The sequence below is a fragment of the Rhizobium sp. SVR5-9E genome (assembly GCF_056755095.1).
The window spans coordinates 1-55,017 of the sequence record NZ_JBNDHS010000021.1; the positions used below are offsets into that span (position 1 = coordinate 1).

The window sequence follows — 55,017 nt, forward strand, 5'->3', positions numbered from 1 at the left end:
TCGCTCAACATTCCGTCTGGCGACGGCAATACCCCTGATGCAATGGTGCCGATCCATTCGCGGGCTGGTTCCAGACCATGCAACATAGCGGCGCTACATCGCCATGATTTGGCGGCAATTTGCCGAACCTTATCTATTTACTCTCGCAGAGTCTGGTCGCGAAGCGCCGGGTGCCATGGGCGAGCGTTACGACGGCGGACATTGGTGCCAGCTTGCTGCGGTCGTCGTATGATCACTCGCGGGTTCAACGTTCCCGGTTAAGGAGCTGGCTAGGCAATGATTATATCCCGTCGCCATAAATTCATTTTCATCCACGTACCCAAAACCGCAGGCAGTACGATCTCCGCCTATCTTGCTCGCGAATTCGGGCCATGGGATATGCAACTCGGGTCCTGGAAGGATTCGCTCGATAATGGAGCGAGTGCAAATCGGCTAGCATTGATTGCTATCTTCTGCCATCTCTCTCCATTGAGGATCGCGAAAACGCTCGTCCGCAAGGGCAACATCGATTCATTGGCTGGGGCTGCTCTCAGCCGTCGCTTTGCAGGCAAGCTCGCGGATCACTCAGGCGCACGCGAAATCGAGGCCTTCGATCCTTCTGCCTGGAAACAGTATTTTAAGTTCTGCTTCGTGCGGAATCCGTTCGAGCGTGCCGTTTCTCTTTACAATTGGCACTACAGGAAGTCGGAAACGCGACCGAGCTTCTCGCAAATGCTCCGCTTGATTGAAGAAGGCGCCGCCAAGAGGGAGCGTATTAACTGGGAATCCTGGCCGCTCTACACCCACAACGACGAGATCGTTGTGGATTTCATCGGGCGGCAGGAGCGCCTCTCGGATGATCTACGCTTGATATGCGACAGACTCGGCCTGCCGTTTGATGATCGCTTTCTGACAAGAGCGAAGGCGAACCCAACGAGACCTGATATTTGCAGCTACTATAAACCGGGCGACCGCGAACGCGTCGAACGGCTTTTCGGCCCCGAGATCGAGCATTTTAAATACCGTTTTCCCGATTAGAGCACCGTGTCCTTGGGAGGGGTGGGGTTCTTAGCGCCCTTTTCATTCGGCTTTCGGATAGCGACCGGCTGCGAGGCGCGGAAGGAATTTTCTCGGCGCAACTACAGAGCGCCCTGCTAGTTTGCTGGTCTTGCTTAGCGTGCGTCGCCGTGTCGTAGCTTTCCACCGACGTTGCTAAGGTGGAGTAGAGAGTGGAAAGGGCTCCGTGCTTCTTCGCTAGCTAACTGATTTTTATCGATTTTCCGAGGTAAATGGTGCCGCTTACGTGACTCGAACACGTGACCCCATCATTACGAATGATGTGCTCTACCGACTGAGCTAAAGCGGCAACTTGACGGCCGAACTGTGCGGCCCGCGATTTGCATGGCGCTGATACAGGCATTGTTCGAAGATTTCAAGCGCCCTGTCATGCCTTTGGTAAAAAAGACGTCTGCCGTAGAAGCCTGCGCCTCAGAGAGCCAAGCGCGACCGGGCGGCCCGGTATTCGCGTTCCAGCCTGTCGACGAGTTTTGACACCGGCTCGACAGCTTTGACGGCGCTAATGCCCTGGCCGCTGCCCCAAATGTCCTTCCAGGCCTTTGCGCCACCAACTGCCTGCTCGAAATCCATTTTTGACGGGTCCGCGACGGGCAGGTTGTCGGGGTCGAGGCCGACGGCATGGATCGATGGCTTCAGGTAGTTGCCGTGCACGCCGGTGAAATAGTTGGAATAGACGATATCGTTTGCAGCACCCGCGACGATCGCCCGCTTGTAGGCGTCGGCGGCGCGCGCCTCCTCGGTCGCGATGAATGGCGTTCCGATATAGGCCATGTCGGCTCCCATCGCCTGTGCCGCAAGGATGGCGCCGCCATTGGCGATGGCGCCCGCCAGCAGCAGCGGTCCATCGAACCACTCACGGATCTCCTGCACCAGGGCGAATGGCGACAGCGTGCCCGCATGGCCGCCGGCGCCCGCCGCAACGGCGATCAGTCCATCTGCACCTTTGCGGATCGCGGAGTTGGCATGGCGGTTGTTGATAACGTCGTGAAGGACGATGCCGCCGTAGGAGTGCACGGCGGCATTCACCTCGGGCACTGCCCCGAGCGAGGAGATCACGATCGGCACCTTATATTTCACGCAGAGCCCCAGGTCGTGCTCCAGCCGCTTGTTCGACATATGGACGATCTGGTTGACGGCGAATGGCGCGGCAGGTCTCTCCGGATTGGCGGCGTTGTATGCGGCAATGTCCTCGGTGATCATCGCCAGCCATTCGTCGAGCTGGCTTTCCGGCCGGGCATTCAGCGCCGGAAAGGCGCCGACCACGCCTGCCTTGCATTGCGCCAGCGTCAGTGCCGGATGAGAAATGATGAAGAGCGGCGAGGCGAGGACCGGCAGCCTCAAGTTTTCCGTGAGGATTTTGGGCAGAACGGCCACTGCGTCACCATATGTTTGATCTTTACGAAAGCGTCAATTTGATAACAGACTTGATGCGCGAGGAAAAGCGCGGCTGAGCACTCTTCATCAAGGGCGGACATTTGGGTATTCTTGTTCCCGCCACCTTTATCCGCTGACTATGAAGCATGCCGCCAGCGGCAGGCTTGCGGTTTTCGGCCGTAGCCGCTACCGAAGTTCGTTAGGTATTTATAAAGACTTCGGGTAATGCCTGATCTCAGCATGAAGGATCGGATGTGAGCGGATTAGAAACGGCTATCAGAACGGCGCTTAGCAATTCCGATCGCGACAATCCGGAGGTCCGGGCAAGGATTTATCAGTCGGCCCGTCAGGCACTGGAGGCTGGCCTTCGAAAGCAGGATATCACCGAGCGCGAAGCCGTTGCCCGTCATCGCCATCGGCTTGAGGCGACGATCCACATGATCGAGGCGGAAGAGCGCGAGCGCCTGCATCCGCGCACGGCTCCGCCGGAAGTCCCTGTTCCTCCGGTCGCTGAAATTCCGCTACCCGCCACGCACGGCGAACGCTTTGCTGATGATGCGCCCCAGGTCGGCGGCGAAACGCGAGCCTATTCGCAAGCAAGGGCCGCCGACGACGAGTCGAGCCTTGATGATGTCCACGCCGGGACCTCCGACCATCTTGGCGCCGCGCCGCAGGTGGACGAAGGTTTTGCAGCCGAGAGCCCGGCCGCGGCCAGAATGAACTTTCGGCCGGAGGGCGCTGCAAAGCGCCGCAAGCCGCGCAAGTTTTTCTCGCGGCTGCTCGTCTGGTGCGTCTTGATTGCCTTCATCGGCATGGGTGCCTGGTGGACCTACACGTCCGGCCTCTTCCTGACGGCCGCCGAACGGGATACCGGCGTTGCCAATCCGCCCGCCAGCACCGAGCCCGAGGACTTCGACGGCACAGACGAAGATGCTGCGAATTCGGGGCCGCCTGCCGATCAAACTGTGGCAATCGATCCGCAGAACAGCTTCTCCGCGGAGTGGATCGAGGTATTCAAACCATCCGAAGCAGCCAAGATCGAAAGCGGAGCTCGGGCGCGCACGGAAAACGTCGCCGAGAACGACGGTCCTGCCGTTCGACTGATTTCCGAAAGCAACGGCGCCGATGGCAATATTGCGATCGCCGTTCCGCCTGACGTGCTCCAGCAGCTCGCCGGCAAATCATCGACGATTGCGATCACGCTGCAGTCGACGAGCGATGAGCCGACACAGATCACGGTCGAATGCGATTTTCAGACGCTTGGCAATTGCGCCCGCCATCGCTTCAGTATCACGCGCGAAAAGTCCGATGCTCTGCTTCAGGTTACCTTCGACCGATCGATGGCGCCGAATGCCGCTGGAAAGCTCCTGATCAATAGCGATGTCGACGGCAAGGCACGCGGCATCAATCTCTACGCCGTGCGTGTCCTGCCGGGGCAATGAGCGCTTATTTCAAGAAATGCGGCCCCCAGCCGATGATCTTCTTGTCCAGTTCGCCGACCGCTTTATCGTCTTTGCCATCGTAGTCCATCGTCCGCAGCATGTGACGGATGAGGTTCAGTCGCGCCCGCCGTTTGTCGTTGGCGCGGATGACTGTCCAGGGCGCGAAATCGGTATGCGTTTCCTTGAGCATGCGGTCGCGCTTTTCGCTGTAATCCCCCCATTTCGTCAGCGCCGCGATATCCATCGAGGAGAGCTTCCAGACTTTCAGCGGATCATGCCTGCGGTCATGGAAGCGCTGCAACTGCATCTCGCGGCTGATATCCAGATAGAATTTGAAGAAGTAGATGCCTTCCTGCGCAATCCCCTTCTCAAGCTGTGGTGCCTGCTTGAGGAAATCCTCATATTGCTTCGGCGTGCAAAAGCCCATGACCGGCTCGACGCCGGCACGATTGTACCAGGAACGGTCGAAGAGCACGATCTCGCCGGCCGTTGGGAACTGAGCGATATAGCGCTGGAAATACCATTGCCCAGCTTCCCGGTCATTCGGCTTGGCAAGCGCGACCGCACGGGCAAGGCGCGGATTCATGTGGGCGGAACACGCCGCAATAGCGCCACCTTTGCCGGCTGCATCGCGCCCCTCGAAGAACGCCATCACGCGTTTGCCGGTCGCCTGCAGCCAGAACTGCACTTTGACGAGTTCGATCTGCAGCTTTGTCAGCTCGTCGAGATAAGTTTCCTCATCCAGCTTCTTCTTATAAGGGAACCCTCCGGATTCCAGCGTGTCTTCGTCGATCCAGTCCGGCAGGACCGGGTCGTCGATATCGAAGACGCGTTTCTTGCCTTTGATGTCCAGTTCAACCGCGCGGCTTTCGACATCCTCGGCCATAATGTCCTCCCTCGGTCCTTGGCTCTTCGCAGGCGATCACACTTTCCGATGAAAATCAAACTTCCTGCGAGAGGCAAAATTCCTGTGACTTTCGGCTGCACCCTGTCGACAGGTGGTTCGGGCCGAATACTTCTGTCATGAATGGCGGCTATCAGGCAGAGTTTGAACCTATAAAACGACTCGACCTGGGCGAGGGACACTTGGAAGACGAAATGCCATGGAGAAAGGGGCTCACAGCCCGCGTCCGGCAGCAGCGAGGGGTGCTGCTTGCGGCGATCCTCATTGGCTTGATTGCGCTTGCGGCCGGCATGAACAAGTGGGTCGTATTGGGGCTGCTCCTCTTTATGATCTTCGTCGTGCTCGTGAACAGCGTGCCGGCGGTGCAGGCGAAGCTTGCGGAAATACCGGAAATCGAGCCTGACGCTCCGGCGAGCCTGCTGCCAGCAGTCTCCTCAACGCTGGCCGGTCTCGACATTCCGGTTATGCTGCTTTCGGGCGATGCCTCCGTCCTCTTCCAGAACCGCGCTGCCGAAAAGGCCTTCGGCGAGGTCGTGATCGGCGCCCATATTTCTGCGCGCCTGCGCTCGCCCGGCATTTTGGATATGGTCGCCGAGACGATCTCCACCAATGCCCCCAACCAGATCGAGCATTCCGAGCGTCTACCGTCGGAGCGTGTCTATATCGTTCGAAGCGCGCCGATCGATTTTGGCGCCGCCGGGAACGGCGAGCGTTTTTTCATGCTTTCCTTTCGCGACATTTCCGAAGTGCGGCGCATCGATCGAATGCGGTCGGATTTCGTGGCCAACGCCAGCCACGAACTTCGAACCCCGCTTGCGTCGCTGCGCGGCTTCATTGAGACCATCCAGGGTCCGGCTAAGAACGATCCGAAAGCGCAGGAGCGCTTCCTTGGCATCATGTTCGATCAGACGACGCGCATGAGCCGCCTTGTCGACGATCTCCTCTCGCTTTCCCGTCTCGAGCTGAAGTCGCATATCGCGCCGGACGAAAAGATCGATCTTGTGCCGCTGCTCGGTCATGTCAGGGATGCGCTCCTGCCCCTCGCCAGGGACGTCGGAGTCGAGATCAATCTGCACCTGCCGGAAGGCAAAGCAGAGGTTCTCGGGGACCGCGATGAGTTGGTTCAGGTTTTCGAGAATCTGATGGAGAATGCGTGCAAGTACGGTCAGGAAGGCAAGGTGGTCGATGTGCGGATCACCAATGCTCCCGGCGAGCCGGTCGAAGTCAGCGTTGCTGATAAGGGACCGGGCATTCCTGCCGAGCATGTGCCGCGCCTCACGGAGCGCTTCTATCGCGTCAGTATCGAGGACAGCCGTTCCAAAAAGGGCACCGGACTTGGCCTTGCGATCGTCAAACATATCCTCACGCGGCACCGGGCACGGCTGATCGTCAAGTCCCAGGTCGGCAGGGGAACGGACTTCACCGTAAGGTTCTGACACAAAGCCGGGTCGTGTGAACGTTTCGACGAAATTTATTATTTAGTTTCAGTAATTTATGTTGTCATAAATGTTTCATCGAAATGACATAAAAGGGCGGCGCATCAGGCAGTAAAGAGAGCCTGCCGATGAAAGGCAATGCGGGTCCCGGGGGGCCTGCTCACACAAGTTCTACATGCCGGGAGATTTTTGATGAACACTCTTAAGCTAACCGTCGCAGCGCTCGCTGCCACCGTCGCCTTCGCAGGCGCAGCCGCCGCTCGTGACCAGGTTCAGATCGCTGGTTCGTCCACCGTTCTGCCTTACGCGAAGATCGTTGCCGAGTCCTTCGGCGAGGCCTTCACAAACTTCAAGACGCCGGTCGTTGAATCCGGCGGCACGGGTGCAGGCCTCAAGGAATTCTGCAAGGGCGTTGGTGAAGACACGATCGACATCGCAAACGCTTCGCGTCCGATCAACAAGAATGAGATGGAAGCCTGCAAGGCTGCTGGCGTAACCGATATCCAGGAAGTCAAGATCGGCTACGACGGTATCGTCTTCGCAACCGACTCATCCAACCCGGACGTCGCTTATGTTCCGGAAGACATCTACAAGGCTCTCGCAGCGCAGGTCGTCGTTGACGGCAAGCTCGTTGCCAACCCTTACAAGAAGTGGTCCGAAGTCAACCCGAAGCTTCCGGCTGTTGATATCGCTGCCTATATCCCGGGCGAAAAGCACGGCACCCGCGAAGTCTTCGAACTGAACGTTCTCGCTGCCGGCTGCAAGGCTGCAGGCGCTCAGGACGTCATCGCCAAGGAAATCACCGACAAGGCTGCTCAGGCAAAGGCTTGCGTCGCAGTTCGCAAGGACGGCGCTGCTGTTGACATCGACGGCGACTATCCGGAAACGCTGGCACGCATCGCTGCCAACAAGACGGGCGTTGGCGTATTCGGCCTCTCCTTCTACGAAAACAATGCCGACAAGCTCAAGGTCGCGACCATGAGCGGCATCGTTCCGTCGACGGAAACCATTTCCAACGGCACCTATCCGGTTTCCCGCCCGCTGTTCTTCTACGTCAAGAAGGCACATCTCGGCGCCGTTCCGGGCCTGAAGGAATACGTCAACTTCTTCGTTTCTGAGCAGATGATCGGCCCCGACAGCCCGCTCGTCGAATACGGTCTTGTCGCAGCGCCGGATGCCGAGCGCGACGAAATCCGCAAGAACGTCGAAGCTGAAAAGACCATGTAATAACGGTGCCGGCGCGATGCCTGGGGGCTCGCGCCGGCATTTTTCTTTGAATGCTAGTGATCTTTGTCCAGTTGGTGGCAAAGTTTTAAAGTTTCTCCATGATGGGAGCCGCGCGGGACTTTCCTGTCCGCGCTTAGGGGCTGTGGGCCTGGGGACTAACGAATGAGCACATCCATTATACTCTTGTGTCTCGTGGTGCTTGGCGCGCTGGCCTACATGGCCGCACGCAGCCGCGCCATGGGGCTTGCCGGCGGCAAGCTGTCCGCATTGCATTCGCGGCCGGGCTATTACGGTGCTTATGCAGCCATCTACGCGACGCTCCCCGCTCTTCTTCTTCTCTGCATGTGGCTTGCCGTTAGCCCCGGCATCATCGAGTCGCGTGTCCGCGATGCGTTCCCTGATGATGTGAAGGCCAAGACGGCTGCCGAGCAGGACCTGAGCTTCAGCATGGTCGCGACCATCGCCCGAGGCATGAACTTGCTGACGCCGGATGAAATCAGCGCACTCGGTTCCGAGCCCGCAGCTGTTCAGGCAAAGCTCAGCGAGAAGGGTGTTCCGCTTGCCGGCGAGCCGCAGCCCTTCATGATCGATGCGGCGAAATTGTTGAACGCTCAGTCTGCGGACAGCCGCATGATCATGACTGGGGCCATCTTTTTGCTTGGCATTGGTGGCGCTTTCTATGCGCTTCGTGGGATCGCATTGCGCTTCCGGGCTCGTAACCGTGTTGAGCGTGTCATGCTCTGGGGACTGCTCGTTGCGTCGTCCATCGCAATCCTGACCACGATCGGCATTGTTCTTTCGATGCTGTCGGAGGCGATCCGCTTCTTCGCTGTGGTGCCGGCGGCCGATTTCTTCTTCGGTACGGTCTGGGATCCGCGTTTTGCCGGTGCGGGCAGCTCTTCTTTCGGCCAGTTCGGTCTCATCCCGCTGCTGCTCGGCACGCTTTACATCGGCTTCGTCGCCATGCTTGTGGCGGTTCCGGTCGGTCTTTTCGCGGCCATCTATATGGCTGAGTACGCGTCGTCGAAGGTGCGTTCGCTCGCCAAGCCTCTTCTTGAGGTCCTCGCCGGCATTCCCACGATTGTCTATGGCTTCTTTGCGCTTGTGACTGTCGGCCCCTTCCTGCGCGACTTGTCCTCGCAGGTGAACGGGCTTTTGACCGGCGACTATGCCAATTTCATTCAGGCGCAAAGCGTTCTGACCGCCGGCATCGTCATGGGTATCATGCTGATCCCCTACGTTTCCTCGCTTTCGGATGACATCATCACCGCCGTACCGCGTGCGCTGCGTGATGGCTCGCTCGGACTTGGCGCCACACACTCCGAAACGATCAAGAAGGTCGTGCTTCCGGCAGCCCTTCCGGGGATTGTTGGCGCACTGCTGATGACGGCCTCGCGGGCCATCGGCGAGACCATGATCGTCGTGCTGGCGGCAGGTGTCGCCGCGCGCATGCAGATCAATCCCTTCGAGCCGATGACCACGGTCACCGTCAAGATCGTTAATCAGTTGACGGGCGATCTTGAATTCACCTCGCCGCAAACGCTGGTCGCCTTCGCGCTTGGCATCACGCTCTTCTTCATCACGCTTTGCCTGAACATCTACGCCCTCTACATCGTGCGCAAATACCGGGAGCAGTACGAATGACGAATGTTCTTTCCCCTGCTGCGGGCACAATTTCGAAAGCACCCGAGCGCCGCGATATAGGCATCAAGCGCCGCTATGCCGCGGAGCGCCGTTTTAGGGCCTATGGTATTGCCGCGATCTCCTTCGGTCTGATTTTCCTGGCGATCCTGCTGTCGACGGTTGTTCGCAACGGCTACACGGCCTTCCAGCAGACGGCGATCACGCTGCCGGTCGAATTTACCGAGAAGACCATCGATCCGAGCAACAAGCGCGCTACCGATCCGTCAGTGCTGATCGCGGCAAACTACGGGGCGCTGCTGCGCGATGCGATTGTCAAGCAGCTGAAGCTCAACCCTTCCAGCCGTCCGGACGTCCGTGACGCGACGGCCATGCTTTCCAAGGGCGCGCCGATCCAACTGCGCGACACGGTCGTCGCCGATCCGTCGCTCATTGGCAAGACCGTCAACGTCACGGTTCTGGCTGATGCCAATGTCGATAGCGCCAACAAGGGGCAGATCGATCTCTCTGTTGATGAGAAAAACCGCAAGGTGAACGACAAGCAAGTCGGCTGGATGAACGAACTGAAGGCAAGCGGTGCGCTTTTCAAGAAGTTCAATACCGGCCTTTTCACCAACGGCAATTCCAGCCGCCCGGAAGCTGCCGGCCTCGGCGTGGCTCTGGTCGGCTCGCTCTACCTGATGTTGATCGTTCTGGTTCTTTCGCTGCCGATCGGCGTTGCCGCCTCGATCTACCTTGAGGAATTCGCCACCAAGAACAAGGTGACGGATCTGATCGAGGTGAACATCAATAACCTCGCGGCCGTGCCGTCGATCGTTTATGGGCTGCTCGGCCTCTCCGTCTTCATCAATTTCGCCGGCCTGCCGCGTTCGGCTTCGCTGGTTGGCGGCCTGGTGCTGTCGCTGATGACCTTGCCGACGATCATCATCGCCACCCGTGCCGCGCTGCGCGCCGTGCCGCCGTCGATCCGCGCGGCTGCTCTTGGCCTCGGCGCCTCGAAGATGCAGATGGTGTTCCACCACGTCCTGCCGCTGGCGATGCCCGGCATCCTGACCGGCACGATCATCGGCCTGGCGCACGCGCTTGGCGAAACGGCGCCGCTTCTCCTGATCGGCATGGTCGCCTTCGTTGCAAGTGCGCCGGCCACCCCGCTCGATCCGTCCACGGCGCTGCCGGTGCAGGTCTATATGTGGGCCAACGAAGCAGAACGCGCCTTCGTCGAACGCACCTCTGGTGCCATCATCGTCTTGCTCCTGTTCCTGATTGTCATGAACTTTGGAGCCATTCTCTTGCGCCGTCGCTTTGAGCGTCGCTGGTAAACGGAGTACATATTCATGAACATGTTAACCGAAGCAGCAGTTGAGAAGGCTCTGGACAAACGAATGAATACGATCCCGTACAAGATGATCGGCCAGGACGTCTCGGTTTACTATGGCGACAAGCGTGCGCTTTTCGACGTGAAGCTGAACATCCGCGAAAACACCGTTACCGCACTCATCGGCCCGTCCGGCTGCGGGAAGTCCACCTTCTTGCGCAGTCTCAACCGTATGAATGATACGATCGACAACTGCCGCGTTACCGGCAAAATCACTCTCGACGGCGACGATATCTACGATCCGGATATCGACGTCGTCGAACTTCGTGCTCGCGTCGGCATGGTCTTCCAGAAGCCGAACCCTTTCCCGAAGTCGATCTATGAGAACGTCGCCTACGGTCCGCGCATCCATGGTCTTGCGAAGTCGAAGGCCGATCTGGACCAGATCGTTGAACACAGCCTGCAGCGCGCCGGCCTTTGGAACGAAGTCAAGGATCGCCTGCACGAAACCGGCACCGGGCTGTCCGGCGGCCAGCAGCAGCGCCTCTGCATTGCCCGCGCCGTTGCCGTCAGCCCCGAAGTCATTCTGATGGACGAGCCGTGCTCGGCGCTCGATCCGATCGCCACCGCGAAGGTCGAAGAGCTGATCCATGAGCTGCGCGAGAATTTCACGATCGTCATCGTGACGCACTCCATGCAGCAGGCTGCCCGTGTTTCGCAGCGAACCGCTATGTTTCACCTCGGCAATCTCGTCGAGGAGAATGATACCGACAAGATGTTCACCAATCCGGACGATCAGCGCACCCAGGACTACATCATGGGCCGCTTCGGCTGATCTTTGGCGTCAGAAATGTAGAGACAATCAAGGACGTTCCCCATGGCATCGACACATATTTTTTCTGCGTACGACGACGATCTCAAATTCCTGTCCCGCCGCATCTCGGAGATGGGCGGACTTGCCGAACAGATGGTATCGGACGCTGTCCGAGCGCTGGTGAATAGCGATACCGCCTTGGCGCAGAAGGTCATCTCGGACGACGTGATCCTCGACCATGCCGAGCGCGAGATCGGCGAAAAGGCGGTGGTCACGATTGCACGCCGGCAGCCGATGGCTTCCGACCTTCGCGAAATCATGGGCTCGATTCGCATCGCGGCTGATCTCGAGCGCGTCGGCGATCTCGGCAAGAACACTGCCAAGCGTGTCATCGCCGTTCAGAGCGCCGGCGTTCCGCGAAAGCTCGCGCGCGGCCTGGAGCACCTTTCCGAACTGGCGCTCGTCCAGCTCAAGGAAGTGCTCGACGTCTACACGAGCCGAGCGGCCGACAAGGCCAAGTCGATCCGCGAGCGCGATGAAGAAATCGATGCGATGTACACTTCGCTGTTTCGCGAGCTTTTGACATACATGATGGAGGATCCGCGCAACATCACCAGTTGCACGCATCTTCTCTTCTGCGCGAAGAATATCGAACGCATCGGTGACCACGCCACCAATATTGCCGAAACCATTTATTACATGGCGACCGGTGCCCAGCCGGAAGGCGAGCGTCCGAAGGACGATACCGCCAACACCGTCGGCGCGGTAACGGAATAACCTCCGAATCCGGCCCCCAGGAGACAGTAATCGAATGATCCCGAGAGTTGCAGTCGTTGAAGACGAAGAGGCACTCAGCGTGCTCCTTCGCTATAATCTTGAAGCCGAAGGTTTTGAAGTTGATACCATCCTGCGTGGTGACGAGGCCGAGATACGCCTTCAGGAACGGACGCCGGACATTCTGATCCTGGATTGGATGCTGCCGGGCGTGTCCGGCATAGAGCTCTGCCGCCGCCTTCGGATGCGGCCGGAGACCGAGCGTCTGCCGATCATCATGCTGACAGCCCGCGGCGAGGAGAGCGAGCGCGTGCGCGGTCTTTCGACCGGAGCTGACGACTATGTCGTCAAGCCGTTCTCGACACCTGAACTCGTTGCCCGCGTCAAGGCGATGCTGCGCCGCGCCAAGCCCGAGGTCCTCTCCACGGTCCTGAAATGCGGTGACATAGAGCTCGACCGCGAGACCCATCGTGTTCATCGCAAGAGCCGCGAAGTCCGGCTCGGCCCGACCGAATTCCGCCTGTTGGAGTTCCTGATGTCGTCGCCCGGCCGCGTTTTCTCGCGCTCCCAGCTTCTGGACGGCGTCTGGGGCCACGACATCTACGTCGACGAGCGCACGGTCGATGTCCATGTCGGTCGCCTGCGCAAGGCGCTGAACTTCTCCAACATGCAGGATGTCATCCGCACGGTCCGCGGCGCTGGATATTCGATGGAAGCCTGATTGCCGCTCCCATGAGGAAATAAAAAACGGGCCGCGAGGCCCGTTATTTTTTGTCTCTTATCCGGCTTAGTTTGCGCGGGCGGCTGCCCGGCGGCGCTCGTTGACCGGCTGATAAGCCAGGCGTTGATGGTAGCTGCAATAGGGAGAAGAGTCGTTGCTTTCGCAGCCGCAGAAATGGAAATCATCCTTCAGCGGATCGCCGACCGGCCACTTGCAGGTGCGTTCAGTAAGCTCGGTCAGGCCAAGACGGCGGGAAATCGGTACGACCACGTTCGCGGCCGGACGATATTCCATTTCCGCCATCAGGTCGACTTCGATCTCTTCCTTGAGCATCGTCGCGCCCAACTGGCGCGTGACCGTGCGGGTTGCAATCCGCGAGGCATAGTTCGGCGCGCGGGGAGCCGAGGTATTGCGCTTCGGCGCGCGCACCGTCGTCGCAGTGCCGCCGGCTTTGGCGCGGCCGGGAAGGCTAAGCCTGTGGACCTTGCCGATGACTGCGTTTCTGCTCACGCCGCCGAGCTGTGCGGCGATCTGGCTCGCGCTCAGCCCTTCGGACCAAAGCTTCTTGAGTTTTTCGACACGCTCGTCTGTCCAGTTCATGCCCTGTCTCCGATTAGCGTTGTGAAGGCAGAATCCCTCACCATTGCCTCGGATGTGTCCGAAGCAGGAAACGCTTGACTAATTTTGGTGACTAGTTCCGCCGCATGCAGTCTAGTAATTGAGTTTTAACCTAGTGTGAGGCTGACTCCGTGACAAGAGTCGCGGGAATCCGGATGAATCGAATTTCAAGTTTTCCCCAACTTGCTGGCCGTGCGAGTCATTTCTGCAACATTAGCTGTTAATAAAATAAGTTCCTTTGGCTTTATGTTGCAGCACGCGGTAAACTCGCAGTTTGTTGACATTGCAGTGCGAAAAGTAAATAGTGTCACTCGCCGCCGAAAGGCGGCATTTTTAATTTTTTGGACCCGGTTTTTAGCCGGAGTCCGGTTGCCCCAACCTCGACAGGAGACCGCGCCATGGCTGAAGCCGCGCCGCTATATGACACCTATTCTCGTGCCCCTCTGCGGTTCGAGCGAGGTGAGGGCGTCTGGCTGATAACCGAAAGCGGCGAACGTTATCTGGACTTTGGGGCAGGCGTTGCCGTGACGTCGGTCGGCCACAGCAATCCGCACGTCGTCCAGGCTTTGAAGGCGCAGGCCGACAAGGTCTGGCACCTATCGAACATCTATGAAATTCCCGGGCAGGAAGCGCTTGCAAAGCGGCTGACGGACGTCACTTTCGCCGATAAGGTGTTCTTCACCAATTCAGGGGCAGAGGCGCTCGAATGCGCGATCAAAACGGCGCGCCGATATCAGTATTCCAAGGGCCATCCCGAGCGCTTCCATATCATTACCTTTGAAGGTGCCTTCCATGGCCGCACGCTGGCGACGATCGCTGCTGGCGGCCAGGAGAAGTATCTGGAGGGTTTTGGCCCGAAGTCGCCGGGCTTCGACCAGGTTCCCTTTGGCGATATCGAGGCAGTCCGAGCCGCCATCACGGACGCGACCGCCGGCATCCTCATCGAGCCGGTACAGGGCGAAGGCGGCATCCGCCCGGCGACCAACGAGTTCATGAGGGCGCTGCGCCAGATTTGCGACGAGAAGGGCCTGCTGCTGATCCTGGACGAGGTTCAGACCGGTGTCGGCCGTACGGGCAAGCTGTTTGCCTACGAATGGTCCGGCGTCACACCGGACATCATGGCGGTCGCAAAGGGTATCGGCGGCGGCTTCCCGCTTGGCGCCTGCCTTGCGACGGCGGAGGCAGCCTCCGGCATGAAGGTCGGCACCCACGGCTCCACCTACGGCGGCAATCCGCTTGCGATGGCGGTCGGCAGCGCAGTGCTCGACGTCATTCTTGCCGAGGGCTTCCTTGAGCACGTGCGTGAGGTGGCGCTCGTCTTCCGCCAGGGCCTTGCCTCGCTCAAGGATCGCTATCCGGACGTGATTGAGGATGTGCGCGGCGAGGGCCTGTTGCTTGGGGTCAAGGCAGCGGTTCCATCATCCGAACTGCTGCAGGCTATTCGCGCCGCTCGTCTGCTTGGGGTTCCGGCGGGCGACAACGTTATCCGCCTGCTTCCGCCACTCGTCGTCACGGCGGAGGAGGCTCGCGAAGGGCTTTCTCGCCTCGAGCGTGCTGCAGAAAGCATTCGCGCGCAGAAGACCAAGAAGACGGCTTGAATGGACGGACGCTCCTTGCGGAGCAGACAGGTAAGAACGAAATGGCTTCCCCCAAACACTTTCTCGATCTCTCGGCGGTAACCGCATCTGATCTCAGGGTCATCATGAACGACGCGATCGCGCGTAAGCAGGCTTTCAAGGCCGGAAAGGGCGACAGGCCGCTTGCCGGCAAGATGCTGGCGATGATCTTCGAAAAGCCTTCCACCCGCACCCGCGTATCCTTTGATGTCGGCATGCGCCAGCTCGGCGGCGAGACGCTTTTCCTCTCCGGCACCGAAATGCAGCTCGGCCGCGCCGAGACGATCGGCGATACGGCCAAAGTGCTTTCGCGTTATGTCGACGCGATCATGATCCGCACGACGGAGCACAGCCGCATGCTGGAGCTTGCCGAACATGCGACGGTCCCCGTCATCAATGCGCTGACGGACGATACCCATCCCTGCCAGGTCATGGCCGATGTCATGACATTCGAGGAGCATCGCGGCCCCATCAAGGGCAAGACGGTTGCCTGGACCGGCGACGGCAACAATGTCCTGCATTCCTTGGTCGAAGGTGCCGCCCGCTTCGGCTACCGGATGAACATGGCCGTGCCTCTTGGTTCCGAGCCAAAGGATCACTATCTAAACTGGGCCCGCAACGAGGGTGCCCAGATCGTGCTCGGTCATGACGCCGACCGCGCGGTCGAGGGAGCCGATTGCGTGGTGACCGATACCTGGGTTTCCATGAATCAGGAACATCGGGCCCGTGGTCACAACGTCTTCCAGCCTTATCAGGTCAATCAGGCTTTGATGGCGAAGGCCGGCAAGGATGCATTGTTCATGCATTGCCTGCCCGCCCATCGCGGTGAGGAAGTGACGAACGAGGTGATCGACGGTCCGCAATCCGTCGTCTTCGATGAAGCGGAAAACCGCCTTCATGCGCAGAAGTCGATTCTTGCATGGTGCCTGGGCGCGATCTGAACCATACTACGCGCTGTGCTTGGCCTCATGGCCTCGTGGCTGCGCGAGCGGAAAGGCTTTCTAGTCTGCCGCTCTGACGACTAGGAGTAAGACCATGTCCGATACTGCAAGCGCTCTCGGCGATTTCGACTTCGCCGGCGATGATCACGTTGTTCCGTTTCAGGTAGAGGGCCTCGACGTGCGCGGCCGCGCCGTGCAACTCGGCCCCATGCTGGATGCGATCCTTGAGCGCCACGAATATCCCGCTCCCGTCGCCCGGCTTCTGGCCGAAGTCATCGCGCTGACGGTGCTCCTCGGCACGTCCCTTAAGTTTGAGGGCAAATTCACGGTGCAGACGAAGGGCGATGGCCCGGTCGATCTCCTCGTCGCCGACTTCTCGACGCCGGAGGATGTTCGCGCCTATGCTCGCTTCGATCAGGCTTTGCTCGAAAAGGCAGTCGCCGCAGGCGAGACCGAGCCGGAACAGTTGCTCGGTAAAGGCGTGCTCGCCTTCACGATCGATCAGGGCAAATTCACCCAGCCGTATCAGGGCATCGTGCCGCTCAACGGTACCTCGCTGGAGGATATCGCCGGCACCTATTTCCGTCAGTCGGAACAGATCCCGACGCGTGTCCGTCTGGCTGCTGCCGAACTGTTCGATCGCGACGAGGCGGGCATGCCGCGCCATCGCTGGCGGGCAGGGGGGCTCGTGGCGCAGTTCCTGCCGGAAGCACCTGAGCGGATGCGTCACGCCGACCTCCACGGCGGCGACGGAGACGACGGCGCTCACACTCACAGGGAAGACGACGCCTGGACTGAAGCCCGTTCGCTGGTCGATACTATCGACGCCGATGAACTGACCGACCCGCATGTCGGTACGGAACGGCTGCTCTATCGTCTCTTCCACGAGCGTGGCGTGCGCGTTTTCGGCGCCCGGGAAGTCTTCGACCGGTGCAGCTGTTCGCGCGACAAGATCAAGAATGTGCTGAAGGGTTTCTCGGCGGACGAGATCGATGCCAGCCAGGAAAACGGCGAGATTGCCGTCACCTGCGAATTCTGCTCCAAGACCTATCGTTTTGAGGTTGAAGAAGTCGCAACGGCTGCCGAGTGATCAGTTCAGTACCCTGAGCAGACCGGGAGAATCCAGCGAGAAGGCGGGTATTTCTACGTCGAAAAACTCGCCTGCGTCGGTTTCCATCTGGTAGTGCCCGAACATAAGGCCCGATGGCGTATCCAGTGGACAGCCGGACGAGTATTCGTAGGTGTCGCCAGGTTCCAGCCGGGGTTGCTCACCGACGACGCCTGGACCGGTCACCTCATCCACCACGCCGTTTTGGTCGGTGATGTTCCAGTAACGGTTGATGAGTCTGACGGTCAGGTCCGAATTGTTGCTGATTACGATCCGGTAACCCCACACATAGCGATCGTCGTCCGGGTCGGATTGCTCCTCCAGATAAAAGGGTTCGACGACGACTTCTATATCTCGTGTGTTGGCGCGATACATGCCTTACACCATAGCCAGGATATGTTACCGGTATCTTATACACGGGCTCGACCCGTCACGAAATGATTGGGATCATGCTCAAAGCACGATGATTGCATCTCTTTCGGGCACTAATCCTGTTGTTCAGAGTGCGCTCCCGCACCGGAGCGTGGCTTCGTGGATGTCCTAGGTAAGGCATCCGGCCGGACCGGCAAGGCCCGGCCGTCCCCAAGGCAGGTCAGGATTTAACCTTGGAAAGAGCCTGAGCGAAATCTTCGATCAGGTCGTCCGTATCTTCGATGCCTGCCGACAGGCGCACGGTGCCGGCCGAAATGCCGAGCTCGGCGCGGGCCTCCTCCGAAAGGTTCTTGTGTGTGGTCGTCGCCGGGTGCGTGATCAGGCTGCGCGTATCGCCGAGATTGTTGGAGATCGTCACGACGTCGAGCGCATTCTGCAGGGCGAAAGCCGCCTCCTTGCCGCCCTTCAGCTCGAAGCACACCAGCGTCGAGCCGCCAGACATCTGCTTGGCGATGATATCGGCTTGCGGATGGTCCTTGCGGCCCGGATAGATGACGCGCGCCACCTGCTTCTGCTCCGCCAGGAAATCGGCGATCTTCGACGCATTCTTCGTCTGCTGTGCAACGCGCAGCGGCAGGGTCTCGATGCCCTTCAGCAGCGTCCAGGCGTTGAACGGCGACATTGCCGGGCCGGTGTGGCGGAAGTAGTCGTGCAGGTTCTCGTTGATCCACTCCTTATCGGAAAGGACGACGCCGCCGAGGCAACGGCCCTGACCGTCGATATGTTTGGTGGCCGAATAGACGACGATATGCGCGCCGAGCTCCAGCGGCTTCTGGAAGAGCGGCGTCGCGAAGACGTTGTCCACGACCACTTTCGCGCCGATCTGGTTTGCGAGCTTTGCAACGCCGGCGATATCGACGATTTCGAGCGTCGGGTTGGTCGGGCTTTCCAGGAAGAAGACCTTGGTCTTCTTGGTGATCGCCTTTTCCCAGTTCTCGAGATGGCGGCCATCCACCAGCGTGCATTCGATGCCGTATTTCGGCGCCAGCGTCTCAACGACCCAGCGGCAGGAGCCGAAGAGCGCACGGGCAGCTACGATATGATCGCCGGCCTTCAGCTGGCAGAGGATTGCGGCGGTGACGGCAGCCATGCCGGAGGCCGTGGCGCGGGCATCTTCCGCGCCTTCCAGCGCGCACATGCGCTTCTCGAACATGTCGTTAGTCGGGCTCCCGTAGCGGGCATAGATAAAGCCCTCGGTCTCGCCCTTGAAGCGCGCTTCTGCCGCCTCCGACGTGTCGTAGACGAAGCCCTGCGTCAGATAGATTGCCTCCGACATCTCGCCATATTGCGAGCGCAGCGTTCCGCCGTGAACGAGTTGGGTTGCCGGGCGCCAGGTCTTGCTCATGCCATCACCACTTTCAAACAACAAAAAAACCGGCCGCAAAAGCAGACCGGTTTCATACCCGGTCCTTTTAGCCACTTGTTTAACGTGGCTGCAAGCCGACCGGCCAAATCACCACGGGATAAAGCTGCAATACTGCCGTTAGCTTCTTGCGTCAATTCCCTGTATTTGGTTTTGTCGGCCACGAACTATGGATGGAGCATGATGGCTCGCGAAACTGGAATCTTGGCCGACCGCGCAATTGCCGCCCTGTTTGAGACCGGGCGCCTCACGAGTGAGCGCGAGCTCGATCTTGACCAGATTCAACCCGCCAGCTTGGATCTCCGGTTGGGCAGCAAAGCCTTCCGCGTCCGCGCAAGCTTCATGCCCGGTCCGTCCCACCTCGTTTCCGACAAGCTGGACCGGCTGAGCCTGCATGTCATCGACCTTTCCGAAGGTGCCGTTCTTGAAACCGGGTGCGTCTATATCGTGCCCCTCATGGAACGCCTTGACCTTCCGGCTGAAATGTCGGCCTCGGCGAACCCGAAGAGCTCGACCGGCCGCCTGGATATCTTCACCCGCGTCATTACCGACTACGCGCAGGAATTCGACAAGATCCCTGCCGGTTATTCGGGGCCGCTCTACCTGGAAATCAGCCCGCGTACGTTCCCTGTCGTCGTGCGCCGCGGCTCGCGCCTCTCGCAAATACGCTTCCGGGTTGGCCAGTCCGTTTTGGGAGAGCCGGAACTGCAGGCCCTGCACGATGCAGAAACGCTTGTTGCGAGCGCCAAACCCAACGTTTCCGGCGGCGGTATCGCGCTGTCGATTGACCTGGCAGGCGACAAGGACGGTCTGATCGGTTATCGCGGCAAGCATCACACGGCAGTCGTCGATGTCGACAAGAAAGGCGAGCACGATATCTTCGATTTCTGGGAGCCGCTCTATAGCCGGGGCCGCAATGAACTGATCCTCGATCCGGACGAATTTTACATCCTCGTCTCGCGCGAGGCAGTGCATGTTCCGCCCCACTATGCAGCCGAGATGACGCCCTTCGATCCGCTCGTTGGGGAATTCCGCGTGCATTATGCCGGCTTCTTCGATCCGGGCTTCGGCCATGCGCCGGCCGGCGGAAGGGGCAGCCGCGCGGTTCTCGAGGTGCGCAGCCACGAAGTGCCCTTCATCCTGGAAGACGGCCAGATCGTCGGCCGGCTGGTTTACGAGCACATGCTGGAAAAACCCGAAAGCCTCTATGGTTCCGGGCTGGGATCGAATTATCAGGCGCAGGGCCTGAAGCTCTCGAAGCACTTCCGCATCTGAGCGCTTGATAGCGCTGTTGGAAGGTTCACCTACCCGTTGCGGGTCTTGTCGCTCCGACTAAGCCCGTTTTCGTGACGATGAACAGGGATGCCGGGCTTCCCACGGGGCGAACGGCTCATGACCACGCCGAAGGCGAACAGCGCGAACCCCGAGCAATAAGTCCAGACGAAAATTCGGTCCATGAACCAGGCATGCTGGATCGTGTGCTGCCAGAAAACTATCAGCCACGCCAACAGCACGAGATTGGATCCGGCCAGGAGTGTCGCTTTCGTTCGAAAGGCTTCGCTCGACGAGAGCGACTGGATTTTCTGCCATCCCCAAATGCCGCCCGCGACGGCCAGTAACAGGCCGAAGCCGGCCATGAAATAGTGAAGACCGCCGACCGGCGTGCTCAACCCGCCTATAACCTTTCTCAACCACTTCACTGGGTCCGGGTCTCCCGCTGTCCGGTGTTCAAGTGAGCTTGCAAAATCCGTGATCACGTCTGGGCCGAAAACCAGGGTCGCAAGCGCGAGCTTGATCACCAGACACAGCCCGGCCGCGATAACAAAAGCCGTCGCAGCCGTTGCCACCGAAACAGCAGTCTCCATGCGATTTGCCGAACTCCTCAAGACGAAGGGGGTAATCCCCACGATCATCGCAAGCCCTAGCGGCAGGCCACCTGTCAGGAACTCCGTCAGTATCGTAAAACAGCCGAAGAGCGCCGATGCCGTCACCAAGTGCACGCGGGAGAGTTGGCGACGCGACGCGACGCATAAGTACAATGCAAAGAGAACTGCGACAGCATCTGCAGGCGCGTGGCCCAAGGACTGCGAAAACGATTCAAACCCGAACCAGCGCGCGAATCCAAATCCGATCGAAACAAAGAGCAAACCGAGGAAAACATCATCTCCCCGGATCAGCCGGAACATTGCGAAAGCAGCCACGGCAATGATCAACAGCGACAGAATGCTCGATAACACCCATCGGATCGTCGCGATCTCCGCCAGAGGCAGGATGTAGCGCATGAGCACCGTTTGCGCGTGCAAATAGCGATGATAGGGTTGAACCCCGATCTCTGTCTGATTGGTTTGAGCGAATGTCTGCAACGCATCGCAGGGCTGCTGCCCCTCAGCGAACGGCGCACTCGGAGACGCCGCCAGCTGCCAGCGGTTTTCGAGCCGCTGGTCGATTGCCATCAGCAGGATCAAGCAGTCGTTGTACTGATGCTCGCCGATGACCATGTTGCCGCGATCTCTCCAACTCCCCGGCACAAGGTCTCCGGACTCGTAGGCCGCCAGAATATGCCGCCGCGCCGTCTCGACGTCGCGACCGATACTGAGGTAGGACACGAGGAAATAGGCCGAGAAAATGAGCAGCGGCAGCGTCAGAACGATGGCGCCCAAGCGGACGGCGTCCGGCCGCAAGATTGTCCAGCATGTTTGGAGCAACTCGGAACCCGGCCAGGCTCGAGTCTCACCCGGCGCGAACACGATTCTTCTTGCGCCGATGTAATTGACGAAAAGGGCCATGCCCGATGCGACGGCGAGCGCGACAAGGGGATGGCTCAGCGGCCAAGGTGCCGAAAAAACCAATACACTATAGATCGCCATATTGACGAGGTAGCCGACGCCTTGGACGCCGACATAAGCCGGGATGGCAATCGCAAGCGAATGCCGCGAACCTGCAAAGACAAGCTGCCTGTTGAGAAAAAACGTAACCGCCAGCGCGATCGGAAAGGACACCAGGCGCGCACCAACCGGGCCCATCCCGGTGGTTGCGAGCAAGAAGTGCAGAACGCCGGCGTCAACAAAAAATCCGATGGCACCCACGACAGCGTATCCCGACAGCATCCGACACCTCCTGATTTCTTGCAGCTGGAGACGTTTGGCCCAGTCGCCTCGCTCAGTGCGACTGAAGATAGCAGAGCCGTTTCATCTCAAGTCGCGTACGCGACACCATCTCCAGGATCAGCCCGATGAGAAAGCTGAGGGTCCCGGAAAGAACCAGGCCAACGCAGAGCACCGCCGTTGGTAACCTCGGTACCGTACCGGTCTCGAGGAAGACCTCCCATATTGGGATGCTCAACCAGAGAGCGGCCAAGACGAGCAGAAAGCCCGACAGGCCGAAGAATTGAAACGGGCGTTCATCCTTGATCAGGCGCGCGATGAGAAGCAGAATCTTGAAGCCGTCGCGATAAGTCCGCAACTTGCTTTGCGAACCTTCCATGCGCGCATTGTAATTCGTCGCGATCTCGGCGCAGGGCACTCTCAGTTCAAGCGCGTGCACTGCAATCTCAGTCTCGATCTCGAAGCCCCTCGACGTGGCCGGAAAGGATTTCACGAAGCGACGAGACAGCACCTTATAGCCTGAAAGCATGTCACGGAACTGACGTCCGAAAATATTGCGGACGATGGCCGTCAGCAGATAATTCCCGAACCGGTGCCCTGGGCGATAGGCCTGTTCGTCGGTCGAGAGCCGCGCCCCGTTTACGAAGTCGAGATTCTCCGAGATCAGCTTGTCAATCAGAATTGGCGCCGTTGAGGCATCATAGGTGCCATCACCGTCCACGAGAATGAATACGTCCGCGTCGACGTCTGCAAACATGCGCCTTACGACGTTACCCTTGCCCTGCTGCGGTTCCGCACGCACGATTGCACCGGCCTCTCGTGCTCGTAAGCATGTCTCGTCCGTCGAGTTGTTGTCGTAAACATAGATCCGGGCGGTCGGGCAGGCTCTTTTGAAATCATTCACTACCTTACTGACGGCCTTTGCCTCATTGTAGCAGGGAATAAGGATAGCGAAGTCCACGCTAGAGCGCGTCCGCCGCAGTGCGTCATGGCTTCGTCGTGCACCCCACTGGTTGGAAATATCTGGCTCGGTCGCGTCTGTTCGCATCATGGCGTGATTGCGCCCCCCCAGCGCAGAAAGAATTCGTGTCTACGTCAATATAGTGCACGAATTACGCCGATCAGCGTAGCTGATCCTAATGTAGAAGTGCGGAAAACGTAACATGCTGACTTGGGACTGTCGACTCTAAAAACTAATGAAGTTTCTAGATATGCATGAAGTAAATCGGAAATATACCGAGGTTGTGAATGATTTATTCTACAGATACTCGATATAATGTGATGTTATACTTATAATCTATCTTCCGTCCGAATTGAAAGGTATTTCCAAGCTGGAGCGGCCGTTAATATTCCTAAGGAGTGATTTTATTCTGCCGTTAGTGACGGCATGGAGAAGATGGTTCCTACAGTCGCCCGAAGTATCCTGTGGCGCCATCGTCGAATGGCGGACGATTTCTAAAATTCCCGCTACTGTTTACTGCGAAATACTCGCTGCGGCTTAGGCCAGGGAGGAAAACATGATTGATTGGGGAGGACGGCACGAGCAGGCGATTAGAAATGTACATGCTCCGTCACCGAAAGGCTTTGTGGCTCCGGTTTCGGATCGAACTATCAAGCACAGCGCGTGAGCTCTAGAAGAGCTTCCACATCTGAGCGCTTGACACCGTCCTCCATCTGTTGGAAGGCTTCCGTCGTTGCGGGTGTAGCTCAATGGTAGAGCAGCAGCTTCCCAAGCTGAATACGAGGGTTCGATTCCCTTCACCCGCTCCAGCTTCCGCCCTGTCCAGTCCGGAGACATAGGTAACAGATCGTCCCTGAGACATGGGTGACAACCTCGTGCCGAACGGGTTGTCGATGGTTTGCAAGGTCCTCTGTTCCAAGTCGATATATCCGAGATCATAGTGCATGAAGCTGACAAGCCAAATGCCGTCGTCGACTTCCTTGATACCGAGCCGCTGACCGGCCATGACGGTGGAGACGTTGACCTTCTTGCGATGCAGGCAGATGCGGCCGCATGCAGTGACGATCACGTCCCTGTCGTGCAGGGGATAGGTGAGCTCCGGCAGGCCGCGATAGGGTCTTGCGGAGGCGACATAGACCTCGGCGGGCGCCTTCATGGCGAGGGCCTCATGCGGCCGTTCGGTATTGAATTCGCGCAAGAATGCATCGAAGCGAGCCTGCTGCTGCAGGCTGTTGACGGACGGCGGGCGGATCGCCTCCTTCTTCAAGGTCAGATGCATGCGCTCATGCCGGCCGTTCTCCTGCGGATGCCCCGGCCGGATGCGTTCGAGGGCAATGCCGAGCCTGAGCCACCAGACCGACAGTTTCGAGAGATTGTAGAGCCCATTCGGCGAAGCGAAAGGCAGACCGTTGTCGCTTCGGATCGCCTGCGGCAAGCCGCTTTCGGCAAACAAGTGCTGGAAGGCGGCAAACACGCCGGCCTCCGTCGTTGAGTCCAGGGCTTCGCAGCAAAGCAGGAAGCGTGAGGCCTGATCGGAGACCGTCAGGGGGTAACAGTATCGGCCATTGCCGAGCTTGAACTCGCCCTTGAAGTCGGCGCACCACAGGTCGTTCGGCAAGCGCGCGTCGGACAGCGGCGTTCCCTGCGCCCGGTGGCGCTGCCGCCGCCGAGCCTGGGCAACCAGCCCATGGCGGTCGAGCACGGCATGCACGGTGCTCCTGGCCGGCACGCGCACATCCCCCCGCAGCTTTCTGACCAACAGTTCCCGAATCTTCCTGGCGCCCCAGTGCGGTTTGTCCTGCTTCAGCCGCACGATCATGATCTCCACCGGTTCAGGCAACTGGTTGGCATAGCGCACCGGCCGCCGCGACCGGTCGGTCAGGGCCTCCAGGCCCTCATCCTTGTAGCGGTTGAAGATCTTGTAGCCGGTCTTGCGCGAGATCCCGAACTCGCGGCACACATCGCTCATCCCTTCTCCGTCGAGAAGGCGGGCAACAAAACGCAGACGTTCCTCCATCACCGAAGTCTCTCTCCACGGCATCAACACCTCCCGCCAAAAACGGAAAGTGTTACCCATGTCTCCGGGACAAAACGTCACCTATGTCTCAGGTCGGGCAGCCCGACCTACAATGCCGTTGAAAAACAAATGGGCAGCCGAAGCCGCCCATCCTGATCATCTGATTCTTGGTGTTTTCAAAACTCCGTCCAGTCTGCCTCCTTGCTGGCTGAGGACGTGCCGCCGCCCCCGAATGCGCCGGCAAGCTTTTGGCCAAGCGCGCGCGCAGGGGACACCGTCGGCCGCGCATTGCCTTCGCTCGCGATGCGGATCGCGCGCTTGGACGCCGGTGCGGGGCGGGCCGCAGGCCGCGGCGCACCATGCGAGGTGGAAGGTGCTGCTACCGCGATACTGCCTGTTCCCGTCAGCTTGAACTGGCCGAGCAGATCATTGAGCGCCGCGGCCTCGGTCGCCAGGTTGTGGCTCGCCGCGGTCGTTTCCTCGACCATGGCGGCATTCTGCTGCGTGCCTTGGTCCATCGCGTTCACCGAGGTGTTGATCTCCTGCAGGCCGATGGACTGCTCGCGGGAGGCCTCGGCAATCGCATGGACATGGCTATTGATCTCCTGCACTTCGTGAAGGATGGTTTCCAGCGCCTTGCCAGTCTCGCCGACGAGCGCGACGCCGGTCTCCACATGCGCGCCGGACGTGGTGATCAGCGCCTTGATCTCTTTCGCTGCATTGGCGGAGCGCTGGGCAAGTTCGCGCACCTCCTGGGCGACGACCGCAAAGCCCTTACCGGCTTCGCCTGCGCGGGCGGCCTCGACGCCGGCATTGAGCGCCAAGAGGTTCGTCTGGAAGGCGATGTCGTCGATGACACCGATGATGTTGGAGATCTCGCCGGAGGATTTTTCGATCTCCTGCATGGCATCGACCGCCTTGCGCACCACGTCGCTTGATTTCTCGGCCCCGGCGCGGGTGCGGGTGACGAGCTGGCTCACTTCCCCCGCGCGCTTTGCCGCGTCCTTGACGGTGGTCGTAATCTCCTCGAGTGCTGCGGCGGTCTCCTCGACAGAAGCGGCCTGCTGTTCGGTGCGCTTGGAAAGCGCATCCGCCGAGGAGCGGATCTCGTTGGCCCCGGCATTGATCGCCGTGGCATTCGAGCCGACCGAGACCATCGTCTCGTTGAGCCTGCTCGCCGAGTTGTTGAAGTCGAGGCGCAGGGAGTCGAGATGCGCGGCAAACGGCGTCTCGATGCGGGAAACGAGGTCGCCTTCCGCAAGACGGCGCAGGCCTTCTCCGAGCGAGCGCATGGCGCGCTCCAGTTCGCTCGCTTCCGCATTGCGCTGTGCATCCCGTTCTTGGCGCTCGCGGTCGCTGAGATTGCGGTCGGCCACAGCGCGCTCTTCCAGATTGACGCGTTCGATCTCGTTGTTGCGGAAGACCTGCACGGCCTGTGCCATGAGGCCGATTTCGTCGCGGCGGTCGAGGCCGATGATCTCGCCGCTAGTGTCGCCTTCGGCGAGCGACTTCATCCCCTCGCCGAGCCTCGTGATCGGCGCCGCGATGCCCGTCTGGGCGACGTAGATACCAAATCCGATAAGCGCCAGCGTGGCGATGCCGATGATGGTGAAGCAGAGATTGATACGCTGGTTCATCGTATCGGAGAGCGCGTCGCCGCCGTCGTTGAGCTGCTTCATCAGCGCGTCGTTGTTGGCGATCAACTTCGGCGTGATGGCTGCAACGCCGGCGCTGACCTGGGCGATCGTATCCGCCGCGCCCTTCTCGTCGCCGGAATTGCGCAGGTCGAGCGCCTTCTTTGTTACTCCTTCCAGCGCTGTGACATCCGCCACGAGCTCATCCACGGCGGCCTTCCGGCTCGGCACGAGCTCGGCCACCTGCAGGAGGCGGTCCCGAGCCTGGCCGAACTTCGATGCGGCCTTGGCCGCGGCCTCCGATTCCTTCGAGCCGGCCTGCAGGTTCAGCGAGAAGCTCGCCTGGAGGACGGAGGAGAGCACCGAGGAGTTTGCCCGCGAACCCTGCATGGCGGCGAGCGCCTCATGGTCTATGAACGTGCTGTATTGCTGATCGGCGCCCTTGAATTCGCGCACAACATAGACAAGGCCGGCAATCGAGATGAGACCGAGGAGAACGACGACCGAAAGGATCTTCGTTCGGATTTTCATATTCTTCAACATGGAGTCTTGCCCGCGCCGGGATGCCCCGGCCCTTGTGGAGATGAAATGGGAAATAGCTTGGATGCGACGTGCGCGTCATGCGGCCGGCCAAAAGCCATCGTCGTCTGTCGCATAAGAATCGATATTGCTTAATGGTGGCCTAACACGCAAAGGTTAGATCCGTGCAATTTCTAGGCATGCATTTCTAGGCGCGTTCGGTTTGGCTATGCCCGCCTTTTACTGGGCGTATGCGGGGTCTTGTCCCAGAAGAAGGGGTTTGTTCTAAGTTGCAGCACGGCTCGCCACGCTGCTGCCGAGAGCATGAGCCAGTAGAGCGGCAACCCGGTCCACCGCAGCCCCATTGCCGCTTGCTCGCTGCCGTCCAGTTTCATCCGCCCGAGCCCAACAAAGATGATGTAGCTGAACACGACGTTGCAGAAATCGATGCCGAACAAGATCCATTCAACGGGATGTTTCGCCGTCGTTCCGACAATGACATCGATTGCGGCGCTCGCCAAAAAGACAAACAGCCACGGATGGGCGAGCGAGGAAAGCAGCATTCCCGCGATAAGCAATTGAAAAACAGCAAAGCCGAACAGGCCCATCTCCCGCATCGGCTTTTGCGGCTCTCGCATCAGCACCAGCCAAGTCTGCAGCCAGCCTTTGAACCAGCGTGTTCGCTGGTGTATCCACATCTTGGGCGTAGACGGCGCATCCTCAAGCGTTAGGCAGCTCAATACCCCACAGCGATATCCGCGCCGATAAAGACGCATGCCAAGATCGGCATCCTCCGTCACGTTGTAAGGGTCCCAGCCACCGGCTTCCTTAAGGGCTTCCGTCTTGAAGTGGTTCGATGTACCGCCGAGCGGCATCGGCAGGCGAAAGCGGGCGAGCATCGGCAGCAGCATTCGAAACAGCGCAGAATATTCCAGTGCGAATGTAGCCGAAATCCAGGAATCGCCGCTATTCGCAATGACCAGAGGCGCCTGCAGGCACACGATCTCCTTGCTGCTGGCGGCAAATGTCGCATGAGCTTCCCGCAGTTGATCCGGGTGCGGACGATCCTCGGCGTCGTACACCGCAAGGAGTTCGCCACGCGCGGCAGCAAGCGCATAGTTCAACGCTTTCGGCTTGGTTCGAGGTTTGGCAGGCGGCACCTCGATGATCTCGAATTGCGGGCCGAGTTCCTGCGCCCGCAAGGCGGCGATAGTCTCATGGTCGTCCGCCTCGCAGACCAGCTTGATATCGAGCCGCGATGCCGGCCATCTCAACCGGTTCAGCGAAGCGACGAGCTGGCTCGCAACCGCAGCTTCCTTATAAAGCGCAATGAGAATGGTGTAGACCGGCAACGGTCCTTCAGGAGCGGCGTGATTGCCAAAACGATGCCGGCGGCTTGTGAGCGCAACGATCCGGATCATCATCGCCGCGAGATAGAATATGGAAATGGACCCATGAAGTGCCAACACCACGGCGTCGTTGAAGATCGCGCCGGTTATCAAGGCGGTGATTGCGACGCCCGCGAAGAAGCCCTGCTTGCCCAGCAGGACTATCCGTGCGCTCAGTTCGGGGCTGCGCTCGAACAGGCCATTGACGCTATCGTTGATCCGTCGGCGGGCGCCGGCATTCCAGACAGCCGCCCGCAGCGCTTTCGGCGTTGTTACGACGAACTGCGGCCGGAGCTCTGGCTTCGCCTCGAACCTTGCGTTGAGCGCCGCTATCTGGCGAGCCGGGGGCACCATCGCATGCATGCCCTGCTGCATGTAATGCAGCCGCACCATCGTCGGTCGGGTGAGCTGGGTATCAAGCGCCTCGTTGTCGTGGATCAACCGGATGTCGAGCTCATCTAAGAACGGGAGCCGCAGCATTCGGGCGAGGGCAGCGTAATAGCTGTCGGTGTTGATCCAGCCGTTTGCCAGCAGTTCATCTTCGATGGTGGTGCCGTTTTGCCGCGCCAATTCGGTCGCGCGCGCAATGGTCGGCTTGCCGATACCGAGCTTCAGGAGAACGGCGATCTCGTCGCGAAAGTCCGCGCCGTCTCCCGCAGTTTGGCAACGCTGCTCTGAAGGCGCACGAATGGTTGATCGCACGCTGTCGCCTACGACAGCGCCGCCTGGCGCATATTCCCCCGTACGCATGACTCTGATACACCATCGCCGAGAGGCGATGCCCCCGCCCTAACCCAGGCCGGATAATAATGACACAATCTTTCCTTGCATCCCTAGTTTTTAAGGGATTTTTAATATTTTTGCTGTCACAGGTTGCAGTTCACGCGGAACCGGCCGCGGCGCAGCAGGGGGCGTCATCGCTGCCGGTGCTTTTCGATGCTCGCGAACGCCTTGCCAAGCCGGACCTTTCGTCGCTTGTTCGCCTGCGATTTCTGACCTCCATCGACTTCCCGCCGTTCAACTTTACCGATCAGAACGGTAGGCTGGCAGGATTTAATGTCGACCTGGCGCGGGCAATATGTGACGAACTGGAAGTTGCTTCGAAGTGTGAAATCCAAGCGCTTCCCTTCGCCGATCTGAAGGAAGCGCTTGCGGCTTCTCAAGGAGATGCCGTCATTGCCGGGCTGGCCGTGACCTCGGAATTGCGCAAGCAATTTACCTTCAGCCGCCCCTACCTGATGCTGCCCGCTCGTTTCGTGCGCAATGTCAAAGCCGATATCAAAGGGGATACTGCAGCGGCTCTCTCCGGCCTGTCGGTCGGGGTCGTCAAGGGGACTGCCCATGAAGCTATGCTCGCGGCCTATTTCCCGGCAATAAAAGCCGTACCCTTCGATAGCAAGGAAGCTCTGCTTGCCGCCTTGAAAGACAAGAAGGTGGATGCCGTCTTCGCTGATGCCTTGCAACTGTCCTTCTGGGTCTCGTCGCAGGCGTCCGCGAGGTGCTGTGCACTCTTTGACGGCCCCTATATGTCGGAGCAGTTTCTCGGCGAGGGGATGACGATCATGCTTCGGCAGAATGACAGCGTACTGACGGCGGCACTCGATCACGCGCTTGCAGCACTTTCCAGAGACGGCCGCCTGCAGGAAATTTACCTGCGGTATTTCCCGTACGGGCTGTACTAGCCCTTGCGGAAGCGGGCGATTGCGCTGCGCTCGATGGCGGCGCACGTAAGCTTGTCGAGCCCCAGCCGATCGCGGAGCATGCTGAGCAGCCGCAACTCCTCGGCTTTAACCGACAGGTCGGCGGAGGCGACTTCAACCGCAAGCGCATAGGCCGTGTCGTAAAGCCGCGCCGGCAGCGTGTCTTTCACGGTCTCCAGCACGACATCGAGACCTTCCGGTCCAGCGAGCAGCGCCGCGCAGTCGCGGGCGATCGAAATCAGCTTGCCGTCGTCGAAATCCTTGAAGACCGGGAGAAAGCCGATCAACTGGCCCATGCGTTGCATTTCGCGGTCGTTCATCGTGCTATCGACAGCGGATGCCATCACCATCACGTAGATGAGCGCATCATGGGCGGAAAGCGGCTTGTTCATTCGGTCATTCCCTCTGCTTTGTCCGGACATTAGGAATTTCCGGCCGCCGTTACAAGGCATGGCTAGAGGGGATCGAGCGGATCATCCGGCGGCGCTGCGGGCGGCGGGGCAAGCGATGCGTCCTTGCGAGGGTCCTCCCCGTAGACGCCCTTCTTCTGCGCCTTGGCTTTTTCGCCCAGGGCGACGAGGGGCGATCCGGCGCCGGCATCGGCCCAGCCGTTTTCCGCCAGCCACTTGGAGAGGTCCTGCGTGCCGATCTTGCAGGAGGCCGTCGTGGTACCGCTCCAGTTGGCGTCCTTCAGATCGCAGGTGATCGAGCGCAACCGCAAAAAGAGCCGAAAATTCGTTCTGGCAAGCATGCCGCAAGGCCATTCGTTTCCATCGGGCCCTTTGCAGATCATGTCAGTCGGCGTTGGAACGATACCTACTAGCTGTAGCTTCCTGTCGCCGAAGGCAATAACGCCTGCATTTTCTGCGACTGGCCTCGGCAGCGTTGCGGCTTTCTGCGGCTGCGGTTTTGGCTTCTCAGGTTCGCGCGCTGCAACCCGTTCCAGCGGCTTGCCATCCACCTCGGCCGGATAGAATTTGCTGGATTCGTCAACCCGCCGTGCTCTCATGCTGATCCTCGGGTCGGGAGCGGCAGCAGGCGGCACAACGGGTTCCTGAACTTCGGGAGTCGCCGCGTCTTCAACGCTCGCGGTCGGTTCCATATCCGGCTTGGGAAATCGTGCCCTGCCAGCCGCCAGCATCCCGGCGACAACGCCCATTCCCGCAACAGCTGTCAGAAGCGCCGCAGGCCGCATGGAAGATTTTCCTATTGGCTGGCCCAGATAATGCGCGCGATCCAGTCGACGTCGGAAAGCTCGATCGTCCGGTTTGGGTGTTCGGGATTGAGGGACAACAGTTCGATCGACCGCGGGCTCTGGCGCAGCAGAACTTTGGCCATCACTTCGCCCTCGCGGGTCTTGACGACGACACGGTCGTTGCGGCGCACCTGTGCGCCGGGCTCCACGATCAGCACATCGCCGTCGCGATAAAGCGGCATCATGCTCTCGCCCTGCACTTCGAGGGCATAGACACCTGCCTTCTGCGAGGGCGCTATGGGGAATTCGACAACATCCCACCCCTGGCCAGCCGGGAAACCGCCATCATCAAAAAAGCCACCTGCACCGGCCTGTGCAAAGCCGAGCAGGGGGATCGAACTCGTCGGCGGCGGAAAGGCGCTGTCCCGTCCGGAAAAGCCGTTTGCGGGCTGCATGAAGCCCATGAACTGCTCCATCGTCGACCCGGTCGCATAGAGCACCTTGGCGATCGATTCCGTCGACGGCCAGCGTAGACGGCCATCGGAAGACAGCCGCTTGGATTTGTTGAACGAGGTGGGATCGAGACCGGCACGGCGCGCAAGACCGGACGGCGTCAGGTCATGCCGTTCGGCAAGCCTGTCGATCGCTCCCCAAATCTGCTCGTGTGACAGCATCTTGCGTGATCCTGCGCCGCGGGCGCCGCTCTCCAATCGCAAGAAAGATTAACGCCAAGCCTTCCCCGAGTAAAGAGGCAAGAGGAATAAAATCCTGTTCTGGCTTAGGCGACCATCGCGACGTTGATCTTGCCGAGCTGGATGACGGCCTGCGTGCGGCTGTCGACATTGAGCTTCAGGAGGATCGCCGATACATGCGCCTTGATCGTTGCTTCGGAAACGCCGAGTTCGTAGGCGATCTGCTTGTTGAGCAGCCCTTCGGCGAGCATGGTAAGTACCCGGCTCTGCTGCGGCGTCAGCGTGTGGAGGCGATGGATGAGGTCCGCGACGTCCGGATCCTGTTCCTGCCCATCACGATAACCCTCAGGTGTGGCAATGTCGCCGGCCAGCACCCTCTGGATACTGCGGCGAATATCTTCGATGCCCGAAGATTTGGAGATGAAACCCGAGGCGCCGAGTTCCAGGGCGCGCCGGATTGTCGTGGCATCATCCGTCGCGGAAATGATGACGATCGGCAGACTGACGAATTCGGAGCGAAGCGCCATGAGGCCGGAAAAACCGCTAACACCAGGCATTGCGAGATCGAGCAGCATGAGATCCGCCTCAGGGTGTTCGCCTGCCGCAGCACGCGCAGCTGCAAAATCGCCAGCTTCCTCGACTATCCACCGCCCGTCCATGCCGGCCACTGCCTGACGCAACGCATCCCGGAAAAGCGGGTGGTCATCCGCGATGATGATCGTCTGTTCCTGCATCGAAAACTCCCTCCCAAGAGTTCGATCTCGTCTTCCGCAATGTCCGCCGGAACCCCGCCGCACATGCGTTCCCCCTGATTTAGTATATCAAGTTAGGTCTTCTGCGGAAGAGGCGCGGTCTTTTCCTCCTCCTGGAATTGCTTCACCATCCCCATGAAGCTCTTCATGAACCGCTCCATGATGCTGATCGAGCGGTCGACCTCCGCATCCGTCGGGAGCGCCTTGTTGACGATGCTCTTGTTCTCGAGCGCCGTTACGCGGCTGGAAAGCCGGTCGAGTTCATCCTCATAGGCGGCGCGTTCGTCCGCCGCCATGCGGCAGACCAGCGAGCCATCCTTTTCCTCGCAAAGCGACATGGCGCCGGTCTGCTTATCGAGCCGGACGAAATGATCGCCGCTCCGTTCAAGCTGGAAGCGAGCCGGGTCCGGGTCGGCTGCAAGCGCCGTCAGCGGCAGAAGAAGTGCGGCAATCCCGGTTGCGATCGTTCTCATGGTCTCATCCTCCGGATTTTTATTGCGGCCGCCCTGTTTTTGGTGGGGGAGCCGTGGACATCGCCGTCTGTTTCCGGCAAAGCGCTCACCACAAGATCAGCCATTGCATGAGGCCATCATGACTGTGACGCCGACCCTTTACAAGATAGTGACTGAAGCACTCTGGCAGGAAGCCGAGCAAAACGGCGTTTTTCATGGCGCCGCCATCGACCTCAAGGACGGCTTCATTCACTTCTCGACGGCAGCGCAGGTGCGGCAGACGGCGGCGCTGCATTTCGCCGGCCAACCGGGGCTGCTGCTCGTCGCAGTCGACGGCGGCAAACTTGGCGATAAGCTGGTTTTCGAACCCTCCCGCGGCGGCGATCTCTTCCCGCATCTTTATGCCGACCTGCCGCTTTCGACGGTCGTATGGGAAAGGCCGCTGCCGCTTGACGATGCCGGCCAGCATATTTTCCCGGAGCTCCTGCCGTGATCGGGGCGTTCAAGCACGCTGCCCGCAAAGGCCTTTTTCTCTTCGACCCGGAAACCGCGCATGGGATGTCGATTGCGGCATTGAAATCCGGCCTGGTTCCGGCCTGCCGCATCGCGCCTGATCCGCGCCTGACGCAAACCGTCGCAGGCCTGACCTTCGAAAATCCGCTCGGCATGGCGGCCGGCTACGACAAGAATGCCGAAGTTCCGGAAGCCCTGCTGAAGCTTGGTTTCGGCTTCACCGAAATCGGCACGGTCACGCCAAAACCGCAATCCGGCAATCCGCGCCCGCGCATCTTCCGCCTGGTGGAAGACGAGGCCGTCATCAACCGCCTCGGCTTCAACAACGAGGGCCACGACGCAGCCCTCCAGCGTCTGTCGGCGATCCGGGGCAAGGGCATCATCGGCGTCAACATCGGCGCCAACAAGGACAGCGAAGACCGCATCGGTGATTATGTGACCGGCATCCGCCGTTTCTATTCCGTCGCGCGCTACTTCACGGCCAATATCTCCTCGCCGAATACGCCGGGCCTGCGCGATCTGCAGGCGCGCGAGAGCCTCGCCGCGCTTCTGTCCGCCGTGCTTGCCGCCCGGGACGAGGAGGCTGCCAGATCAAGCCGGAAAATCCCGGTCTTCCTGAAAATCGCCCCCGACCTGACCGAAGAGGGGATGGATGACATTGCGGGCGAAGTGCTTTCCCATGCGCTGGACGGCCTGATCGTCTCCAATACGACGCTCGCCCGCGACGGCCTCAAGGACCAGCGTCAGGCAAAGGAAGCCGGCGGTCTTTCCGGCAAACCGCTCTTTGAAAGATCGACTGCGGTTCTTGCGAAAATGCGCAAGCGCGTCGGGCCGGCACTCCCGATCATCGGTGTCGGCGGTGTCTGCTCGGCGGAAACCGCACTGGAAAAGATCAGGGCAGGGGCCGACCTCGTGCAGCTTTACTCCTGCATGGTCTACGAAGGTCCCGGTCTGCCGGGCGATATCGTCCGCGGGCTCTCAAAGCTCCTCGATCGCGAGAAGGTCTCGTCGATCCGCGACGTGCGCGGCACCCGCACCGATTATTGGGCGGCCCGGAACGTCTGATTGGCGCGTGGCTTCACCAGCATTGCCAGGAAGATGCCGCGGAAAAGCAGGAAGGCATTCATCGAAAGCCAGAGCCCGTGATTGCCGAAGAGCGGCACGAAGACGGCCAGCGTAGCAAGGTAGCCGGCAAACGACATCAGCATGCGGTTGCGCATGTCGGCCGACCACGTCGCGCCGATGAAGACACCGTCCATGAGGAAGGCAAGGGCGCCGGTCAGCCCGGTGACCGCCGCCCAGGGCAGGTAGGTCTCGGCGGCCGCCTGCACCTCCGGTGAGGTCGTCAGCAGCGAAATCAGCCACGGACCGGCGGCGAGAAAGAAGGCGGAGGCCGCCAACGCCAACCCGAAGGACCAGATGGCCGTCAGTTTCAGTCCGCGGTCGAAGGCCGGTCGGTGGGCCGCACCGATCGCCCGCCCGGTGATCTGTTCCGCAGCATTGGCAAGCCCGTCGAGATAGTAGCTGGAAAGCAGGAAGAAGTTCATCAGCACGGCATTGGCGGCAAGCGTGACCGCCCCGAAGCTCGTGCCGATCCGCGTCATGATAGCAAAGGAACCGATCAGCACGAAGGTGCGGATCAGGATGTCGCGATTGAGTGCAAAGAGCTCCGCCAGCCGGTGCCGCGAGAAGATCTCAGCCCGCTTTGGCCGGTCGGCAGCTGTGAAACTCCTGAGAACGAGAAAGAGGCCGGCGAGTGCGCCCGCCGTCTCGCCCGCCATGCTGCCCCACGCGACGCCGGCTACGCCCCGGTTCAGCCAGAGGCCGAGATAGATCGAAAGCACGATATTGATGCTGTTGATCAGCGCTTGCAGGAAGAGGCCGGTGCCGCCTTGCCCGCGACCGAGGACAAAGCCGAGGATCGCATAGTTCGCGAGGGCCGCAGGGGCGGCAAGAATTCGGATGGAGAAATAGGTGCTCGTCGCTTGCGCTACCGCCGCTTCTGGACCCATCAATGCGAGTCCCGCCGGCAGCAGCAGCGGCGAAAGACAGAGAAGCGCAAGCCCGCAGCCGAGCGCCGAAACCATTGCCCGCCAGAAGACGCCCTGCTGCTCATGCGCGTCACCCCGTCCTAGCGCCTGCGCCGTCAGACCGGTCGTCGAGGCCCGCAGGAAGTTGAAGCTGCCAAGGATGAGGTCGAAGAGCATGGCTCCGATCGCCAGTCCTGCCAGCGCGTCCGGTTGCCCCATGTGGCCCACGACGCCGGTACCAACGAGGCCGAGCAGCGGCGTCGTCATGAAGCCGAGCGTCATCGGAATGGCGATCGACAGCACCAGCCGGTGCGTTACATCGAATGTCAGTCGGTTTTCGCGCGCGCGATGATCCATTTCCGCCTCGGGCTTTAGAGGCAGAACGCCTCAGCTGGAAAGAACCATTGCCCAATACGGCACGTTTCTGGAAGCGGAATTGTGAGCGACCGCGACGCCGAGACCGCTATAGCGGCCGAGCATGTTTTCCAGATGGTGCGGTGAGTTGATCCAGGCCGTCACGACAGCCGGAACCGACTGCTGGCCGGCGGCAATGTTCTCCGCTGCCGGCAGCTGGACGCCGCTCGCCTTGACGCGGGGTCCAAAGCCGTCGGCAATGCCCATGACGTGCTTCATCTTGCCAGCCGATGCCATGCGCTTCGCCTGGAACAAGGCGGCAGCCGTTGCCGCCGGATCGGCGCGGAGCGATGTCAGACCGTTTTTGCCGCGAAGTTGGTTGACGAGCGGCAGCGCCGCCGCTGTCTCGTCCTCTCCGTCCGAAGGCGTGGAGGACATTTGTGGTGTGGTCGTGCAGCTCGCGACGCCCACCAAGAGGAAGAGACCTGAAACGCGCAGGAGGTGACGTCTGGAAAGATCGATCGTAGTCATGGTTACCGCCGAAAGTTGAAAAGACGGATGATGATGAAAATCGGAATCACGACTGTTGCCCCAAGGAGCAGGTAGTCGCCGATCCGGCCGAGAGCGGCAAAGCCCCGGTGCCAGATTTCGCGAATGAAATCCCGGATGCCGTAGACGAGGTCCAGCGGCGCCCAGCCGAAAACGGTCATTACGAAGCCGACGATCAGTGAAACGACGACGAGCTTCACCAGTGTGCGGGCGAGCGAGTCGCCCAGAAACTTGTTTACCTGATCGGACATGCCCCATCTCCTGTTTACCGTGCAATACGATTGCAGATCGTTGCCTGCAAGCGCTTTCCGGTACTGGCCGTTTCGCCTGTGAAATAGGACTTGAGTTTTTTTGTGGCCGCCGCCAAATGCGCGTCGTTCAACGGGTCACACCATGCAGCAGAGCCAGCTTTCCTCCGGCGACGTTATCGCCGACCGCCGTGCCGATTATGCGAAGATGCTCGCCGAAGGCGGCGAGCCGGATGCTGCCGCCGAGCTGATGGAGCAGGCTCTCGAACTGACCCCGGGCTGGGCCGCCGGCTGGTACCGTCTTGCAACCTACCGGGAGAAGGCCGGCAACATGGAAGCGGCGGTCGAAGCCTATGGCAAGACCGTGTCGCTTGATCCTGAGGACATCTTTGGCGCCGGCCTCAAGCTCGCGCTTCTCGGCGCCGCCGCAATGCCGGACCAGCCTCCAAGCCGCTACGTCGAGAGGCTGTTCGACGACTATGCCGCCCGCTTCGAAACCTCGCTTGTCGAGAAGCTGGACTACACGGTTCCCCGAAAGCTCGCCGCTCTTGTCGTTGCCACCGGCCGCAAATATGCGCTCGCTGTCGATCTCGGCTGCGGAACCGGTCTGCTGGGGCCGGAGATCCGCACTCATGTTGGCGGGCTTGAAGGCTATGACCTTTCGCAGAACATGCTCGCCAAGGCCCATGAAAAGGGAATCTATGATCACCTCGCGCAAGCCGACCTTTCGCTTGCGCCCGAAGCCTCCGGCATTTTTGCCGATGGGGCGGAGCATCGCGCCGATCTGATCACCGCCGCCGACGTGCTGATGTATCTCGGCAATCTCGAAAGCGTTTTCGCGATCGTCGATCGCCTCGCAGCCCCTAGCGCCGATTTCGCTTTCTCGGTCGAGGACGCGGGGGAGGCCGATGGCTTTCACCTTGCGCCATCGCTGCGTTACGCTCACGCAGAAACCTATGTTCGCGGCCTTTGCAGACGCTACGGTTTCGAGATCATCGCGTCGGTCAAAACCACTATTCGCAAAGATGGCGGCAGACCCGTTTCCGGTATCCTCTTCCTTGCGCGCCGGTAGCGTTTCGCGCATAAATCTTGCGATTTCAAAATAGGTCAGCATTGCTTACGTATTTTGCTTGCTCGCAACTGCGAAAGCCTGCTAGTCCGGGCACTAGCTGAGGCGTCGCAGAGAAAAGCGCGAGGCGTCGGCCTCTTCCATCATCACATCTGCCGCGCGGGATTTTTCCGGCGCTCTTGAACTCGTCTGCCGTTGGAGATTGACGACATGGCCCAGCTCATCAGTGCCCTTGGATTCTGGAACACACGTGCGACCCGTCACACACCGCTCGAGGATGTGCAGGGGATATTCTCCGGCAGCCTTGTTTCCGCACTTGGGCTTTATGTGCTTGCCAGTGCCGGGCTTCTCACCGGCAGCACCGCCGGCATCGCCTTCCTGCTGCACTATGCCTTCGGCGTGAATTTCAGTTTGGCCTTCTTCCTGCTCAACCTGCCGTTCTTCTATCTTTCGTGGAAACGCCTCGGCGTCGCCTTCACGGTAAAGACCTTTGTCGCGATCGGTGTCACCTCGGCGCTTGCCGATGTGCAGTCGCGCTTCTTCCAGATTTCCAGCATCCACCCGGCTTGGGCAGCACTCCTCGGCGGCCTGCTGCTCGGCTTCGGCCTGCTCGCGCTTTACCGCCACCGGGCGAGCCTCGGCGGCGTCGGCATTCTCGGGATTTACATGCAGGAGCGTTTCGGCGTCCGTGCCGGCTTCGTACAACTTATAGTTGATATGTGCGTGCTCGCGGCTGCCTTCTTTGTGACCACGCCGCCGGTCGTCTTCTATTCGGTGCTGGGCGCCGTCGTTCTGAACCTCTTCGTCGCGATCAATCACCGCGCCGATCGCTATATCGCCCTGTAGGTATTTAACCGCCAGTCAACCATGAACTATTCGTGTTCGACCATGAACTATTCGTAACTTGTCTGTTGTCCGGTCCGGAGCGACTGTGCCTTTGCCGGGCAGATGAGGTGACGATATGTCAGAGTTAGAAGAGCTTGTCAGACGCCGTATGAGCGAAGAATACGCCAAGGGCGCCTCCGCAGACGAAATCGTAAAAGTTGTTCGCGAAATATTTAATAGCGTTGATCTCTTCGCTGAGCGGCAGGCGTCGTTGCGGCGCCGATAAGTCCGAACCGGCCCGAGATTGTTCGGGCCGGTTGTTTGCAGTCTTCGCCACGCCCGAGATACCGGGCCCTAGCGCAGATGAAATCCCTCAGGCGGCTTTTGCCGGGGCATCGAGCGGATGCTGGCTGCGGAAGCCGACTGCGAGGCGATTCCAGATGTTGATCGTGCCGATTGCTACGGTGATCTTGGTCATCTCCTCTTCGGAGAAATGCGCCTTCAGCGTCTCGTAATCGGCGTCGGGCGCGCCGGTGGCGGCGATGTTGGTGACGGCATCGACCCAGCCGAGCAGCGCGCGCTCCTTGGCGTCGTAGACCGGCGATTCACGCCAGACGCACATCAGATTGATCCACTGCTCGCTAAGTCCGTCATGACGGGCCTCCTTCACATGCATATCGACGCAATAGGCGCAGCCGTTGATCTGCGATGCGCGCAGCTTGATCAGATGGATAAAGCGGCGTTCGAGGCCGGAACCCTGGACATATTGCTCCAGGGCGGTAACCGCCTTGTAGGCCTCCGGCGAGGCTTTTGCGAAGTTGAAACGTGCTTGCATGGTGGTCTTCCTTTGGGTTGTGGCTCAGCGAGCCGTCTTGCGTTCATGAATTTCGAGAAAGGCGCAGCCGCGCGCTGCAATCCGGCCGTCGTCGTCGTCGGCTGCAAGCTCCGTCAGGATGTCGGCGATGCTCGTCTTCGCAAGCTCGGCGCGGTAGGCGCGCTCGGCTCTCAACATCGCCGCACTGACCTGACAGGGCTTGGTGAAGTATCGCGCAGGCAACGGGTTCGGGCCGCGCTGGCGGATCTCGCTGCAGCGAAATGCAGGCTCCGGACCTTCGACAGCAAGCACGATGTCGAGCAGTGAAATATCCTTCGTTGCCTTCGCCAGCCGGTATCCGCCTTTGGGACCCGGCACCGTCTGCAGAATGTCTGCACCGGAAAGCGCCTGCAGATGCTTCAGCAGATAGCTCGGCGAGACGCCGTGGAATTCCGCAATGGCCGCGGCTGAAAGCACGCCTCCATCGGAGAGCCCGGCAAGCACAGCTACGCTGTGGATTGCCTGTTCGACGCCGTCACCCAGCTTCATGCGGAAATATCCCTTCTATTCATGGATAAAAAATATCCACGATTTAGCGCTTTTTGTCAAGCTGATATCTGCGCGGACCGAATACGAGCTGCGTCGTGCCGGGTTGTGAAGTGGCAAGGATTCGCTAAAGTTGGCCCTGTTGGGCAAAACAATTCCAATGGGGGAACAGCAATGAGAAAAACGATTTTCCTGGCGGCCGCCGCCTTGCTTGCAGCGACGCACCTCGCATCTGCAGAGGATACGATCCGCATCGCAACGGAGGGCGCCTATCCTCCCTTCAACTATGTCGAATCCGACGGCAGCCTGAAGGGTCTCGACGTCGACATGGCCAAAGCGCTTTGCGAGGAGATGAAGGCCAAGTGCACCATCGTCGCGCAGGATTGGGACGGGATCATCCCCGGCCTTCTCGCCAAGAAGTATGATGCCATCATCGCGTCGATGAGCATCACCGAGGAGCGCAAGAAGCAAATCGACTTCACCAACAAATACTACACGACGCCGCTCGCCGTCACCGTTCCCAAGGACAGCGCGCTGAAGGGCGTCAGTGTGGAGGACATGAAGGGCATGGTTGTCGGCGCGCAGGCTTCGACCACGCAGGCCGACTACCTCAACGACGTCTACGCGAAGGGCGGCGCTGAAGCGAAGATGTATCCGACGCAGGACGAGGCAGTGACCGACCTGCACAACGGTCGCATGGACGCGCTGATCTCCGACAAGTTCGTGGTGGTCGACTGGCTGAACAAGGCCGGCAAGGATTGCTGCAAGCTGCTCGGCGACGTTCCCGGCACCGAAACGCAAGCCGGCATCGGCATCCGCCAGGGAGAGACCGAACTGAAGGAGCGGTTCAACAAGGCGATCGACGCGCTTGTTGCCAACGGGAAGTATCAGGAAATCACCAAAAAGTATTTCCCCTTCGACATTTACTGATCGCTTGCCGATCCAATCGCACGGAGGCTCGGAGCCTCCGTGCCCTTTAGCCAAGTCTATCCGATGAAAACAGATATCCTCGTTCTCGGTGCCGGCATCGTCGGCGTCAGTGCGGCCATTCATTTGCAGGATCGCGGCCGGTCCGTTGCGCTTGCCGATCGCGGCGAGCCCGGCGGCGGCACCAGCTATGGCAATGCCGGGCTGATCGAGCGTTCCTCCGTCATTCCCTACGCCTTCCCGCGGCAGCTCGGCGCCATTGTCAAATATGCGCTGAACAACTCATCGGATGTCCGCTACGATCCGGCTTACCTGCCCCGCATCGCCGCATGGCTTGCGCGCTACTGGTGGCATTCCTCGTCAAGGAATCTGGAGAAGGCGACGCGGGCGCTGTTGCCGCTGATCGAGGCGAGTGTCTCCGAGCACGACAAGCTGATCGGACGGGCCGGCGCTGCCGATCTCATCCGCGAACGCGGCTGGATGTCGTTCTACAAGGATCCGCGCCGTTTCGAGGCCGCCCGCGCCGAGGCCGCGAGCCTGTCTGCCTATGGTCTGGCGACACGCGTTCTCGAAGGCCGCGAGTTTCTGGCGCTGGAGCCTGCCTTTGCCGCGACCGGCAGCCGCATTGCCGGCGGCGTTCACTGGCTCGACCCGAAGACCGTGACCGACCCGCAGGCGCTGACGGCTGCCTATGCGAACCTCTTTGCGGCCGCCGGCGGCAAGATCGTCCGCGCCGACGCCTCCACCCTGCGCGAGGAGAAGAACGGCTGGTCGATCACGACAGCCCAAGGCGAGATCATCGAAGCCACAGAGATTGTCGTTGCGCTCGGTCCGCAATCAGGGCTGATCTTCCGCAAGCTCGGCTACGCCTTGCCGCTGGCCATCAAGCGCGGCTATCATCGCCATTATGCGCAGCGCGAAGGTCAGCCGCTCGGCCACCCTGTCGTCGACGAGGAAGCCGGCTATGTGCTGGCGCCGATGGCGCGCGGCATTCGCCTGACGACGGGCATCGAATTCGCTGCGCCCGATGCTCCGCCGAATACCATCCAGATCAGCCGCGCCGAGGATCACGCCCGCGCGCTCTTCCCGCTCGGCGAGCCGGTGGAGGCGACGCCCTGGCTTGGCCTGCGGCCCTGCCTGCCTGACATGCGGCCGGTGATCGGCCCTGCGCCGCGCCATCGGGGCCTTTGGTTCAACTTCGGGCATGCCCATCACGGTCTAACGCTTGGCCCGGTAAGCGGCCGGCTGCTGGCCGAACAAATGGCAGGCAACGACACCTTCGCCGATCCTAAGCCCTTCCATCCGCATCGCTTCCTCTAGATCAAAGAGATAGAGCGGGATTCCGAAAGCCGCTCGCACTTTTCGGCATCCCGCTCTGGATCCGCCATTCTATTCCGGCGGTCGGTGCACTACCTTTAGCGCCGTGGACCAGATCGATTCCGAAGCCCGCGCTGTCCTGCCCGCTCCCTTCATCCGCTGGTTCGCGGAAAAGGGCTGGCAGCCCCGCGCCCATCAGCTGGAACTGCTGGCCCGCGCTGAAGCCGGCGAAAGCACGCTGCTGATCGCACCGACCGGCGCCGGCAAGACGCTTGCTGGCTTTCTCCCGGCGCTGACCGACCTCACCCGCCGCGGCAGGATTCCGCCGGGCTCGGCCTTCACGGGCATCCACACGCTCTATGTCTCGCCGCTGAAGGCGCTTGCCGTCGATATCGAGCGGAACCTGATGAAGCCGGTCGCGGAGATGGGCCTCGCCGTCACCGTCGAGAACCGTACGGGCGACACACCGCATGCCAAGCGCCAGCGTCAGAAGCTGAACCCGCCCGATATTCTGCTGACGACGCCGGAACAGGTGGCGCTTTTGCTCGCCAACAATGAAGCGGAACGCTTCTTCAAGAACTTGAAATACGTCGTCCTTGACGAGTTGCATTCGCTGGTCACCTCGAAGCGTGGGCACATGTTGTCCCTCGGCCTTGCCCGCCTGCGCAAGCTCGCGCCCGGCGTGAGGACAATCGGTCTGTCCGCCACCGTCGCCGAACCCATGGACCTGCAGAAATGGCTGGTGGCGCAGGAAGAGGGCAGGGAACGTCACGCCGGTCTCGTGATGGTCGACGGTGGTGCCAAGCCGGAAATCTCGATCCTCTCGACAGACGAGCACATCCCTTGGGCCGGTCATACCGCCAAATACGCCATTCCGGATATCTACAAGCAGCTGACCGAACACCAGACGACACTGCTCTTCGTCAATACGCGCTGGCAGGCCGAAATGCTGTTTCAGGAACTCTGGACGGTGAACGAGGAAAATCTGCCGATCGCGTTGCATCACGGCTCGCTCGACGTCGCCCAGCGCCGCAAGGTGGAGGCCGCCATGGCCGCCAACAAACTGCGGGCCGTCGTCGCCACCTCGACGCTCGACCTCGGCATCGACTGGGGCGATGTCGATCTCGTCATCCATGTCGGCGCGCCAAAGGGTGCCTCGCGTCTTGCCCAGCGCATCGGCCGCGCCAACCACCGCATGGACGAGCCCTCGAAGGCAATCCTGGTCCCCTCTAACCGTTTCGAAGTGATGGAGTGCCAGGCAGCACTCGATGCGAATTACCTTGGCGCGCAGGACACGCCGCCTGTTGGCCGCGGGGCGCTGGACGCGCTCGCGCAGCATGTGCTCGGGATGGCCTGCGCCGAACCGTTCGACATGCTGGAGCTGTATGATGAGATCGTCAGCGCCTCGCCCTATGCCGATCTCAGCTGGGAGACCTTCGAACAGATCGTCGATTTCGTCGCGACCGGTGGTTATGCGCTGCGCACTTACGAGCGTTATGCCCGCATCCGCAAGACGAAGGAAGGCCGCTGGCGCGTCTCCAATCCGCAGGTCGCGCAGCAATATCGCTTGAATCTGGGCACGATCGTTGAAAGCCCGATGCTGAATATCCGTATGGTCAAGCGAGGTCAGGCGGGCAAGATCGGCCGCGGCGGCGCGACGCTCGGGAAGGTCGAGGAGTATTTTCTCGAGCAGCTTGCGCCCGGCGACACCTTCATCTTTTCGGGCAAGGTGCTGCGCTTCGAGGGCATCCGCGAAAACGAGGCGCTCGTATCGCAGGCTTTCTCCTTCGACCCCAAAATCCCTTCCTATGCCGGAGGCAAGTTCCCGCTGTCGACCTATCTCGCGGACCAGGTGCGCGCCATGATCGCCGATCCGGACCGGTGGCACCGTCTTCCTGATCAGGTGCGCGACTGGCTGGCGCTTCAGAACGACAAGTCGATGTTGCCGAAGCGCGACGAATTGCTGATCGAGACCTTCCCGCGCGGCAGCCGCTGCTACATGGTCGCCTATCCCTTCGAAGGGCGTCTCGCGCACCAGACGCTCGGCATGCTGCTTACGCGGCGCCTGGATCGTGCCGGCGCCAAACCTCTCGGTTTCGTGGCCACTGATTATTCGCTCGCCATCTGGGGTCTGGAGGACATGGGCCTCATGATCCAGAACGGCCGCCTCAGCCTTTCCGATCTCTTCGACGAGGATATGCTCGGCGACGATCTGGAAGCCTGGCTCAACGAATCTTTTCTCTTGAAGCGCACCTTCCGCAATTGCGCCGTGATTGCGGGCTTGATCGAGCGCCGCCATCCGGGCAAGGAGAAGACAGGGCGGCAGGTCACCGTCTCGGCCGACCTGATCTATGATGTGCTCCGCAACCACGAGCCGGATCACATCCTGCTTCAGGCAACCCGGCAGGATGCGGCGACCGGCCTTTTGGATATTTCCCGGCTTGGCGATATGCTGAAGCGAATCAAGGGTCACATCACGCATCGTGCGCTGGACCATATCTCGCCGCTGGCGGTGCCCGTCATGCTGGAAATCGGCAAGGAAGCGGTGCCCGGTGAAGCCCACGATGCTCTGCTCGCGGAAGCCGCCGACGACCTGATCGCGGAAGCGTTGAGTTGAAGACTTAGGATAGACGAGATCGATGAACCGCCTGGCGCTTGCGCGTGAACTGAATGGATTGGCTGCGATGCCCGGCGTCGAGACGGCCGTTCATGGCGTTGCGGCAGTCTGCGATCCGTTCGGCGCGCTCTATCTTCCGGACGCGGGGATCCTCGTCGTCTCCGACCTGCACCTTGAAAAGGGCGCGGCTTTCGCCCGCCGCGGCATGATGCTGCCGCCCTACGATACGCTGGCGACCCTGACCGTGCTTTCCGCCGTGATCGCCCGATACGATCCCAAACTCGTCATTTCTCTCGGCGACAATTTCCACGACCGCATCGGCTCCGCGCATCTGCCCGAAGCCTTCCGCGCCATCATCGTCAAAATGGCCCAGGGCCGCGAATGGATCTGGATCAACGGCAACCACGACCCTGACGGTACGGTCGATCTGCCCGGCACCTGCGCCGACGAGATACACCACAGCGGCCTGACTTTCCGCCACGAGCCGAAGGCCGGTCTGCAAAGCGGAGAGATTGCCGGACACCTGCATCCGGCCGCCACCGTCCGACGCCGCGAAAAAGCCGTCCGCCGCCCCTGCTTCGCCACCGACGGCGCGCGCCTCTTGATGCCCGCTTTCGGCGTCATGAGCGGCGGCCTCGACCTGGGCCACAAGGCCATGAAAGGCTTGTTTGACCAGGCCTCTCTCGTCGCCCATCTGCTCGGCAGGGACAGGATCTATTCCGTCAGGTTCGGCAACCTCGCGGGATGAGCGCCAAGCGGCGGCAACTGGTCCAGCCGTTTCGCTTTAGTCACCGAAATAGTAGAGAGGCTGGCGCGTCAGCTCGCCGCGGCCGAGATGGCCGTACACGTCTTTTCCCAGGATCCAGAACGAAATTGCCTGGGTTTTCATGCAGAAAATATAGTCACCGGAGATCCAATGCTCTGCCTTCTTCCCGTAGAGCGGATAAAGATAGTCGCCAATCTCATACATGACAGCCCGGTGTGAGCTGTAATCGTATAAGTATCGCTCCATGCCCATCTATTCTCCTGATTCTATTTCAAGAAGAATCCCATGGTGCAGAATGTATTGTCAAACAATACTGTCTCTATGTGGCAATCAGCCCAATTTTGTTTCGTTTCCTGACGTTGTATATGGTTTTTACTAGATTTTCTTCGTTTCTTGCGCCGCCACGAGCGGCGGCCTCGACATCGGCCGCAAGGCCATGAAAGGCTTGTTCGACACGACGGCGATGATCGCGCACCTGCTGGGGCGGACGGACTTATTGCTCGGATGGCTGGTAAGCGCACTTGCCGCTCGGCAGGTTTTTTCGCGGCAGCGCATAGGTTCCATGAGCCAGTAAGTCCTTTCGGAATATTTGTTTTTCGCCTGAGTGCGGACTATCATCCTTCCCGCCGTCGCAGGGAGGAAATGATCGCCATGAGTGTCATCGACATCTTTGCCTGGATCGTGCTGATCGTACTCGTGCTGAGCACCGTCGCCGTCATCGTCTTTCTCGCCATGCTGCCGGGCATGATCGCCAAGAGGAGAAACCATCCCTGGGCGCAAGCGGTGACCGTCGGCGGCTGGGTGACTCTGCTCCTCGGCTTTGCCCTCTGGCCGATCGTGCTGATCTGGGCCTACGTTGATGTCCCGCGTCCATCGAAGACGGAGGGCGCGTCGTGATCGTCGTTCTCCTGAATGTCTATCTCGTCATTCTCTTCTGCCTGGTGAAGCTCCGCATCGTTCCCTTCAACCTGTTCTGGAAGGTCTCGCCGGTCCTCGTGCTGCTGCTTTTGCTCGTCGGCCTTTTCATCCCTATGAACTGGGGCGCGCCGCAGGGGCCGGCGCTCGTGGTCCGGAACTCGGTCGCGATCGTCCCCAATGTTGCCGGCGAGGTCATCGATGTACCGGTTCAGGCGAACACGGCGCTGAAGGCGGGCGACGTCCTGTTCCGGATCGACCCGGTGCCGTTCCAGGCGAAACTCGATGCGCTGGAGGCGCAACTGCAGCTTGCCAAACTGCGTCTCGACGAGACCACGCGGCTACAAAGGAGCGGCGCTGGCCGCGCCTTCGATATGGAGCAGGCGCAGGCCGAAGTGGAGCAGCTGCAGGCTGAGATCGTTAGTGCAAAATGGGATCTCGACAAGACCGTCGTGCGTGCGCCTGCCGGCGGATACGTCACCAATCTTGCCTTGCGGTCGGGAGCCCGCGTATCGAGCCTACCGCTATCGCCGGTCATGGCCTTCATCGATACTGCCGATACGATCATCGGCGTCGAGGTGCCGCAGATCGACGCGCGCTATGTCGAGCCGGGCCAGTCGGTCGAGGCGACGTTCAAGTTCATGCCCGGCAAGGTCTACACCGGAAAGGTTGAGAGTATCCTCCAGGCGGTTGCGAGCGGCCAGGTGCAGATTTCCGGGGCCGCCGTCTCTCCGGCAGCAATCAAGACGGCGCCGCTTGTCGTCAGGATCCGGCTGGACGATGCGGATTTTGCCGCGCGCATGCCGGCCGGCACCACGGGCGACGCGGCGATCTTTACCGACCACGTCAAGGCGGCGCATGTGATCCGCAGGGTGCTGCTGCGACAGGTCGCCATCATGAACTACGTCATTCCGTTCTGAAGGCCTTCCGATGCGCGAGGGCCTTCACGCGCTCGTCAGTCGCACTGCTGCAGCTGCTGCTGATAGGTCGCCGCCATGCTGGCAAAACGCTGCGCCGTCTTCTGCAGCTGGGCGTTCGAGCGCCAGTCGCCGCGTTTGTATCCCGTTGGACCAGAGTAATAGGCCAGATAGAGGCTGTAAGCGTCGTTCAGCGGGATGCCGGTCGCCTGGCTGTTGCTGTAGTGATACCAGCCTATGAAATCGACGGCGTCGGAAAAGTTGGTGCGGCTTGCTGCCCATTTGCCGGTTTCGGACTGGTAATGGCCCCAGGTGCCGTCGAGTGCTTGCGAGTAGCCGTAAGCAGTCGACGGACGCGTCCAGGGAATGAAGCCGAAGAGTTTCGTGCGCGGCGGGCGGGCATTCGGCTGAAAACCGGATTCGACATACATCGTTGCCATCAGGATCGGCACGGGCACGCCGTATTTTCGTTCGGCTTGCGCCGCCGCCCGCTGCCAATTGGTGAAGAGGCCGTCGCGCTGGTCGAAGACGGCGCAAATGTTTCTCGTCTGGCGGGGTGCCGTCGCGCAACCGGCGACAAGCGCCAACAGCACCACGGCGAGAAGGCTACGGGTACGCAAAACAGAACCTCTCGTTTTCGAGAGATTACTAACTCGTAAATCTTAAGAAGCGGTTTTTATTCAAAGGCGAAGTTATGTCCGTCACGAGGCAGGACGTGTGCATCTGGATCGCCATGCTTCGGCCAGGGATTGACCGCGTCCCGCAGCCACACCACCGTATCGAGCCAAAAACCTTCGGCATGTCGCGAGTGGAAAAGACTGAAATGCCCGATGGCGTCGAATCCCAGATCGTAGGGCTTCAGCATTACCTGCTCCGTCGAGGCATTCCGGTAATAGCCAAGCGCACGGCGAACGGCAGAAGCGGTCGCGATCGGGTCGTCGGTGACGCCGATCGCAAGAATGGGCGCACGAACCGCATCGAAGCGGGCGATGACATCTCGCCGTTCCGGAGCCAGATAGCTGTGCTCCATCCGCGCGCCGCGAAAGCTCCACTCGTTGGCGACGCCAGCCGGCAGGTCTTCCAGCCAGCCAAGCAGTCTGCCTGGAAAATAGCCGAACGCCGCCGTCATGGCGGGCATGACGACGTGCCACTTCCAGAACAGGCGCCGTCGATGCGCGCGCGCGTAGTCTCGCCAATAGCCGTATTGCGCGCCGATCGTCAGCATCCGGTCGATACGCCCGGCATTCCTCGCAAGTCCGGGCAGGAACCCGCCGATACTGTGGCCCACGACCAGGAGCGGCTGCATCGGGTCGCGATCGTACATGAACGCCAAGGCTGCTTCGAAGTCGAACTCGCCCCAGTCCCGCCAGCGGTAGCCGCAACGGCGGAGGCGGGCGGGCCGGGACAGGCCGATTCCGCGATAGTCGTAGGTCAGGACATCGAAGCCGTGCCCTGCAAGAAACCGGGCATAGCGATGATAATAGCTGGCGAGTACGCCGGTGGCTGCATTGACGACGACGCTGCCTGAACTTTGCCCCCCGGTCGCGCGCCATAGATGGCCGCCGAGAAGCACGCCGTCGCGGCAGCAGATCTCGACGCGTTCGCCCTCCTGCGCAGATGCATATGCCGCCTCACTCGCATCCATCGTGCCAAGTCCATCCCGCTGCAATGACTGGCCCGTTCTACACTATGGGCGTGCTTGGCAACACTCACTAGTCGGTATACTTTGGGTCATGGGACAGCCGACCCAAACGACCCGAGACCGCATCGTCAACGCTGCCGCCAAGCTTTTTTATGGGCAGGGCATCCGCGCCGTCAGCGTCGATGCCGTCGCGGAAAAGGCGGGCGTCACAAAACGCACGCTGTACTACCATTTCGACAGCAAGGACGACCTGATTGCCGCCTATCTCGAAGGTCGTGATCAGCCCAATCTGGCCGTGTTCCAGCGATGGTATGACGAGGCCGAAGGCAGCGTGGACGCGAAGGTCAAGGCGATCTTCGACCAATTGGCGAAGTCTGCGCGTCATCCGAAATGGAAGGGTTGCGGTTTCCTGCGAACTGCAGCCGAGCTCGCCGGCATGCCGGGCCATCCAGCGATAAAAGCAGGCGTTGCTCACAAGCAGCGGGTCGAGGACTGGCTGACGCATGTTCTGGAGGCGGACGGCATTCTGGAGGCCCGCACACTCGGCCGGCAGATCATGCTCCTGCTCGATGGAGGCTTTGCCGTCGTGCTCTTGCGTCGCGATCCGTCTTACATGGAGACGGCGGGCGAAGCGGCCGCGGCCCTGATTGCCGCCGCCGCGCGGTCTTGATGGGACATCAGGCCGGGGTTGTTGCCGGCTCGTACCGCAGGATCACTGCGCCCGTCGTGAGTGGTGTCGCCTCGAGCAACTTCATAGGCACGGATGCGGCTGCCGGTTTGAAATGCGGGTTGCCGCCGCCGAGGATCACAGGGACCAGGCAGATGCGGATTTCGTCGACCAGCCCGGCCTTCAGCATGGCATCCGAAAGCTCGGCACTGCCGAAGATGAACATCGTCTTGCCGTCCTGCTGCTTGAGCTTCGTCAGCTCGCTGACCGGGTCGCTGACCACTCGGGCATTGTTCCAGCCCGGCTCCTTCATCGTGCGCGACACGGCGATCTTCGCGATATTATTCATGTAGTCTTTGATCTTCCCTTCGCCTTCAGCCGATGGCCAATAGTCGGCCATGCCTTTGTAGGTCTTGCGGCCGAAGACGAGCAGGTCGCCTTCTTCACCGAATGCCTCGGCATATTTCTGAAGCTCCGGTCCCCAGACAAGGTTGTGAAAGTCGATGTCCCACGGCTTCGTACCTTCGAAGTAGCCGTCGAGCGTCATCAGATTCCAGACAACAAGCTTTCTCACGTTTCATCCTCCTCAAAACTGATTGCAAATAGCAACTGGTTGAAAGTTAGATTGACCGATGGCAAAATGCAAGCAGTTTTTGGAGAATGAAAATGGACGGCCTTCACCGTTCCGGCTGCCCCATCAATCTGACGCTGGAAATACTCGGCGACCGCTGGAGCCTGATTATCATCCGCGACATCATGTTCGGCAACCGGCGCCACTTCCGCGAGCTTCTTCAGAATTCAGAGGAAGGCATCGCTTCGAACATCCTCGCCGATCGCTTGCGCCGACTGGTGGACAAGGGCTTGCTGACCAGGGAAGACGATCCCACGCACAAGCAGAAAGCCATCTACAGCCTCACTGAAATGGCGATCGATCTCGTGCCGCTCTTCGCCCACATGGGCGCCTGGGGCCGCAAGCATTTGCCGGTATCCGAAGAGCTCTCCATTCGAGCCGAACTCTTGGAAGACGGCAGTTCGCAGCTTTGGGAGGACTTCATGGAAGAGCTGCGGGCCAAGCATCTCGGCAAGCAACTTCCGCCCGGAACGCCGTCGGTGCTTGGCCGTCTGACCGAGGCCTATCTCGACGTCGTCGCGAAAAAGCAGAAGTCGGCCTGATCAGTCTTTGCGGAACACGATACTCGCGCCCCAGCCGGTCACCACCGCGAGGAGCACTGCGAAAAGGCCGTAGGGAACCGGCCGTTCATGGGCGGCGTCGGTGATCGTCTGCTCGATGCCGGTCTTGATGACGCGTAACGGCACGGACCTCTGCGTCACAAACACGCCGCTCTTGAAGAGATAGGCGCGCACCGTATGCACGCCATTCGGAATGTTGGCGGGCAGACGAAGGGTTGCCTTGAAGAGATTGGAGCTGACGAAGCGCACACCCGTCGGGTCGCGCTCGTAAAGCCCGCCGGCCTGCTGCAACCGCCGGAACGCCGTGCGGAATTCGCCAAGGGTGCTCCCGTCTCCGACGAAACCGACGGGCGTCAGCGGGATATGATCGATGCCGATCCCTTGATCGTCGAGGGCGAGCGGCGTCACCACGTCGTCGAGCGAGCGTGAGCTCGACATCGAATAGGAATGCGGCACGCCTTCAAAGGTCATCGACTCCGTGTTGATCCAGATACCGAAGACGCGCTCCTTCCGGCGTACCGTCGCACTCTCGCGCGGACCCTCCAGAACGACGACGACATCATACTGGCCGACGGCGAGCAGCAGGTTGTCGGTATTCGTCAGCGCCCCGAAGATCGTCAGATCCGCGCCCCGAAAATCGGAGGAGATGGCGATCTCACTGGTGGACGTGCCGATTTCCAGGCCTTCGCGCTCTTCCTCCGAACTCTGCCCCGGCAGGAGCATCTGCGCGGCGGCAAGCCCCGGCGGCAGCAGGCAGAACAGGAGGAAGAGGCAGAGGCGCAACCGCGTCATCAGTACGCTCCCATCACCACGGAATAGACGTCCGCCGGCGTCACGACGAGGGCGATCGCCAGCCTGATGCCGACGGCGAGGACGAGCAGCCCGAGCAGCGCGCGCAGCTGCTCGCCGCGCAGCTTCTGGCCGACGCGCACGCCATATTGCGCGCCGATGACGCCCGCCACCATCAGGATGAAAGCCAGCACGATATCGACGGAAAAGTTGGTCGCGGCCTGGACGACGGTCGTGTAGGCGGTCACGAAGATGATCTGGAAGAGCGACGTCCCGACGACGACATTGGTCGGAATACGCAGCAGGTAGATCATCGCCGGCACCATGATGAAGCCGCCGCCGACGCCCATGATGGAGGTCAGGATACCGATCGCAAAGCCGAGCGCTATGATCGGGATGACGCTGAGGAAGATCTTCGATTTCTTGAACCGCACCTTCAGCGGCAGCCGGTGGACCCAGTGATGATGGCCGGGTCGGCGCGGCGTCGGCGGGATGTTCTTGGCCGCCCGCCGCATGGCATTGATGCTTTCGAGCAGCATGAGCCCGCCGACGGCGCCAAGGAAGATGACGTAGAGCAGCGAGATGATCAGATCGAGCTGGCCGATCCGTCTCAAGAGCGAGAAGATCCAGATGCCGACCGTCGCGCCTGAAAGGCCGCCGATCAGCAGCACCGTCCCGAGCTTCACGTCCAGCGTCCCGCGCCTGAAATGGGTAATCGCGCCGGAGATCGAGGAGGCGACCACCTGGTTCGCGCCGGTCGCAACGGCGACGACGGGCGGAATGTTGTAGAAGATGAGAAGCGGCGTGATCAGAAAACCGCCGCCGACGCCGAACATGCCGGAGAGGAAGCCGACGGCCGCACCCATGCCCAGGATGATGAAGATGTTCACCGACAATTCTGCGATGGGCAGGTAGATTGTCACAGCCGACCTCGAATTATGAACTGCCCTCCTGGGCAGGCCTTCTCACGTCCCGTTCGAATGGCGCATCATACGGTGAAATCGTTGCCAGAGGCTTTCGATAAGCGACATGCGATCCGCGCATTACGCGAGCGATAAGTCCCGATTAATCTGGCTTTTTTCAGATTTTGTGACAGCGGTGCGCAACCGTTGACGGTTCTGCTGGACACTTAGCTCTTGCACTAAGTGTTTTGCCATGATACTTAGCCTCATGGATCAGTATTCGGAGCAGCTAACGGGCATCTTTCTGGCACTTGCGGACCCGACGCGCCGCGCGGTGCTCGGCCGTTTGGGCGAGGGGCCGGCCAGTATCAGCGATCTCGCACAGCCGTTCGACATGGCTCTTTCGTCTTTCATGAAGCACATCCATCTTCTGGAGGACACAGGACTGATCCGGACCCGCAAGCAGGGCCGTGTGCGCACCTGCATCATCGAGAAGAAGCAGTTTGCTGTCGCCGAAGCGTGGCTCTCGCAGCAGCGAGCCCGCTGGGAGGGCCGTACGGACCGGCTCGAACAGTTTGTCATTGCGGCATCGAAAGAGGAAAAATCGAAATGACCAAGTCCCCAAGCCCTAAGCTCGACCTGACCATATCGCGTCTCATCAAGGCTCCGCCCTTGGCCGTGTGGAACGCCTGGACGAACCCCAGGAGCTTCGAGCAGTGGTGGGTTCCGGCGCCGGCCAGATGCAAGGTCGTAGAAATGGACCTCCGTCCCGGCGGCGCATTGGTGACCGAGATCAGCGAAAACGACGGCGATTTCGCGCCACACCTCAGCGCCTGCATCCTCGATATCGCCGATGGCGAACGGATCGTTTTCACCAACGCCCTGGTGGGCGGCTGGCGTCCGGCAGAGCAACCTTTCATGACGGCGGTCATCACCTTCGAGGAACACCCGGAGGGCACAAACTATGCCGCCTACGTCATGCACAAGGACAGCGCTGACCGTAACATGCACGCCGAAATGGGATTTTACGACGGCTGGGGCACCGTCGTGGAACAGCTCGCAAAGCTGGTCGAGCGGCAATCGTAGGGGGAAAGTGGTGTCGCGCAAGACATAGCGCGGGAAAGCCCTCACCGCCCGTGCGGTGAGGGCTTATCCAGACCGGGAGTTCTCAAGCCTTCGTCGTAGGCTTGGCGTTGCGTTCGAGCAGCGCCCTCACCGTGTCGTCATTGATCTTGCCAGTGGGGTCCTTGCCGATCGATTGCTGAAAGCTCTTGATCGCAGCGATCGTCTTGGCGCCCATCTCGCCGTCAGGCGTGCCTGCGTCGAAGCCGTTGTTGTTCAGGATCGCCTGGATGTTGCGGATCGCCTTTTTCATGTCGACGGTCGAGGTTTTGGTGCCATTACCCGCCCAGGCGTCCGGAATCTCGATGCCGTTCGCCTTGTTGTCGAGCGGCTGCGGCTTCCAGGCGCTCGTCGTAGCGCGGGCCCTCTCAAGATCGGCCGGCTTCATGGCTTTCGCGACCTCGTCGCGCTTGGCTGCTGCGTCCTTGTCGCCGCCCTGGGCAGCGATCGCGAACCACTTGTAGCTTTCGCCGAGGTCCTGTGTGACGCCGTTGCCCCGGGCGAAAAGGATCGCCAGGTTGAACTGGCTGTCGGTGATGCCAAGATCGGCGGCCTTGGTGAACCAGCTTGCTGCCGCCGCGTAGTCCTGCTGGCCGAGCGCGCCGGAGGCGTAGAGCACCGCCAGATTGTGCATGGCGCTGGCATTGCCCTGGCTGGCGGCCTGCTCGTAGAAGGCCCTGGCCTTGCCGATATCACGCGCGACGCCAGTGCCCTTCTCGTACATGCTGCCGAGACGGTACTTTGCCGGCGCAAAGCCCTTGTCAGCTGCAAGCTGATACCAGTTTGCGGCTTGAGCCTGGTCGGCGGGCAGGCCATTGCGGCCTTCGGTGTAACGAGCGCCGATCTCGAAGAGCGCGAGCGGATCGCCGCTGCGGGCGGCATCGGCAAGCGACTGCGGCTGGACGGCGTCCGGCACGGAAATCGAAGGCGCTGCAGGCGCGGCCTCTTGCGAGGTGGGAACACTATTGGGCGCGAACGCGGCCGCATCCTGCGGTGGCGCTCCCGGTGTCAGCGTCGAAGCGCCTTCGCCGCCAAGTGGCGCAGCGTCAGTCAGGTGCTCGGAGGGTACAGCCTCCCGGTTTTCGGACGCGCCCGCCTGTG

General features: G+C 60.5%; 54 protein-coding genes, 2 tRNA genes, 1 pseudogene and 1 riboswitch (1 of these 58 only partly in view). Of the genes and pseudogenes, 29 read left to right on the forward strand and 28 right to left on the reverse strand.

Annotation, left to right across the window (positions count from 1 at the left end):
• Positions 1-276 precede the first annotated feature (276 nt).
• The gene (locus tag ACPYOJ_RS12495) at positions 277-1,017 is read left to right on the forward strand and encodes a sulfotransferase family 2 domain-containing protein (RefSeq protein ID WP_481416528.1); all 741 of its coding nucleotides are present in this window, start codon (positions 277-279) and stop codon (positions 1,015-1,017) included.
• Positions 1,018-1,269: 252 nt separating this feature from the next.
• Here the strand turns inward: ACPYOJ_RS12495 and ACPYOJ_RS12500 are convergent.
• Positions 1,270-1,345 (reverse strand) — tRNA-Thr (locus ACPYOJ_RS12500).
• 122 nt (positions 1,346-1,467) lie between these two features.
• The gene (locus ACPYOJ_RS12505) at positions 1,468-2,430 is read right to left on the reverse strand and encodes an NAD(P)H-dependent flavin oxidoreductase (RefSeq protein WP_481416529.1); all 963 of its coding nucleotides are present in this window, start codon (positions 2,428-2,430) and stop codon (positions 1,468-1,470) included.
• Between the two features lie 254 nt (positions 2,431-2,684).
• Here ACPYOJ_RS12505 and ACPYOJ_RS12510 point away from each other — a divergent pair, with 254 nt between their 5' ends.
• Positions 2,685-3,872, forward strand: a complete 1,188-nt coding sequence (locus ACPYOJ_RS12510) for a regulator (protein ID WP_481416530.1) — start codon at positions 2,685-2,687, stop codon at positions 3,870-3,872.
• A gap of 4 nt (positions 3,873-3,876) precedes the next feature.
• Here ACPYOJ_RS12510 and ppk2 read toward each other — a convergent pair whose 3' ends face one another.
• A complete protein-coding gene (ppk2, locus tag ACPYOJ_RS12515) occupies positions 3,877-4,758 on the reverse strand; it encodes a polyphosphate kinase 2 (protein WP_481416531.1) in 882 nt (293 codons plus the stop codon).
• 212 nt (positions 4,759-4,970) lie between these two features.
• On the opposite strand from ppk2, the gene phoR reads away from it, so the two are divergent.
• From phoR to phoB, 7 genes are all read left to right on the forward strand, one after another.
• A complete protein-coding gene (gene phoR / locus ACPYOJ_RS12520; protein ID WP_481416532.1) occupies positions 4,971-6,212 on the forward strand; it encodes a phosphate regulon sensor histidine kinase PhoR in 1,242 nt (413 codons plus the stop codon).
• A 192-nt stretch (positions 6,213-6,404) separates the two neighbouring features.
• A complete protein-coding gene (locus ACPYOJ_RS12525; protein WP_481416533.1) occupies positions 6,405-7,439 on the forward strand; it encodes a substrate-binding domain-containing protein in 1,035 nt (344 codons plus the stop codon).
• A 162-nt stretch (positions 7,440-7,601) separates the two neighbouring features.
• Positions 7,602-9,083 carry a phosphate ABC transporter permease subunit PstC gene (pstC, locus tag ACPYOJ_RS12530; RefSeq protein ID WP_481416534.1) on the forward strand — a complete coding sequence of 494 codons (1,482 nt, stop codon included), beginning with the start codon at positions 7,602-7,604 and terminating at the stop codon, positions 9,081-9,083.
• Positions 9,080-10,399, forward strand: a complete 1,320-nt coding sequence (gene pstA / locus ACPYOJ_RS12535) for a phosphate ABC transporter permease PstA (RefSeq protein WP_481416535.1) — start codon at positions 9,080-9,082, stop codon at positions 10,397-10,399. Before pstC ends, pstA begins: the two co-directional genes overlap by 4 nt.
• Before the next feature lie 15 nt (positions 10,400-10,414).
• Positions 10,415-11,230 carry a phosphate ABC transporter ATP-binding protein PstB gene (gene pstB / locus ACPYOJ_RS12540; protein ID WP_481416536.1) on the forward strand — a complete coding sequence of 272 codons (816 nt, stop codon included), beginning with the start codon at positions 10,415-10,417 and terminating at the stop codon, positions 11,228-11,230.
• A gap of 42 nt (positions 11,231-11,272) precedes the next feature.
• Positions 11,273-11,986 (forward strand): phosphate signaling complex protein PhoU, encoded by a 714-nt coding sequence (gene phoU / locus ACPYOJ_RS12545; protein WP_168828219.1) that lies wholly within the window; start codon positions 11,273-11,275, stop codon positions 11,984-11,986.
• Between the two features lie 34 nt (positions 11,987-12,020).
• On the forward strand, positions 12,021-12,704 hold the full coding sequence (gene phoB, locus ACPYOJ_RS12550; protein ID WP_022714998.1) for a phosphate regulon transcriptional regulator PhoB: 684 nt from the start codon (positions 12,021-12,023) through the stop codon (positions 12,702-12,704).
• Between the two features lie 66 nt (positions 12,705-12,770).
• On the opposite strand, the gene ACPYOJ_RS12555 is transcribed toward phoB, so the two are convergent.
• Complete coding sequence (locus ACPYOJ_RS12555; protein ID WP_481416537.1) at positions 12,771-13,304, reverse strand: GcrA family cell cycle regulator; 534 nt, start codon at positions 13,302-13,304, stop codon at positions 12,771-12,773.
• Positions 13,305-13,720: 416 nt separating this feature from the next.
• Here ACPYOJ_RS12555 and ACPYOJ_RS12560 point away from each other — a divergent pair, with 416 nt between their 5' ends.
• The 3 genes from ACPYOJ_RS12560 (at position 13,721) to ACPYOJ_RS12570 (ending at position 16,969) form a co-directional block, all read left to right on the forward strand.
• Complete coding sequence (locus ACPYOJ_RS12560; protein WP_481416538.1) at positions 13,721-14,920, forward strand: acetylornithine transaminase; 1,200 nt, start codon at positions 13,721-13,723, stop codon at positions 14,918-14,920.
• A 41-nt stretch (positions 14,921-14,961) separates the two neighbouring features.
• Positions 14,962-15,879, forward strand: coding sequence for an ornithine carbamoyltransferase (argF, locus tag ACPYOJ_RS12565; protein ID WP_481416539.1), 918 nt, complete (start codon positions 14,962-14,964; stop codon positions 15,877-15,879).
• A 94-nt stretch (positions 15,880-15,973) separates the two neighbouring features.
• Positions 15,974-16,969 (forward strand): Hsp33 family molecular chaperone, encoded by a 996-nt coding sequence (locus ACPYOJ_RS12570; protein ID WP_481416540.1) that lies wholly within the window; start codon positions 15,974-15,976, stop codon positions 16,967-16,969.
• Here the strand turns inward: ACPYOJ_RS12570 and apaG are convergent, their stop codons facing one another.
• Positions 16,970-17,362: a Co2+/Mg2+ efflux protein ApaG gene (apaG, locus tag ACPYOJ_RS12575; RefSeq protein WP_481416541.1), complete on the reverse strand. Its 393-nt coding sequence runs from the start codon at positions 17,360-17,362 to the stop codon at positions 16,970-16,972.
• 217 nt (positions 17,363-17,579) lie between these two features.
• Positions 17,580-18,764: an O-succinylhomoserine sulfhydrylase gene (locus ACPYOJ_RS12580; RefSeq protein ID WP_481416542.1), complete on the reverse strand. Its 1,185-nt coding sequence runs from the start codon at positions 18,762-18,764 to the stop codon at positions 17,580-17,582.
• A gap of 46 nt (positions 18,765-18,810) precedes the next feature.
• A riboswitch (SAM riboswitch) is annotated at positions 18,811-18,889 on the reverse strand.
• A 73-nt stretch (positions 18,890-18,962) separates the two neighbouring features.
• Between ACPYOJ_RS12580 and ACPYOJ_RS12585 the strand changes: the two genes are divergently transcribed.
• On the forward strand, positions 18,963-20,057 hold the full coding sequence (locus ACPYOJ_RS12585) for a 2'-deoxycytidine 5'-triphosphate deaminase (RefSeq protein ID WP_168828226.1): 1,095 nt from the start codon (positions 18,963-18,965) through the stop codon (positions 20,055-20,057).
• Between the two features lie 29 nt (positions 20,058-20,086).
• Here the strand turns inward: ACPYOJ_RS12585 and ACPYOJ_RS12590 are convergent, their stop codons facing one another.
• Together ACPYOJ_RS12590 and ACPYOJ_RS12595 are read right to left on the reverse strand one after the other, a co-directional pair.
• Positions 20,087-21,889, reverse strand: a complete 1,803-nt coding sequence (locus ACPYOJ_RS12590; RefSeq protein ID WP_481416543.1) for a GtrA family protein — start codon at positions 21,887-21,889, stop codon at positions 20,087-20,089.
• A 52-nt stretch (positions 21,890-21,941) separates the two neighbouring features.
• Positions 21,942-22,847 carry a glycosyltransferase gene (locus ACPYOJ_RS12595; RefSeq protein ID WP_481416544.1) on the reverse strand — a complete coding sequence of 302 codons (906 nt, stop codon included), beginning with the start codon at positions 22,845-22,847 and terminating at the stop codon, positions 21,942-21,944.
• 735 nt (positions 22,848-23,582) lie between these two features.
• Here ACPYOJ_RS12595 and ACPYOJ_RS12600 point away from each other — a divergent pair.
• Positions 23,583-23,656 (forward strand) — tRNA-Gly (locus ACPYOJ_RS12600).
• 47 nt (positions 23,657-23,703) lie between these two features.
• Here ACPYOJ_RS12600 and ACPYOJ_RS12605 read toward each other — a convergent pair.
• The 3 genes and pseudogenes from ACPYOJ_RS12605 to ACPYOJ_RS12615 all read right to left on the reverse strand — a co-directional run.
• Positions 23,704-24,888, reverse strand: a pseudogene (locus ACPYOJ_RS12605) (IS481 family transposase); the annotation flags it as partial.
• A 152-nt stretch (positions 24,889-25,040) separates the two neighbouring features.
• Positions 25,041-27,041, reverse strand: a complete 2,001-nt coding sequence (locus ACPYOJ_RS12610; protein WP_481416545.1) for a methyl-accepting chemotaxis protein — start codon at positions 27,039-27,041, stop codon at positions 25,041-25,043.
• A gap of 203 nt (positions 27,042-27,244) precedes the next feature.
• Entirely contained in the window at positions 27,245-29,107 is a 1,863-nt protein-coding gene (locus ACPYOJ_RS12615; RefSeq protein WP_481416546.1) for a glycosyltransferase family 2 protein, read from the reverse strand.
• Positions 29,108-29,214: 107 nt separating this feature from the next.
• Between ACPYOJ_RS12615 and ACPYOJ_RS12620 the strand changes: the two genes are divergently transcribed.
• The gene (locus tag ACPYOJ_RS12620; protein ID WP_481416547.1) at positions 29,215-30,087 is read left to right on the forward strand and encodes a transporter substrate-binding domain-containing protein; all 873 of its coding nucleotides are present in this window, start codon (positions 29,215-29,217) and stop codon (positions 30,085-30,087) included.
• On the opposite strand, the gene ACPYOJ_RS12625 is transcribed toward ACPYOJ_RS12620, so the two are convergent.
• The 5 genes from ACPYOJ_RS12625 to ACPYOJ_RS12645 form a co-directional block, all read right to left on the reverse strand.
• A complete protein-coding gene (locus ACPYOJ_RS12625; RefSeq protein WP_168828236.1) occupies positions 30,084-30,497 on the reverse strand; it encodes a tellurite resistance TerB family protein in 414 nt (137 codons plus the stop codon). The two genes, ACPYOJ_RS12620 and ACPYOJ_RS12625, sit on opposite strands and share 4 nt — an antisense overlap.
• Before the next feature lie 62 nt (positions 30,498-30,559).
• Complete coding sequence (locus ACPYOJ_RS12630; RefSeq protein WP_481416548.1) at positions 30,560-31,300, reverse strand: thermonuclease family protein; 741 nt, start codon at positions 31,298-31,300, stop codon at positions 30,560-30,562.
• 11 nt (positions 31,301-31,311) lie between these two features.
• Positions 31,312-31,974, reverse strand: a complete 663-nt coding sequence (locus tag ACPYOJ_RS12635) for a S24 family peptidase (protein WP_168828238.1) — start codon at positions 31,972-31,974, stop codon at positions 31,312-31,314.
• A 104-nt stretch (positions 31,975-32,078) separates the two neighbouring features.
• Positions 32,079-32,726: a response regulator gene (locus ACPYOJ_RS12640; RefSeq protein ID WP_481416549.1), complete on the reverse strand. Its 648-nt coding sequence runs from the start codon at positions 32,724-32,726 to the stop codon at positions 32,079-32,081.
• Positions 32,727-32,818: 92 nt separating this feature from the next.
• Positions 32,819-33,217 carry a hypothetical protein gene (locus ACPYOJ_RS12645; RefSeq protein WP_481416550.1) on the reverse strand — a complete coding sequence of 133 codons (399 nt, stop codon included), beginning with the start codon at positions 33,215-33,217 and terminating at the stop codon, positions 32,819-32,821.
• Positions 33,218-33,335: 118 nt separating this feature from the next.
• Here ACPYOJ_RS12645 and ACPYOJ_RS12650 point away from each other — a divergent pair, with 118 nt between their 5' ends.
• Together ACPYOJ_RS12650 and ACPYOJ_RS12655 are read left to right on the forward strand one after the other, a co-directional pair.
• The gene (locus ACPYOJ_RS12650) at positions 33,336-33,689 is read left to right on the forward strand and encodes a DUF952 domain-containing protein (RefSeq protein WP_481416551.1); all 354 of its coding nucleotides are present in this window, start codon (positions 33,336-33,338) and stop codon (positions 33,687-33,689) included.
• Entirely contained in the window at positions 33,686-34,774 is a 1,089-nt protein-coding gene (locus ACPYOJ_RS12655; protein WP_481416552.1) for a quinone-dependent dihydroorotate dehydrogenase, read from the forward strand. Before ACPYOJ_RS12650 ends, ACPYOJ_RS12655 begins: the two co-directional genes overlap by 4 nt.
• Here the strand turns inward: ACPYOJ_RS12655 and ACPYOJ_RS12660 are convergent.
• From ACPYOJ_RS12660 to ACPYOJ_RS12670, 3 genes are read right to left on the reverse strand one after another with little or no spacing between them, the layout of a single operon-like run.
• Positions 34,750-36,096: an MATE family efflux transporter gene (locus tag ACPYOJ_RS12660; RefSeq protein WP_481416553.1), complete on the reverse strand. Its 1,347-nt coding sequence runs from the start codon at positions 36,094-36,096 to the stop codon at positions 34,750-34,752. The genes ACPYOJ_RS12655 and ACPYOJ_RS12660 overlap by 25 nt on opposite strands.
• A 30-nt stretch (positions 36,097-36,126) precedes the next feature.
• Complete coding sequence (locus ACPYOJ_RS12665) at positions 36,127-36,624, reverse strand: CAP domain-containing protein (RefSeq protein ID WP_168828244.1); 498 nt, start codon at positions 36,622-36,624, stop codon at positions 36,127-36,129.
• Between the two features lie 2 nt (positions 36,625-36,626).
• Positions 36,627-36,893 carry a DUF6460 domain-containing protein gene (locus tag ACPYOJ_RS12670; RefSeq protein WP_481416554.1) on the reverse strand — a complete coding sequence of 89 codons (267 nt, stop codon included), beginning with the start codon at positions 36,891-36,893 and terminating at the stop codon, positions 36,627-36,629.
• Between the two features lie 142 nt (positions 36,894-37,035).
• On the opposite strand from ACPYOJ_RS12670, the gene ACPYOJ_RS12675 reads away from it, so the two are divergent.
• Both ACPYOJ_RS12675 and ACPYOJ_RS12680 read left to right on the forward strand, forming a co-directional pair.
• Positions 37,036-37,962 (forward strand): methyltransferase, encoded by a 927-nt coding sequence (locus tag ACPYOJ_RS12675; RefSeq protein ID WP_481416555.1) that lies wholly within the window; start codon positions 37,036-37,038, stop codon positions 37,960-37,962.
• 207 nt (positions 37,963-38,169) lie between these two features.
• Entirely contained in the window at positions 38,170-38,805 is a 636-nt protein-coding gene (locus ACPYOJ_RS12680) for a YitT family protein (protein WP_481416556.1), read from the forward strand.
• 352 nt (positions 38,806-39,157) lie between these two features.
• Here ACPYOJ_RS12680 and ACPYOJ_RS12685 read toward each other — a convergent pair whose 3' ends face one another.
• Both ACPYOJ_RS12685 and ACPYOJ_RS12690 read right to left on the reverse strand, forming a co-directional pair.
• A complete protein-coding gene (locus tag ACPYOJ_RS12685; RefSeq protein ID WP_481416557.1) occupies positions 39,158-39,619 on the reverse strand; it encodes a carboxymuconolactone decarboxylase family protein in 462 nt (153 codons plus the stop codon).
• A 24-nt stretch (positions 39,620-39,643) separates the two neighbouring features.
• Positions 39,644-40,147 (reverse strand): RrF2 family transcriptional regulator, encoded by a 504-nt coding sequence (locus ACPYOJ_RS12690; protein ID WP_481416558.1) that lies wholly within the window; start codon positions 40,145-40,147, stop codon positions 39,644-39,646.
• Positions 40,148-40,318: 171 nt separating this feature from the next.
• Between ACPYOJ_RS12690 and ACPYOJ_RS12695 the strand changes: the two genes are divergently transcribed.
• From ACPYOJ_RS12695 to pdeM, 4 genes are all read left to right on the forward strand, one after another.
• Positions 40,319-41,074, forward strand: a complete 756-nt coding sequence (locus ACPYOJ_RS12695; protein WP_481416559.1) for an ABC transporter substrate-binding protein — start codon at positions 40,319-40,321, stop codon at positions 41,072-41,074.
• Positions 41,075-41,137: 63 nt separating this feature from the next.
• Positions 41,138-42,391, forward strand: a complete 1,254-nt coding sequence (locus tag ACPYOJ_RS12700; protein ID WP_481416589.1) for an NAD(P)/FAD-dependent oxidoreductase — start codon at positions 41,138-41,140, stop codon at positions 42,389-42,391.
• A gap of 103 nt (positions 42,392-42,494) precedes the next feature.
• Positions 42,495-45,005, forward strand: coding sequence for a ligase-associated DNA damage response DEXH box helicase (locus tag ACPYOJ_RS12705; protein WP_481416560.1), 2,511 nt, complete (start codon positions 42,495-42,497; stop codon positions 45,003-45,005).
• A 22-nt stretch (positions 45,006-45,027) separates the two neighbouring features.
• Positions 45,028-45,753 carry a ligase-associated DNA damage response endonuclease PdeM gene (pdeM, locus tag ACPYOJ_RS12710; protein ID WP_481416561.1) on the forward strand — a complete coding sequence of 242 codons (726 nt, stop codon included), beginning with the start codon at positions 45,028-45,030 and terminating at the stop codon, positions 45,751-45,753.
• A 36-nt stretch (positions 45,754-45,789) separates the two neighbouring features.
• On the opposite strand, the gene ACPYOJ_RS12715 is transcribed toward pdeM, so the two are convergent.
• A complete protein-coding gene (locus ACPYOJ_RS12715) occupies positions 45,790-46,017 on the reverse strand; it encodes a hypothetical protein (protein ID WP_481416562.1) in 228 nt (75 codons plus the stop codon).
• 405 nt (positions 46,018-46,422) lie between these two features.
• Here ACPYOJ_RS12715 and ACPYOJ_RS12720 point away from each other — a divergent pair, with 405 nt between their 5' ends.
• Positions 46,423-46,668 carry a DUF3302 domain-containing protein gene (locus ACPYOJ_RS12720; RefSeq protein WP_481416563.1) on the forward strand — a complete coding sequence of 82 codons (246 nt, stop codon included), beginning with the start codon at positions 46,423-46,425 and terminating at the stop codon, positions 46,666-46,668.
• Positions 46,665-47,606 carry an HlyD family secretion protein gene (locus tag ACPYOJ_RS12725; protein ID WP_481416564.1) on the forward strand — a complete coding sequence of 314 codons (942 nt, stop codon included), beginning with the start codon at positions 46,665-46,667 and terminating at the stop codon, positions 47,604-47,606. The genes ACPYOJ_RS12720 and ACPYOJ_RS12725 overlap by 4 nt, the downstream gene beginning before the upstream one ends.
• 35 nt (positions 47,607-47,641) lie before the next feature.
• Here the strand turns inward: ACPYOJ_RS12725 and ACPYOJ_RS12730 are convergent, their stop codons facing one another.
• Together ACPYOJ_RS12730 and ACPYOJ_RS12735 are read right to left on the reverse strand one after the other, a co-directional pair.
• A complete protein-coding gene (locus tag ACPYOJ_RS12730) occupies positions 47,642-48,223 on the reverse strand; it encodes a transglycosylase SLT domain-containing protein (RefSeq protein WP_481416565.1) in 582 nt (193 codons plus the stop codon).
• Positions 48,224-48,279: 56 nt separating this feature from the next.
• Positions 48,280-49,248 carry an alpha/beta hydrolase family protein gene (locus ACPYOJ_RS12735; protein WP_481416566.1) on the reverse strand — a complete coding sequence of 323 codons (969 nt, stop codon included), beginning with the start codon at positions 49,246-49,248 and terminating at the stop codon, positions 48,280-48,282.
• Positions 49,249-49,336: 88 nt separating this feature from the next.
• Here ACPYOJ_RS12735 and ACPYOJ_RS12740 point away from each other — a divergent pair, with 88 nt between their 5' ends.
• A complete protein-coding gene (locus ACPYOJ_RS12740; protein ID WP_481416567.1) occupies positions 49,337-49,915 on the forward strand; it encodes a TetR/AcrR family transcriptional regulator in 579 nt (192 codons plus the stop codon).
• Positions 49,916-49,922: 7 nt separating this feature from the next.
• Here the strand turns inward: ACPYOJ_RS12740 and ACPYOJ_RS12745 are convergent, their stop codons facing one another.
• Entirely contained in the window at positions 49,923-50,486 is a 564-nt protein-coding gene (locus tag ACPYOJ_RS12745) for a dihydrofolate reductase family protein (protein WP_481416568.1), read from the reverse strand.
• Between the two features lie 92 nt (positions 50,487-50,578).
• On the opposite strand from ACPYOJ_RS12745, the gene ACPYOJ_RS12750 reads away from it, so the two are divergent.
• Positions 50,579-51,085 (forward strand): winged helix-turn-helix transcriptional regulator, encoded by a 507-nt coding sequence (locus ACPYOJ_RS12750; protein ID WP_481416569.1) that lies wholly within the window; start codon positions 50,579-50,581, stop codon positions 51,083-51,085.
• Here the strand turns inward: ACPYOJ_RS12750 and ACPYOJ_RS12755 are convergent, their stop codons facing one another.
• Together ACPYOJ_RS12755 and ACPYOJ_RS12760 are read right to left on the reverse strand one after the other, a co-directional pair.
• A complete protein-coding gene (locus tag ACPYOJ_RS12755) occupies positions 51,086-51,895 on the reverse strand; it encodes a TIGR02186 family protein (RefSeq protein ID WP_481416570.1) in 810 nt (269 codons plus the stop codon).
• Positions 51,895-52,815, reverse strand: a complete 921-nt coding sequence (locus ACPYOJ_RS12760) for a sulfite exporter TauE/SafE family protein (protein ID WP_481416571.1) — start codon at positions 52,813-52,815, stop codon at positions 51,895-51,897. Before ACPYOJ_RS12760 ends, ACPYOJ_RS12755 begins: the two co-directional genes overlap by 1 nt.
• A gap of 247 nt (positions 52,816-53,062) precedes the next feature.
• Here ACPYOJ_RS12760 and ACPYOJ_RS12765 point away from each other — a divergent pair, with 247 nt between their 5' ends.
• The gene (locus ACPYOJ_RS12765) at positions 53,063-53,407 is read left to right on the forward strand and encodes an ArsR/SmtB family transcription factor (protein WP_481416572.1); all 345 of its coding nucleotides are present in this window, start codon (positions 53,063-53,065) and stop codon (positions 53,405-53,407) included.
• Complete coding sequence (locus ACPYOJ_RS12770; protein WP_481416573.1) at positions 53,404-53,880, forward strand: SRPBCC family protein; 477 nt, start codon at positions 53,404-53,406, stop codon at positions 53,878-53,880. The genes ACPYOJ_RS12765 and ACPYOJ_RS12770 overlap by 4 nt, the downstream gene beginning before the upstream one ends.
• A gap of 82 nt (positions 53,881-53,962) precedes the next feature.
• Here ACPYOJ_RS12770 and ACPYOJ_RS12775 read toward each other — a convergent pair whose 3' ends face one another.
• A protein-coding gene (locus tag ACPYOJ_RS12775; RefSeq protein WP_481416574.1) for a peptidoglycan-binding protein crosses the window boundary here: on the reverse strand, positions 53,963-55,017 show its final stretch. Its footprint extends 2,701 nt past the window's final position; 1,055 of the gene's 3,756 nt are visible here — the last part of the coding sequence; its start codon lies off the right edge, out of view; its stop codon occupies positions 53,963-53,965.

What these genes read in the sequence shown, in the direction of transcription:
- ACPYOJ_RS12495 (WP_481416528.1), top strand. Translation starts at nt 277, where the DNA reads ATGATTATATCCCGTCGCCATAAATTCATTTTCATCCACGTACCCAAA.
- ppk2 (WP_481416531.1), bottom strand. Translation starts at nt 4,758, where the DNA reads ATGGCCGAGGATGTCGAAAGCCGCGCGGTTGAACTGGACATCAAAGGC.
- phoR (WP_481416532.1), top strand. Translation starts at nt 4,971, where the DNA reads ATGCCATGGAGAAAGGGGCTCACAGCCCGCGTCCGGCAGCAGCGAGGG.
- ACPYOJ_RS12525 (WP_481416533.1), top strand. Translation starts at nt 6,405, where the DNA reads ATGAACACTCTTAAGCTAACCGTCGCAGCGCTCGCTGCCACCGTCGCC.
- pstC (WP_481416534.1), top strand. Translation starts at nt 7,602, where the DNA reads ATGAGCACATCCATTATACTCTTGTGTCTCGTGGTGCTTGGCGCGCTG.
- pstA (WP_481416535.1), top strand. Translation starts at nt 9,080, where the DNA reads ATGACGAATGTTCTTTCCCCTGCTGCGGGCACAATTTCGAAAGCACCC.
- pstB (WP_481416536.1), top strand. Translation starts at nt 10,415, where the DNA reads ATGAACATGTTAACCGAAGCAGCAGTTGAGAAGGCTCTGGACAAACGA.
- phoU (WP_168828219.1), top strand. Translation starts at nt 11,273, where the DNA reads ATGGCATCGACACATATTTTTTCTGCGTACGACGACGATCTCAAATTC.
- phoB (WP_022714998.1), top strand. Translation starts at nt 12,021, where the DNA reads ATGATCCCGAGAGTTGCAGTCGTTGAAGACGAAGAGGCACTCAGCGTG.
- ACPYOJ_RS12555 (WP_481416537.1), bottom strand. Translation starts at nt 13,304, where the DNA reads ATGAACTGGACAGACGAGCGTGTCGAAAAACTCAAGAAGCTTTGGTCC.
- ACPYOJ_RS12560 (WP_481416538.1), top strand. Translation starts at nt 13,721, where the DNA reads ATGGCTGAAGCCGCGCCGCTATATGACACCTATTCTCGTGCCCCTCTG.
- argF (WP_481416539.1), top strand. Translation starts at nt 14,962, where the DNA reads ATGGCTTCCCCCAAACACTTTCTCGATCTCTCGGCGGTAACCGCATCT.
- ACPYOJ_RS12570 (WP_481416540.1), top strand. Translation starts at nt 15,974, where the DNA reads ATGTCCGATACTGCAAGCGCTCTCGGCGATTTCGACTTCGCCGGCGAT.
- apaG (WP_481416541.1), bottom strand. Translation starts at nt 17,362, where the DNA reads ATGTATCGCGCCAACACACGAGATATAGAAGTCGTCGTCGAACCCTTT.
- ACPYOJ_RS12580 (WP_481416542.1), bottom strand. Translation starts at nt 18,764, where the DNA reads ATGAGCAAGACCTGGCGCCCGGCAACCCAACTCGTTCACGGCGGAACG.
- ACPYOJ_RS12585 (WP_168828226.1), top strand. Translation starts at nt 18,963, where the DNA reads ATGATGGCTCGCGAAACTGGAATCTTGGCCGACCGCGCAATTGCCGCC.
- ACPYOJ_RS12590 (WP_481416543.1), bottom strand. Translation starts at nt 21,889, where the DNA reads ATGCTGTCGGGATACGCTGTCGTGGGTGCCATCGGATTTTTTGTTGAC.
- ACPYOJ_RS12610 (WP_481416545.1), bottom strand. Translation starts at nt 27,041, where the DNA reads ATGTTGAAGAATATGAAAATCCGAACGAAGATCCTTTCGGTCGTCGTT.
- ACPYOJ_RS12620 (WP_481416547.1), top strand. Translation starts at nt 29,215, where the DNA reads ATGACACAATCTTTCCTTGCATCCCTAGTTTTTAAGGGATTTTTAATA.
- ACPYOJ_RS12625 (WP_168828236.1), bottom strand. Translation starts at nt 30,497, where the DNA reads ATGAACAAGCCGCTTTCCGCCCATGATGCGCTCATCTACGTGATGGTG.
- ACPYOJ_RS12630 (WP_481416548.1), bottom strand. Translation starts at nt 31,300, where the DNA reads ATGCGGCCTGCGGCGCTTCTGACAGCTGTTGCGGGAATGGGCGTTGTC.
- ACPYOJ_RS12635 (WP_168828238.1), bottom strand. Translation starts at nt 31,974, where the DNA reads ATGCTGTCACACGAGCAGATTTGGGGAGCGATCGACAGGCTTGCCGAA.
- ACPYOJ_RS12640 (WP_481416549.1), bottom strand. Translation starts at nt 32,726, where the DNA reads ATGCAGGAACAGACGATCATCATCGCGGATGACCACCCGCTTTTCCGG.
- ACPYOJ_RS12645 (WP_481416550.1), bottom strand. Translation starts at nt 33,217, where the DNA reads ATGAGAACGATCGCAACCGGGATTGCCGCACTTCTTCTGCCGCTGACG.
- ACPYOJ_RS12650 (WP_481416551.1), top strand. Translation starts at nt 33,336, where the DNA reads ATGACTGTGACGCCGACCCTTTACAAGATAGTGACTGAAGCACTCTGG.
- ACPYOJ_RS12660 (WP_481416553.1), bottom strand. Translation starts at nt 36,096, where the DNA reads ATGGATCATCGCGCGCGCGAAAACCGACTGACATTCGATGTAACGCAC.
- ACPYOJ_RS12665 (WP_168828244.1), bottom strand. Translation starts at nt 36,624, where the DNA reads ATGACTACGATCGATCTTTCCAGACGTCACCTCCTGCGCGTTTCAGGT.
- ACPYOJ_RS12670 (WP_481416554.1), bottom strand. Translation starts at nt 36,893, where the DNA reads ATGTCCGATCAGGTAAACAAGTTTCTGGGCGACTCGCTCGCCCGCACA.
- ACPYOJ_RS12675 (WP_481416555.1), top strand. Translation starts at nt 37,036, where the DNA reads ATGCAGCAGAGCCAGCTTTCCTCCGGCGACGTTATCGCCGACCGCCGT.
- ACPYOJ_RS12680 (WP_481416556.1), top strand. Translation starts at nt 38,170, where the DNA reads ATGGCCCAGCTCATCAGTGCCCTTGGATTCTGGAACACACGTGCGACC.
- ACPYOJ_RS12685 (WP_481416557.1), bottom strand. Translation starts at nt 39,619, where the DNA reads ATGCAAGCACGTTTCAACTTCGCAAAAGCCTCGCCGGAGGCCTACAAG.
- ACPYOJ_RS12690 (WP_481416558.1), bottom strand. Translation starts at nt 40,147, where the DNA reads ATGAAGCTGGGTGACGGCGTCGAACAGGCAATCCACAGCGTAGCTGTG.
- ACPYOJ_RS12695 (WP_481416559.1), top strand. Translation starts at nt 40,319, where the DNA reads ATGAGAAAAACGATTTTCCTGGCGGCCGCCGCCTTGCTTGCAGCGACG.
- ACPYOJ_RS12700 (WP_481416589.1), top strand. Translation starts at nt 41,138, where the DNA reads ATGAAAACAGATATCCTCGTTCTCGGTGCCGGCATCGTCGGCGTCAGT.
- pdeM (WP_481416561.1), top strand. Translation starts at nt 45,028, where the DNA reads ATGAACCGCCTGGCGCTTGCGCGTGAACTGAATGGATTGGCTGCGATG.
- ACPYOJ_RS12715 (WP_481416562.1), bottom strand. Translation starts at nt 46,017, where the DNA reads ATGGAGCGATACTTATACGATTACAGCTCACACCGGGCTGTCATGTAT.
- ACPYOJ_RS12720 (WP_481416563.1), top strand. Translation starts at nt 46,423, where the DNA reads ATGAGTGTCATCGACATCTTTGCCTGGATCGTGCTGATCGTACTCGTG.
- ACPYOJ_RS12735 (WP_481416566.1), bottom strand. Translation starts at nt 49,248, where the DNA reads ATGGATGCGAGTGAGGCGGCATATGCATCTGCGCAGGAGGGCGAACGC.
- ACPYOJ_RS12740 (WP_481416567.1), top strand. Translation starts at nt 49,337, where the DNA reads ATGGGACAGCCGACCCAAACGACCCGAGACCGCATCGTCAACGCTGCC.
- ACPYOJ_RS12750 (WP_481416569.1), top strand. Translation starts at nt 50,579, where the DNA reads ATGGACGGCCTTCACCGTTCCGGCTGCCCCATCAATCTGACGCTGGAA.
- ACPYOJ_RS12755 (WP_481416570.1), bottom strand. Translation starts at nt 51,895, where the DNA reads ATGACGCGGTTGCGCCTCTGCCTCTTCCTCCTGTTCTGCCTGCTGCCG.
- ACPYOJ_RS12765 (WP_481416572.1), top strand. Translation starts at nt 53,063, where the DNA reads ATGGATCAGTATTCGGAGCAGCTAACGGGCATCTTTCTGGCACTTGCG.
- ACPYOJ_RS12770 (WP_481416573.1), top strand. Translation starts at nt 53,404, where the DNA reads ATGACCAAGTCCCCAAGCCCTAAGCTCGACCTGACCATATCGCGTCTC.